At 70.7% G+C, this 46,489-nt stretch carries 23 protein-coding genes; 2 read left to right on the forward strand and 21 right to left on the reverse strand.

Features of this window, described 5'->3' with window-relative positions:
• Nucleotides 1-164: 164 nt before the first annotated feature.
• The 5 genes from VE326_01250 to VE326_01270 are packed head-to-tail and all read right to left on the reverse strand — an operon-like array spanning nucleotide 165 to nucleotide 6,507.
• The gene (locus VE326_01250) at nucleotides 165-1,217 is read right to left on the reverse strand and encodes a hypothetical protein (GenBank protein ID HYJ31822.1); all 1,053 of its coding nucleotides are present in this window, start codon (nucleotides 1,215-1,217) and stop codon (nucleotides 165-167) included.
• A 31-nt stretch (nucleotides 1,218-1,248) separates the two neighbouring features.
• The gene (locus VE326_01255) at nucleotides 1,249-2,778 is read right to left on the reverse strand and encodes an ATP-binding cassette domain-containing protein (GenBank protein ID HYJ31823.1); all 1,530 of its coding nucleotides are present in this window, start codon (nucleotides 2,776-2,778) and stop codon (nucleotides 1,249-1,251) included.
• A gap of 60 nt (nucleotides 2,779-2,838) precedes the next feature.
• The gene (gene arcC / locus VE326_01260; protein ID HYJ31824.1) at nucleotides 2,839-3,795 is read right to left on the reverse strand and encodes a carbamate kinase; all 957 of its coding nucleotides are present in this window, start codon (nucleotides 3,793-3,795) and stop codon (nucleotides 2,839-2,841) included.
• Between the two features lie 39 nt (nucleotides 3,796-3,834).
• Complete coding sequence (locus VE326_01265; protein ID HYJ31825.1) at nucleotides 3,835-4,995, reverse strand: pyridoxal phosphate-dependent aminotransferase; 1,161 nt, start codon at nucleotides 4,993-4,995, stop codon at nucleotides 3,835-3,837.
• A gap of 57 nt (nucleotides 4,996-5,052) precedes the next feature.
• Nucleotides 5,053-6,507: a hypothetical protein gene (locus tag VE326_01270; GenBank protein HYJ31826.1), complete on the reverse strand. Its 1,455-nt coding sequence runs from the start codon at nucleotides 6,505-6,507 to the stop codon at nucleotides 5,053-5,055.
• Nucleotides 6,508-6,795: 288 nt separating this feature from the next.
• On the opposite strand from VE326_01270, the gene VE326_01275 reads away from it, so the two are divergent.
• Entirely contained in the window at nucleotides 6,796-9,606 is a 2,811-nt protein-coding gene (locus tag VE326_01275) for a FlgD immunoglobulin-like domain containing protein (GenBank protein HYJ31827.1), read from the forward strand.
• 908 nt (nucleotides 9,607-10,514) lie between these two features.
• Here the strand turns inward: VE326_01275 and VE326_01280 are convergent.
• The 13 genes from VE326_01280 to VE326_01340 all read right to left on the reverse strand — a co-directional run bounded on the left by VE326_01280 (nucleotide 10,515) and on the right by VE326_01340 (nucleotide 37,297).
• Nucleotides 10,515-12,263, reverse strand: a complete 1,749-nt coding sequence (locus tag VE326_01280) for a lamin tail domain-containing protein (protein HYJ31828.1) — start codon at nucleotides 12,261-12,263, stop codon at nucleotides 10,515-10,517.
• A 105-nt stretch (nucleotides 12,264-12,368) separates the two neighbouring features.
• On the reverse strand, nucleotides 12,369-14,570 hold the full coding sequence (locus VE326_01285) for a hypothetical protein (GenBank protein ID HYJ31829.1): 2,202 nt from the start codon (nucleotides 14,568-14,570) through the stop codon (nucleotides 12,369-12,371).
• A 177-nt stretch (nucleotides 14,571-14,747) separates the two neighbouring features.
• Entirely contained in the window at nucleotides 14,748-15,395 is a 648-nt protein-coding gene (locus tag VE326_01290; GenBank protein HYJ31830.1) for an STAS domain-containing protein, read from the reverse strand.
• Entirely contained in the window at nucleotides 15,392-17,845 is a 2,454-nt protein-coding gene (locus tag VE326_01295) for a SpoIIE family protein phosphatase (GenBank protein HYJ31831.1), read from the reverse strand. The genes VE326_01290 and VE326_01295 overlap by 4 nt, the downstream gene beginning before the upstream one ends.
• Complete coding sequence (locus tag VE326_01300; protein HYJ31832.1) at nucleotides 17,842-19,944, reverse strand: hypothetical protein; 2,103 nt, start codon at nucleotides 19,942-19,944, stop codon at nucleotides 17,842-17,844. The genes VE326_01295 and VE326_01300 overlap by 4 nt, the downstream gene beginning before the upstream one ends.
• Complete coding sequence (locus tag VE326_01305) at nucleotides 19,941-27,221, reverse strand: hypothetical protein (GenBank protein HYJ31833.1); 7,281 nt, start codon at nucleotides 27,219-27,221, stop codon at nucleotides 19,941-19,943. The genes VE326_01300 and VE326_01305 overlap by 4 nt, the downstream gene beginning before the upstream one ends.
• Nucleotides 27,222-27,468: 247 nt before the next feature.
• Nucleotides 27,469-28,413: a CDP-alcohol phosphatidyltransferase family protein gene (locus tag VE326_01310; protein HYJ31834.1), complete on the reverse strand. Its 945-nt coding sequence runs from the start codon at nucleotides 28,411-28,413 to the stop codon at nucleotides 27,469-27,471.
• 2 nt (nucleotides 28,414-28,415) lie between these two features.
• Complete coding sequence (locus VE326_01315; protein ID HYJ31835.1) at nucleotides 28,416-29,603, reverse strand: multiheme c-type cytochrome; 1,188 nt, start codon at nucleotides 29,601-29,603, stop codon at nucleotides 28,416-28,418.
• A 35-nt stretch (nucleotides 29,604-29,638) separates the two neighbouring features.
• Nucleotides 29,639-30,379 (reverse strand): glycosyltransferase family 2 protein, encoded by a 741-nt coding sequence (locus VE326_01320; protein HYJ31836.1) that lies wholly within the window; start codon nucleotides 30,377-30,379, stop codon nucleotides 29,639-29,641.
• A 40-nt stretch (nucleotides 30,380-30,419) separates the two neighbouring features.
• A complete protein-coding gene (locus tag VE326_01325; protein HYJ31837.1) occupies nucleotides 30,420-33,287 on the reverse strand; it encodes a pyruvate, phosphate dikinase in 2,868 nt (955 codons plus the stop codon).
• The gene (locus tag VE326_01330) at nucleotides 33,284-34,390 is read right to left on the reverse strand and encodes an asparaginase (protein ID HYJ31838.1); all 1,107 of its coding nucleotides are present in this window, start codon (nucleotides 34,388-34,390) and stop codon (nucleotides 33,284-33,286) included. Before VE326_01330 ends, VE326_01325 begins: the two co-directional genes overlap by 4 nt.
• Nucleotides 34,391-34,423: 33 nt before the next feature.
• Nucleotides 34,424-35,968 carry an aldehyde dehydrogenase family protein gene (locus VE326_01335; GenBank protein ID HYJ31839.1) on the reverse strand — a complete coding sequence of 515 codons (1,545 nt, stop codon included), beginning with the start codon at nucleotides 35,966-35,968 and terminating at the stop codon, nucleotides 34,424-34,426.
• Between the two features lie 48 nt (nucleotides 35,969-36,016).
• The gene (locus VE326_01340; GenBank protein HYJ31840.1) at nucleotides 36,017-37,297 is read right to left on the reverse strand and encodes a hypothetical protein; all 1,281 of its coding nucleotides are present in this window, start codon (nucleotides 37,295-37,297) and stop codon (nucleotides 36,017-36,019) included.
• A gap of 411 nt (nucleotides 37,298-37,708) precedes the next feature.
• Between VE326_01340 and VE326_01345 the strand changes: the two genes are divergently transcribed.
• On the forward strand, nucleotides 37,709-39,580 hold the full coding sequence (locus VE326_01345; protein HYJ31841.1) for a FlgD immunoglobulin-like domain containing protein: 1,872 nt from the start codon (nucleotides 37,709-37,711) through the stop codon (nucleotides 39,578-39,580).
• Nucleotides 39,581-40,359: 779 nt separating this feature from the next.
• Here VE326_01345 and VE326_01350 read toward each other — a convergent pair.
• The 3 genes from VE326_01350 to VE326_01360 form a co-directional block, all read right to left on the reverse strand.
• Complete coding sequence (locus VE326_01350) at nucleotides 40,360-40,764, reverse strand: VOC family protein (protein HYJ31842.1); 405 nt, start codon at nucleotides 40,762-40,764, stop codon at nucleotides 40,360-40,362.
• A 931-nt stretch (nucleotides 40,765-41,695) separates the two neighbouring features.
• Nucleotides 41,696-44,032, reverse strand: a complete 2,337-nt coding sequence (locus VE326_01355; GenBank protein ID HYJ31843.1) for a hypothetical protein — start codon at nucleotides 44,030-44,032, stop codon at nucleotides 41,696-41,698.
• Between the two features lie 84 nt (nucleotides 44,033-44,116).
• On the reverse strand, nucleotides 44,117-45,553 hold the full coding sequence (locus VE326_01360; GenBank protein HYJ31844.1) for a hypothetical protein: 1,437 nt from the start codon (nucleotides 45,551-45,553) through the stop codon (nucleotides 44,117-44,119).
• Nucleotides 45,554-46,489 lie beyond the last annotated feature (936 nt).

Consider the following 46,489-nt stretch of genomic DNA (forward strand, 5'->3'; position numbering starts at 1 on the left):
GAGCGATCAGCGACGCGGCAATCGTCGCGGCCAAGAGCCACAGCACCAGCACCCACGTTCGAAGCATGACCATCCTCCCCGCGCACGGTGGCGCGTTCGTGGCGTCGGGGATGACGGGTACGGAAGAGCGGAGGCTTAGAGCGAAACGGAGCTGAGCGGAGGCGCTACCCCTCCCGGTGCCTCGTGCGCCACACCGCTCGCGGCGCGCCGAAGTCGGGGAACGTGCGGGGGAGGATCCACAGCGCGGGCAAGAGCAGCAACGCGGCCGCTCCGGCGCCATAGCCGGGCTGGCCCAGGACTTGGGCCACGTACGGGGTGTTGAGCCATGCCGCGAGCACGAACGCGGCGATCGCCGCACCGCGCAGGGAGCCCAGCCCGAGCAGCGCCACGGCGATTCCTGCGAAGCCGAGCGGGAAGGGCCAGCGCTCGAGCGCCACGGCCGGCGAGGTCCAGAGCTGGAGCGCGCCGGTCACGCCGGCGCAGGCGCCGCCCAGCGCCATCATCGAGCGCTGGATTCCCTCGACGTCGGTGCCGATCGCGGCGGCGGCGAGCGGATTGGCGCCCGAGGCGCGCACCTCGAAGCCGCTGACCGTGGCGCGCAGGAAGTGCGCGAAGAGCACGGCCACGACCATGGAGAGGGCGAGCAGCAGGATGCCCCAGGCGAGCACCACGCCGGGAGCCAGCGACAGCCCCGGCGCCCACTTCAGCGGCTGGGTCAACGCGGGGAAATCGATCGCGAGCGCCGGCGGCGCCATCCGGTCCACCGACAGCGCCCGGGCCAGCGGCACGAAGAGCGCCGCCCCCAGCAGTCCGCTCAGGATCTCGTGCACCGCGAACTTCTGACGCAGCGCCGCGATCCCGAAGCCGACCAGCGCCCCCACGGCCGCGCCGGCCACCAGGCCCAGCCCCGCCTGCAGCCCGGGACCGAACACGCCGCCGCGGACGATGATGGCGCCCACCGAGTAGCCCGCGAGGAACTCGGCGTGGATGCCGAGATTGATCATCCCGCCGTGCAGCGGCATCAGGAACGCGACGCCCAGAAAGAGGAGCCCCGCACCCACGAGGACCACGTCGCCGGTCCAGGGCGCGGTCCAGCGCGAGGGATTCAGGTCGAGCACGCCGACGCCGAGCGCGTGCGTCCCGCCGATCAGGGCGAGCAGGACGAGCGCGTTGGCCAGGATCTCCCGTTTGCCCGCGCGGCAGCGGCCCGGGATCATCGGGCCCTCCCGCGGAAGCCCGGCGCCCGCGTCACGCCGCCGCTCCCGACATCTCCGCGATGATCGCCTCGCGCGTGAGGGTTTCCGTCACGGGAAGCCACACGAACTTGCCCAGCGTGAGAACCGCGAGCCGGTCGGCCACGCGCATCGCCTCCTCGGGCTCGTCGGTCAGCCACAACAGGCCGCTCCCCCGCTCGCACTGGAGGATCAGCGTGCGGCGCACGTATTCCTGGGCGTCCAGCGACAATCCCTGCCCCGGGGACCGCACGACCAGAAGCCGCGGGTTGTGAATCACCTCGCGCGCGACGATGAGCCGCTGCCGCTGCCCCAGGCTCAGATCGCGCAGGCGCGTCTTGGGCGTGGCGCCCACGATCTCGAAGTCCTCGAGCGCGCGGAGGCAATTCCCCCGTACCGACTCGGGCCGGAGGAACCCCTTCCGCGCGAAGGGAGGCACGTGAGTCTGCCCCAGGATGAGGTTTTCCTCGACGGTGAACTCGTCCACCGACTGATCCCGCGCGATCGGCGGGTTCACGAAGGTCATCCCCGACTCGACGCGCACGCGGCGCGGAGCCTTGGCGATCTCCTTCCCGAGAAAATGGATCGAGCCCTGGTCGGGACGCCGGTTTCCGAGGAGCGCGTCGTGGAGAAGATCGAGCCCGTCGGCCGGGGCGCCCACGATCGCGAGCACCTCGCCCGCCGCGGCGTCGAAGTCCACGCCGGCGAGCGACGTCTCGCGGCCACGGCCGTGCAAGATCAACCCCTCGACGCGAAGGAGCACGTCTCCGGGCGCGTGCGGACCGCTGGGCGCGCGGCGGATGTCGAGGCCGCCGGTCCAGCGCTCGACCAGCGCCGATTCGGTCATCCCGTCCAGCGAGAGCGTCGCGGGATCGGCGTTGCGCCACAGGATGGAGACGGACGAGCCCTCGGGGAACGCGTCGCGCGGCCAGGTCGTGGCGAGCACCCCGGGAATCTTCTCTTCGCCCAGGATTCGATGGAGGATGGCGAGGAAGTGGCGGGCTTCGTGCGGACCGAGGTCGGCGGTCGGCTCGTCGAGGAGCAGCGCGGCCGGACGCTGGCGCACGGCGGCGGCGACCTCGATCAGCTTCCGCTCGACGGGGCGGAGCGCTTCGTACGGCACGTCGAGGAGGGCATCCAGCCCCACGCGCGCGGCGAGAGCGCGCGCCTCCTCGCGACCCTGCTTCCACTGGATCCCGACCTTCGCGGCGCGCGGGGTGTCGTGGAGGAGGAGGCGCTCGAGGACCCGAAGCTGGCGGATCGGGGCTTCACGCGGAATCAGCGCCAGCGCGCGGCGCCGCGCGGCCGGAGGAGCCTCTTCTCCGCCCACCAGCACCGCGCCCTTCGACGGCGCGCGAAGACCCGCGATCGTCTCGAGGAGCGCGGTCTTTCCGGTGTCGCGCTCGCCCAGGATCAGCTGCAGCGACCCCGCTCGCGCGGCGAAGGTCAACCCGCGTATCGCCCAGCGCCCGTCCGACGCCACCGAGAGATCGCGCACCGCGATTCCCGAATCGCGCCCTGCGACCGTCGCCTCCTTGCCGCCCATCCTCCCTCCCCCTCGGCCGTCTTCCCGTACGGCTGCCGTTCCGCCCGCCGCGAGCGGCGCTCAATCGCGCCGGATGCGCGTCCCCTGCTGCCCCGCCAGCGCCGGGATCAGGTTCCCCGGCGAGGTGATCACCACCTCGCGGCCGCCGCCGCGGAGGAACTCGATCGCGCTCTGGATCTTCGGCCCCATGCTTCCCGGGGGAAAATGCCCCTCGTCCATCCAGCCGGCCATCTCGTCGGCGGTCGCCTCGGTCAGCTCGCGCTGTTCCGGCCGGCCGTAGTGCAGCGCCACCCGGTCGATGCCGGTGATAATCACCAATTGCTCGCAGCCGAGCAAGCGCGCGAGCAGACTGCCCGCAAGATCCTTGTCGATCACGGCCTCGATGCCGTGAAGGGCCCCGTCCCACTGGCGCGTGACCGGGATCCCGCCTCCCCCCGCCGCGATCACGACGGCGCCGCTTTCGACCAGCTCGCGGATGGCGCCGATCTCGATCACCTCGAGAGGACGCGGCGAGGCCACGACGCGGCGATAGCCGCGACCCGAATCCTCGACCACCGTCCACCCCTTCTCGCGCGCCAGAAGGCGGGCCCGCTCCTGGGTGTAGAAGGGGCCGATCGGCTTGGTCGGCCTGCGGAAGGCCGGATCGCGCTCGTCCACCAGCACCTGCGTGACCGCGGTGACCACCGTCCGGTCCCCCAGGCCGATCCGCTTCAGCTCGTTCTGGAGCAGCTGCTGCATCATGTAGCCGATGCCGCCCTGCGAGTCGGCCCCGCACACGTCGAGCGGCATCGGGGGGATCTGGTCGCGCGAGGCCTCGTTCCGGATCAGGATGTTCCCGACGATGGGCCCGTTGCCGTGCGAGAGCACCACCCGGGCGCCGTCGCGGATCAGCGCCGCGATCGGCTGCATCGTGGTCCGCGTGATCGCGCACTGCTCCTCGAACGTCCCCGTCCCGCGCGCGGGGAGGATCGCGTTGCCGCCGAGCGTGATGAAGACGCGTCGCGCCGGATCGCTCATGGAATCGCCGAGCCGCCGGACAAGGTCGCGCTCATCGATTCATCGCGCGGCCTTGCTGTGGCTCTCGACGAAGGCGCCGAAGCGCTTCAATCCCTCCCGGATGTTGTCGATCGAGTTGGCGTAGGAGAAGCGCAGGTAGCCCTCGCCGAACGAGCCGAACGCCGTTCCCGAGAGCGCCGCGACGCCCCCTTCCTCCAGGAGCGCGTGCTCCACCTCGGAGGACTTCATCCCGAGCCCCTTCACGTTCGGGAACACGTAGAACGCCCCCGAGGGCTTGGCGCACGTGACGCCCGGAACCTCGTTCAACCCCGCCACGATCGCGTCGCGCCGGCGGCGGAACTCGGCCACCATCGCCTTCACCTCGTCCTGCGGCCCGCCCAGCGCCGTCGGCGCCACCCGCTGCACGAACGACGTGGCGCACGAATAGACGTTCGTGGCCAGCCGCGCGACATGTTTGGCGAGGGTTGGGTTCATGACGCCGTAGCCCAGCCGCCAGCCGGTCATGGCATAGGTCTTGGAGAAGCCGTCGAGGAGGATCGTGCGCTCCTGCATGCCGGGGCGTGTCGCGATCGATTCGTGCACCCCGTCGTACAGGATCTTCGAGTAGATCTCGTCCGAGAGGACCCAGATGTCCTTGCCCTTCAGGAGGGCGGCGATCTGATCGAGGTCGGAGGGGTCGAGAACCGATCCGGTCGGATTGTGCGGCGAGTTCAGGATCAGCATCTTCGTGCGCGGGGTGATCAGCGCCTCCACGTCGGCCGCGCCGAAGCGGAAGCCGCGCTCCTCGCGCAGCGCGAGCGAGACCGGCGTGCCGCCGGCGAAGCGGACCGCCGACTCGTAGATCGGGAAGCCCGGGTTGGGAACGATCACCTCGTCGCCCGGATTGACGCAGGCGAGCACCGCGAAGGTGAGCACCGGCTTTCCGCCGGGCGTCACCACGACCTGGTCGGCGGCCACCGTCAGCTTGCGGTCCCGCGCGATGTGGGCCGCGATCGCCTCGCGCACTTCCGGCAGGCCCGCCGAGGGGCCGTAGTGGGTGAATCCCTCCTCCAGCGCGCGCACCGCCGCCGCGCGAATCGCGGCCGGCGTGTCGAAGTCCGGCTCTCCGATCTCGAGATGCACGACGGAGCGTCCCTTCGCCTCGAGCGCCCGCGCCTTGGCGAGCACCTCGAAGGCGGTCTCCGTTCCCAGCTGGCTCATCCGATCCGCGTAACGCATGCGATCCCCCGATCCTCCAGAGTCTCCCCCTGGACGATTCTATTGGTCTCCCCGCCCCCACTCGATGCGGAGCGAGCCCGCGGACGATCCCTCTCCCTCCGGCGCCGCGGCGTCGGAGACGAGCGCTTCCAGTCGAAATCCACCCATCCGAACCCAGGCCCGGCCCGAAGCGGCGATGCCGGAGCCCGCGTGCGCCGCGATCGTCTCCGCTCCCGAGGGCGCGAGCGACGCGGTCCATGCGGCCGGCGCGTCGCCCTCCGACCCGCTCCGCGCGGCCGCGCGCCGTGCCTGCATCACCAGCACGGCTCCGGCGCGTCCCCGCGCCGACAGCGCCAGCCGCCCCCCGAATGCCGACGCGATCGCGCTCCCGGCCGCCCGGCGGGAATCCCGCACGGATACGAGGACCGAGAACGCGCGACCGCGCTCGCGCGCGATGCCGACGTCCGCGATGGCGTAGCGCTCGCCGCCGCTTCCGCTGGAGGACAGGAGCGCGTCCTCGGCGGCACGCGCCCCGAGCCGCATTCGTATCGGACCGCGACCGGCGTCTCTCACCGTCGTCTCCAGCTCGACACGCCCGTCGTCGGCCGGCGCCCGCGCCGACCACGGACGCCAGGATAGCCGCGCCCGCATCGGGCCCAAGCCCCAGCGCGCCACGAGCTCCCCCGCGACCGGCCTCGCTTCGCCCGGCCTTCGGCGCCAGCGCGCCTCCACGGCGAGCGGCCCGGCGGAGCGAACGGCCTCGGCGAGGAGCTCCGGACCCCGCTCGCGCGAGAGGAGCACTTCGCAGGAGAGGCGATCCTCTCCGGCGGTGCGCCCCAAACCCGCCGACAGCGAACCGGCGCGCCGGGCGCCGCGGACCGCGCCCGCGGCGACCGTCGCGGCCAGCGCTCCATGGCGCCAGGCGAATCCGCCCGCGTGAAGGAGGCGATCATCGCCGTCGTTCCCGATCAGCCCCCAGGCCGCGACCGGGCCGGCGGCAGCCGCCGTCGCCGCTCCGCGCACGGCGGGGCTCGACGCGCCGCGCGGCCCCTCCAGCATCGGCAGGCCAGACTCGAAGCCGGGCTCGGGCCGTCGCGGGGCGCGAAGCGTGCGCGTGAGTCCGAGCGCCTCACCGAAGAGCGACGGCGGACGGCGCACCACGATGGCCCCGGCCACCAGAGCCGCGCGGGGTCCGCGCCGGATCCCCAGCGTGCCCCAGGCCGCGCCGTTCGCGAGCGCCAGCCACTCCGCTCGCACCGAGCCCAGCGGACGCCACGCCGCCTCCGCCCAGACGCGCTTCGGCTTCCAGCGACCCTCGCGAAGGTCGGACCGCGCTCCAGCGCCGGGCCCGGCCTCGGGACCCCTCTCCTCGAGACGGTCGGGCGCCTCGAGATCGCCGGTCTCCTCGGGGAGCCACACGGCGGCGGACTCGGCGTCCGCGGCCGCACACGCGTGCGGGGCGGCGGCGAGCGCCGCGAGGAGTCCCGAAATCGCTAGTTGCCTTTTCCGTCGCATGATAGCAAAGCGGAAAGGGGCCAACAACGCGACCCGGAGCGGTGCCGGAGCGCCCGCACGGGCGACGTCGCAAGCTGAACGCAGCACACGATTTCCCTCGACTTCGGCGCCGCGATCGGTTATCATGCCGCCCTTAGCGCACCCACGCTCGGTTTCCGGTCGCTTGCCTCTGTCGCGACACCTCGGACTCCAAGGGATCACGAAGGCGACATGCCGCGTCTCCCATCCCGGATCACCGTTCCCCCTCGTTTCCAGGCTGCGCCCCGTATCGTCCGGAGGACTCCCCCCATGCGCCCGCTTCGTAGCCGCATTGTCTTCCTCGCCCTCGTTCTCGCCGCCGCGATTCCGGCGTCGGCTCATGCGGCCCGCACGGCGCCCGCCGGAGTCGAACCGCCCCCGGCCGGAGTCGTGCGGAATCAGGCATCGTCGCTCGAGCTCATGCCCCCGGGGATGAAACCGGGCCGCATCCAGCGCGCGCCCGCGGCCGGTGAGACGCTCTATGTGTTTCGCGACAGCCTGGAGACGCGATCCAGCCCCAACAACGAGGGGGGCTGGTCGCACTACGACCAGTCGCTCAAGCCGACGGCGTGGCACGTCGACAGCCTGCTGAGCTGCCAGGGAGCGGCTTGGTGGTGTGGGCTCGTCGACTCGACCTGGATCTACGACACGAATCGGGCGGGCTACGACAACGACTGGACGCAGTACCTCTCCAACATCGTCGACCTGAGCGGGATTCCGGCCGGAACGCCGGTGACGCTCGGATTCCGGCACCGGTTCAACGCCGAGCCGCTGTACGATTTCGGCAGCGTCCAGATCTTCGATCCCGACGACGCCGACTGGAACAATCTCGCGACGTTCACGGGAGCGGTCCCGAACAATCAGAACAACTGCGACACCGTGACCGTCGTCATCCCCGACTCGACCCGGCTCAAGTACAACCCGGTCTCCTTCCGATTCAAGTTCACGTCGGACGTCGGATATTCCTCGGCCGACGGGCTCTACAACGGGGATGGCTGGATCATCGACAACGTCACGATCAAGGCGGGAACCGACGTCCGGCTGTTCGACGACGGCCACGGCAACGCGGGCCACTGGTCGGTCACGACGAATCCGGGCGTGGGAGACCTCTTCTGGCTGAGCGGCAACCTCTTCACCGAGGACGTCTGCTCCAGCAACACGTCGAAGGTCTGGACCGGGTGGGATCCCGTCGTCCAGTCCCTGGTCCCCCGCATGGACGACCTCTTGAACATGCCCCCCGTCGCGATCAACCGGGCGTCGGACGCGTTCGTGGAATTCGACGTCTACCGGAACCTGCCGCTCCAGGCGTGCTTCTACTACCACCTGAACTTCCGCACGAAGAACGTGGGCGGGAATTGGAGCGCGTGGCAGGATCCGACCTTCTTCGTCTACTACGGCGGCAGCAAGGACTGGGCGCGGCAGCGGATTCCGCTCCCCGGCGCGGGCGAGCACGATTCGCTTCAGGTCCAGCTGGGCCTGCGCGACTACTCGGCCACCTTCTGCGACGGCATCTCCTCGCCGAACGGCGTCTATGCGTTCTTCGACAACGTCGCCATCGGCGTGATCGGCACGGCGCCACCGTCGTTCGTGGTGCGCGATCTCGATCTCTTCAACGATACGTTCTCGACGACGCCGTTCTACAAGGACGACAACTTCAACAGCGCCGTCGGCGACACGACGGTGGTCAACGTGAACACGTCGCTGGGGTACAAGCAGGGGTTCCTGTTCTACCGGACGGCTCCGAGCGGCGCCTTCAGCTCCACGCCGCTCGTCAACGTCGCGCCGGCGATCCCGACCCGCTTCTACGCCGACGTGCCCGCCGCGAGCTATGCGGCCGGCACGACGCTGCAGTACTACTTCTCCGCCACCGACAGCATGAACAACACGGCGACCTATCCGACCGACGCCGTCTCGGCGCAGCACTACCTGACCGCGTCGATCCTGCCCCTCAAGACGGCCACCAACCCCGGAAACGGCTGCTTCGACAGCCTGGCCACCATTCTGTTCGTGAACCACTTCTCCGGTCGCGAGACGTCGCCACGGATCGCCGACGCGCTGAAGGCGCTGGGGTACAAGTTCGATACCTGGGACGTGAACGGACCGAGCAGCGGCGTGGGGAACTGCCTGGGAGGCTCCGATCCCAACGACATCCAGTACCACTGGCCCCCGACCAACGTCGCCTCGCTGACGCAATACAAGACGATCATCTGGCACTCGGGGGATCTCTCGTCGTTCACGATCACACCGCAGGACGAGGCGGTCTTGCAGTCGTGGATCCAGCAATCCGGACGGGACCGGAACCTCTGGATCACCGGCGACGACGTGGGGTACGAGCTGACGGCCAGCGGCGCCGATTACAACAGCTTCATGGGATTCACCGCCGGAGCGCGCTACCTGCGCGACAGCTGGGAGACGCAGCCCGCCGATACGCTCCACCCGATGGTCTCGGGCGTGGCCGGCGGTCCGGCCGCCGGGCGGTTCTTCCACCTGAACGGGGACTGCCCCATCATCAACAAGTTCGACCTCATCACTCCCTCCAACCAGGCGCAGTCCGGCGGCAAGTGGGGCGTCCTGCTCCGCTACCCGAACACGCAGCCCGCCGCCACGCGCTATGCCACGAAGTACGTCTCGTTCGGCACCGACAGCGCGCGGGCCGTCTTCATGGGATTCAGCTTCAACTCGATCGAGGAGGGCGGCGAGCGCCTTCAGCTGGCCAAGGCGATCACGCAGAGCTATTTCCTGGAGAACCCCTGCTACTCGCCGACGGCGGTGCTCGAGGATCCCGCGGGCCAGGCTCCGCCCGTTCGCACGCAGCTCTTCCAGAACGCGCCCAACCCGTTCAACCCGGCCACCACGATCCGCTTCTCGGTGGCGCAGCGCGGCCCCGTCCGGATCGACATCTTCGACGTCGGCGGCCGCCACGTGCGCACCCTCGTCGAGAAATCCTACGAGCCGGGCGTGTACACCGCGCGCTGGGACGGCGTGGACGACGGCGGCCGGCCGCTCGCGAGCGGCGCCTACTTCTATCGCATGACGGCACCGGGCGCCTCCGACGCCAAGAAGCTCATTCTGCTCCGCTGACCTCGGCGCGCGATCGCGCGCGAGGCGTTCCTCCGGGGGGCGGTCCGCGGTCGTCGCGGGCCGTCCCCTTTCGTCACCGGCGAGACCGACGCTCAGGGAGGCGATGCCGTCGCCGGCCGCGCCGTCCAGGCGGCCCGCCGCGATCTCGAGGCGCCCCCATCGCGCCGCGAGCGAAAAGCCCAGCCGGCCCGGACCCTCACCGCGCGCGGCGCGCAGGGTGAGGAGCGACGCGACCGGCAGCTCGATCGCGAGGCGGGGACTTCTCCGCCCCGTCCGCTCCCAGCGGTCGGCCAGCGCGACCGTGACGCCGCCCGACCGCAGCCGCACCACCGCCGCAGCGGAGGGACCGGCCCCGAGACGCTCGGCGCCGCGGCTCCGGACGATCCGGTCGGCGTCGAGGACCACCTCGAGGTTGCCGCGAGCGCCCGCGAGCCGCGCGGCGATCCCCGCGCCCCCGGCCCACCCCGCGGCCTCCGGATCGCCCGCGAAGCGGAGCGCAAGCCGTTCCATGCGCGCGCGGATCCGGATCGCGCGGGGGCCGCGCTCATCGAGCGCGAGGGATTGGACCGACTCGGAAAGGTCGGGCGTGCCGGCGCGCGACCAGGCGGCGAGGACCGTGAACCGGGGCCACCCGCGCCCCGCCGCGACGCGGTCGGCCGCGAGTCCGGGCACGCCGTAGAGCGAGGCATGGCTCGCTTCGGCGATCCAGGCGGGCGCGCGATCGCGATCGTGGATCGGATCGAACGCGAGGTCCGCCGACGCCGCCCCGAGGGCCGATGGAGCCGCGCTTCGAAGGTCGAAGGCGGCGCGAGCCACCCCGCCGGGCGGCGGTGCCGCGAGCACCGCGAAGGCCGCGACCAAGCCGAGTGCCGGGCGGCGCGCCACGACGCCGAGTGCCGGGCGGCGCGTCACCGGGCGGTCCCTGCCGCCGACACCGCGACCGGGATCGCCGTGCGCCGCGGTCCGCGCCCGTCCTCCGCGACGGCCTCGGCCGCGACGACGTAGAGTCCGGGGCGCACCCACGCTCCGCCGGCGTCGCGGCCGTCCCACGCGAATGCGCCCTCGCTGGCGTAGCGCTGCCCCGCCACCAGGGTGCGCACGCGGCGCCCGAGAAGATCGTAGACCTGGACGACGAGCGAGCGTCCGCGCGCTTCCGGCGTGAGACGGAAGAGAAGCGGCGGCCTATCGGCCCCGCGGCGAAGCAGGCGCCCGCTCGCGAGCAAGAGCGCGCCGCGCGGAGCGAAGCCCCCCTCGGGGGCGCGGAGCGAATTGGGCCGGCCCGGGGTCGCCCGCGCCGGATCCACGCACTCGCCGAAGGTCCCGGGCTGATGGCCCGGCAGATCGGGGGAGAGCCGCTCCAGACTCCCGCCCCGCGAGACCGCCCGCGCGTCGTAGCGGATCACGTCGCAGGGAATGGAGTCGGACCCCATCACGCGCACGAGATCGGCGAAGCCGTCCGGGCCGTCGCCGTCGTTCAAGGCCGGCCAGGAGCCGGCGAGGCCGAGCACCGTCGTCGAATCCAGTCCATACCGGGCGCGCACGGCCGCGGGATCCTGGGCGATGACCAGGAGCGTCCCCGCCGTCGCCGCGCGCGGGACCGCCCCGCGCGCGACCGGCCGCGGCGGCGAGGAGCCGTCGGATAGCGCGAGAGCGCCGACGTCCGGCACCACGTCGCGAAACCAGAGCTCCACCCACTCCCCCGCGCCGGCATCGTGGAATTCGATCTCGTTCACCACGGCGGGCGCGGCGAGGGTCCGTCCGGAGATCCAGGCGGTGTCGGCGAGATCGGACGCGGGCGCTGCCCCCTCCGCGGGCGCCGCGCGCAGGCGCACGCGGAGCGGCCCCGCCGTCGCGGCTTCGAGGCGGAGGTCGACCGACGCGCTCTCTCCCGGCGCGAGCGCCACGCCCCGCGCGACGGCCGCGGGGAGCGCCTCTCCGCGCCCGGCGCCGCTCGGCGAGGCGTCCTCCCATTCCGCCAAGAGCCGCCAGCGCGAGGCGGCCAGCGGAAGCCGGCCGCGATTGACGATGCGCGCGCGGAGCACGACCGTTTCGCCGGGCCAGGGCACGACGGGATCGAGGCTCGTACCGCCCGGCACGAGCGCGACCCGCTCGTCCGGGTGGTTCGCGCGCCCGGGCGTGGGCGCCGGCTCCTCTTCCCAGTCGTCGGCGTTGCTCTGCGCGCCCGCCCCGTCCACGCGCCGGGCCAGGCTGTGGCCCGACGCCGCGTCGGGCGCGGGGGCTCCCAGGGAGAGCGATGCCGCTTCGAGCGCGCCATAGCCGAGCAGGTCGAGAACGACGCCGTCGCGCACGAGGCGCAGCGCGTCCGGCCCGTTCTGCAGCGCGCTCGAGAGGCTCCGGACGAGAAACGGCGCGCGCGGAGGGATGGTGTCGGCGGAAGCCCCGCGGTAGGCCGCGGTCCAGACATCCGGGCGCGAGCCGTCCGCCGTCTCGATCACGACGCCCGCGAGCGCGACCGGCGAGGGCCCGGGATTCCACAGCTCGACCCACTCGTTCCCATCGTCGGTGCCGGCGGGATCGTAGAGCACTTCGTTCAGCACGAGATCAGCGCGGGCTTGCGCGGGGCCGAGCGGCGGCGGCGCGCCGGGCGCGGAGAGGCAAGCGGCGAGGGCGAGCGCCGCGAGCGACGGGCGGAACATGACGACCTCCGATTTCCGGAGGCGCGGGGGCGATGGAACGGAACGAAACCGGCTCGGGTGCCGGGCGGCGACGCCGCGGACTCGGCGCTCGGGAGCGCCGCCTCACTACATCAGATGGAACCGGCGCCGGAGCGCCCACTCGAGCGCGAGCCCGAGCACCAGCACGACGAAGAGGAGCGGATTGTGGAAGAGGTCGATCTGGGCCAGGCGCGATCGGACGAGATCCGGCGACCGCAGCCGCTTCATCACGGCCTCGGGATTTCTAAGAGGCGCGCTCGCGCCGCCGGAGCGCTCGGCCAGGCGCGCGAGCACGTCGGGCTCGGCCGCGAGCGATTCGAACTCGATCCCCTGCGCTCCGACCGCCACGCGAACGCTGTCCATGCCGACCAGGCTTCCGCCGCGCTCCACGCGCCCGACGAGGAGGTAGACCCCCGGCGCCACCGCCAGCGAGCCGGTGTAGACGCCCGGCTCGGCCAGGGTCAGCGCCGCGCCACCCCCGGCGCTGGCCGAGCCGGATCCCTCGGCCGCGGATCCGCCCGAGGGAAGCCCCGTCGCGCCGATCCGTCGCGCGCGCACGCTCGCGGTCGCGCCGGGGCCGAGCGGCTGGGACACCGTGACGCGCACCGCCATGCTCCGCCCTTCCGGGGTGATGTCGGGCGCCGTGATGCGCACCGGCCGGTCCTCGCCCGAGGCGGCGAGCCATCGCGTGGCGCCGCCGAAGAAGGCCGCTTCGACGCCGGCGCCGTTTCCGAATCCTGCCGCGGTGAGCCCCCAGCGATAGACGCCCGCCGCGTTCAGGACGAGGACCCGGCCCGCGCCGACCTTCCCCGCCATGACGAGCGGGATGTTGGCGTCGTCCACGCGCACGGTCAGGATCGGGACGACGGCGGTTCCGGTCGCGCGGAGCGCGACGGGGGGCTTCACGGGAGGAAGCCCGCGCCAGGTGCTGGCCGCGCTCGCCGCGTCCCCCTCGAGCAGCGTGACTTCGTGCACCCGTCCGGCCGGAGTCAGGTCGGCGGGCGCGTCCAGGCCGGGGTCCCGCCCCCAGAAGCCCCACGAGAGGCCCAGGGCGCGCGAGAGGGGGGACTCCGGCGGCATGCGGCCCTCGGGATCGATCCAGAGAAGAAGCCCGCCGCCGCGCTCCAGGTAGCGGAGCAGCGTCTGCGCCCGCTCGGGCGTCATCGTGCGGGTGTCGTAGCGGACGACCGCGGCCTCGGCGTTCTGGAGCCGCGCGGCCAGCGACGAGGTCGCGCCGTCCGGCGCGCTGACGGCATCGGCCCCGGAGGAGGTGAGGCGCTGCGCCGCCCACGAGGTGTCGGACTGGATGCCGCGCGCGAGCGACCGGAGGTCCCAGTCCCACGAGGAAGCGAGCACCGGGACCGTGCGCTTGGCGGGACGCGCCTCCACGGCGATCAGCCGCGCCTTGTTCTCGCGCATGGGATCGCCCGGAACGGGATCGAGCGAGACGGAGAGGAAATGCTTCCCCGCCGTGAGCGGGGTCCAGGGAAGACTCACGCGGCTCGATGCGCCGGGACCGGCGAGCGCGTACGGCGACTTCGCCAGCTCACGCCCTCCCTCCCCCAGGCGGATCGTGCCGCGCGAGGCCGGGCGCGTGCCCTGGCGCACGGTCACGTGCACGGCGGCCGGACGCTCGAGGACCGCTTCCAGCGGCGCCTCGACCCCCGCGATTCCCACGGTGGGGGGATCGGTGGCCGAGCCCGCGACGAGCGTGAAGGCCGGGAGCGACGCGTCGAGCGCGCGCTCGGGGTCTTCGCCGCGGTTGACGGCGCCGTCGCTCACGACGACCAGGGCGGCGACCGAGTCGGGGTCGACGCGCGACGCCGCTTCGCGGAGCGCATCCCCCAGCGCCGTCTCGCCCGTCAGGCCGTCGGCCGTGGAGGCCGGGGGCGCGCCGCGGGCGAAGGCGCCGAGCGCGGCGTCGAAGGGCGCCGTGCGCACGTCGTAGCGCCGGCCCAGCTCCCGCGCGATCGCGGCGGCGGCGCTGTCGGCGGCCCCGACGCGGCTTCGGCCTCCGGGCGCGTCGCGCACCTCCATGCTCCCGGAATGGTCCACGAGCACGAGCAGCCGGTTCCGCTCCTTGGACGCGGTCGGGAACCGGGCGACGGGGGCCAGGGACGCCACGAGGAGCGCGATCAGGGAGAGGAGGCGCGCGCCGAGCAGGATGGCGCGTTGGCGCGGCGGCAGCACCGGATAGCGCGTGGCATACGCCCAGATCGCGACCCCGATCGCGGCCAGGACGAGCGCGAGCGCGATCGGGACCGGGGTCAAGGACAGCGACGTCTTCATGCGTTCAGGGTACCCCGCGCGGATGGAATGAGTCCGTGCATGACGTACGACGGGGGCAGCGCGGCAGGTGAAGCGAATTCGAGGGGGCCGTGGGGGAACGGTACGGAAGCGTCCCCGGAGGGGTCAAGTGGAAATCGACGCGGCGCCGCGCGGCGCGCGGCGCGCGCCGGGCCGCGCTCAGCTCTCGGCGGCGGGGGCGGTCTGTCCCGTCTTCGCGAACGCCTCGCGGCCCTCGCGCGTGTCCAGGCCCAGCTTGCGCAGGAGCACGTAGAGCTGGACCGGATTCAGCTCGCGCGATCCGTACTCCGGCTTCCGCAGCTCCTTCTGGACGCGCATGAGGCCGTAGTCGGGATGGCGCCGCGCGATGTCGCGGACGATGTCCTCGTCGGTGAGCACCGCTTCCGTCCGCTCCGCGCCCGTCGCCGTATCGGCGGCGAGCGACTCGCCCAGGGGCCGGTCGGCCGGCACGATCGGGCCGAACGATCCCACCGCGAGATCCGGCTCCGGGAAGGCCTGGAGGATGTTCTCGAACTCGAGCAGGTCGAACACTTCGCGCACGTCCGCGACCATGCCGGCGAGCTTCAGATCGCCGCCGTGCTCGCGGATCTCGCGGATCTCGCTGATGAAGATCCCCCAGCCGGCGCTCGAGATGTACTCCACCCGGGAGAGGTCGACGACGATGTGATAGCGCTTCTCGCGCAGCAGCGCCTGCATGCGCCGCTCCAGCTCGGGGCTGGTCGTCGTGTCCACGTAGCCGGAGACGCGGAGCACCGAGACTCCACGGTTCTGCACCGCCTCCTCCACATAGACGTCGATTCCCTTCATGCTTCCTCTCCTTGTGGTTGGCCGGGCTCTGCCGGTGACGGCGCGGACGCGGCCGGCGCGCTCGAGGACAAGGCTTTCGCAAGCCTCGCCATCCGGTTATCGGACCCGTTCTGAGCGAACTGTAGCCGTTTCTCCCGCGTGTTAAGTCCGTGGCGACGCAACACTTCATAGACGCTCCGCTCCGTCATGTCGGCACGGCAGCGGTCCGTTCCCTGGAGGAGGTCCAGAATCCGCTTCGAGCCCAGGAGCGGCTCGGCGTGGACGATGGCGAGGATGGCCGCCTCCTCTTCGAGGCTCGCCCGCGCGAACCCGGCCCCGCGGCGGGACGCTTTCATCCCCTCCACGGCGCCCATCGTCTCGACGCGCCGGCGGTAGCGGTAGTACGTCGAGGGTGCCACATGGAGCCGCTCGCACGCCTCGGCCACCGGCAGCCCCTCGGTCTCGATCAGGCGGAACAGCTCCCGCCGGGTCTCCTCGAGCCGCTCCTCCACCGCGGTCTTCTCCTTGATCGCGACGAGCGTGATGTCGTCGTTCTGGAGGGCGCCGGCGGTGAACTCGTGGATCTCCTCGCTCAGAGCGTCGGCGAACTCCTGCGGCGTCTTGTGGCCGTGGCGCTTGATCGCGGTGAGGAGCCGCGCCTCGCCGAACTGCTCCTTGGCCGGGTTCATCGCCTCGGTGATCCCGTCGGTGTAGATCACGAGCATGTCGTCCTGGCGAAGCGTGAGCTTCTCGACCGAGATGGTCTTCCGGAAGAGGTCCTGGTCGGGGGCGTTGATTCCCACCGGAATTCCCTTGGGCTTGAGGAAGTACGTGGCGTCCTGGCCGCCGCGATAGAGAATCATGGGATTGTGCCCCGCGCTCGCGTAGGTCACGGCGCGGTTGACCGAGTCGAGCACGACGTAGAACATCGTCACGAACATCCCCTTCTTCATGTCCTCGGTCACGAAGCTGTTCATTTTGGACATGACGTCGGAGGCCGACCGGTTCCCGCGCGCCTCCATGCGGAGCGCCGTGCGGATCATGGTCATGACCAGGGAGCCGGGGACGCCCTTCCCCGAGACGTCGGCCACCACGACGCCGACCGTGCGCTCGTCCACGGCGATGAAGTCGAAGTAGTCGCCGCCGACCTCCTTGGCCGCGCGGTAGAGGTAGCCCAGCTCGAAGCCCTCGAGCTCGGGGACGCTGCGCGGGAGCAACGTCTGCTGGATCTCCTGCGCGACCTGCATCTCGCGCTGGATCCGTTCCTGCTCCATGAGGTTGCCCTGCGCGGCGCGGAACTTGGCCGTGACCTCGTTGAAGGCCCGCGCGATGTCGTCGATCTCCTCGTTCCCGCTCGATCCGATCTCGGTGAGCATCTGCCCCTCGCCGATCGCGCGGACGGTGTCGGAGAGCGCCTGGATCGGCTTGACGAAGATTCCGATCAGGAGCGCGCTCAGGACGCACCCGGCCAGGAGGGTGAGGAGCGCGACCGTGGCCAGCTCGAAGCGCGCGCGCTGCACCCGCTCGGTGATGGCGGACTCGCGCAGCGACACCTCGATCCAGCCGACGGGCGCCCGGAGGATCTTGTTCCCCTCGGCCTCCGGCTGGAGCACCGGCTCGTACAGCGTGCGCGCGTCGCCGTCCCGGATGACCCCCGTCTTGGGAACGCTCCGCCGCGTGAACAGCTCCTCGAACTGGTTGGATCCCCAGACACGCCCGCCGGCGTCGAGCACGCGGACGGTGCGGTACTCGGGATGCGCCCTCATGGTCGCGCGGATCGACTGGTTCAGCATCGTCTGGTCCGGCGACATCGGCTCGGGACGCGACAGAATGCCGAGGGCGGGGTCGGAGAGGCTTCGCGCGCCGCTCCGGGCCTGGGCCACCATCTCGTCGGCGAGCGAAGCGGCCTGCCGGACGTGGACCAGCGTGAACGCCAGCGTCACGAGGAGGGCGAGCGCGCCGAAGGTCTGCAGCGTGTACTGGAAGCGCAGCGAGCGGCGCGGCCCCTCGATGCCCTTCCGCTTGCGGACGCGGCGCCGGTCGAGCCGCTTCGCCATGATCAGCGTGTTGCCGTCGTGGCCGTGGCGGTAGCGCACCTCGTCCATCAGCTGGTTCATGATGAAGACGCCGAGTCCGCCGCGCTTCCGGTTCTCGACGTACATCTTGAGGTCGGGGCTCTGGACGTTCCGGAGGTCGAACGGGCGCCCCTTGTCGTGGATGGCGATCGAGAACTCGCGCCCGTTTCCGGTGATCACGACCTCGATCGGCCCCCCCGGAAGATCCTTGTACCCATGCTTGACCACGTTCGTGCACGCCTCGTCCACGGCGAGCTTCGTGTTCGCGAGGATCTTGTTCGGGATGAGGAGCTTCTCCCCCGTCTCCTCGACGAAGTCGCGGATCTCGGCCAGGTGGCGCTCTTCGGCGGGCACCTTCAGGCTGAAGCGGCGCGTGGGCTGGATCTTGATGTTCATCGGCGCGCCTCCGACTTCATCCGGTCGCGGGCTTCGAGGACGTTCTTGCGCGCGTTCTCGTTCAGCGGGTCGAGCACCAGGATCTGCTCCCAGTTCCGGAGCGCCTCCTGGTAATCCCCCTTGGTGAACGCCTCCATGCCCTGGATGTAGAGCTGCTTGATGCGCGCGTCCAGCTCGGGCCGGGGCGCGGCGAGGCGGCGGTCCACGCGCTCGCGCCAGGCGCGCGCTTCCGCGCTCGTCGGGTCGGCCGCCAGCGCCCGCTTCACCGCGCGGGCGGCGTCGTTGTAGCGGCCCTCGTTGAACGCGAGGGAGGCTTCGTGCACCGCGGTCAGCGCTTCGAGGCGCCGCGCGAGCACGGAGGCTTCGGCGGCGCTCTTGCCGAAGGAGCCCTCGAGCGACGTCCAGAGCGCGGTGGCGCGCGGGTCCTCGGGGCGGAGCCGAAGGGCGAGCGCGGCCTCCCCCGCCGACTGGAGGAGCATCCCCCGCGCGCGAAGCGAGTCGGCGCGCGCGACGGCGCGATCGGCCGCCTGGTCCCGGGCCGCGCCGATCCGGCGCTCGAGGAGCGCCAGGCTGTCGGCCCCGCCGGGCCCGCCGTTCGTGGGCGCGCCGCCGAGCGCGCGCGTGAGCCCCGCCGCCTCCTCGACGTCGCCGCGATTCAGCGCCTCGTGCGCGAGGACGGCCAGGGTGTCCGCGAGGAGCCGGCGGCTCGCCGCGTCCAGGTCTTCCTTGGCGCGAAGCGCGATCGCCGCGCGTGCGGCGTCGGCGCGCGGCCTGAGCGAGGGGTCGCCCGGAAGGTCGCGCGCGAGCACTTCCCAGAGGACGAGCGCGGTCTCCCAGTCGCCCGCCTTCTCGGCCGCCTGCGCGCGGGCGCGGTCGCCGGCGATCCGCGCCGCGCTCTTCGCGCGGAGCGAATCCTCGGCGGCGCGCGCGTACTCCTGGCGCCGCCGCGTCTCGTACTGAGACACCGGCTCGCCCCAGGCGAGCCGGATCCCCAGCTGCTTGGTCATCTCGAATTCGTTCGGCACCATCGAGAGGTCGACGGCATAGCGCCGGTACTGGATCCCCACGCCGAACACCGGCCGGCCGCGATCGAAACCCGCCCGCAGGGCGCCGAGACCCGCGCGCGCGTATTCCACGCCCAGGCGCATCCGCGTGCCCTCGCTTCCGTGGCGCGCGACGTCGAGCGCGGCGCGGAGGGCCCCCGAGCGCCCCAGGCGCCACTCGGGCCCGGCCGCCCCGAGACGGAAGGAGCGGTCGATGGCCGAGGCGGCGCCGCCCAGGTCCAGCGAGCCCGCCACCACGTTCTCGGCCGTGAATCCGATCTGGCCGCCGCGAAGCCGGGCGGGTCGCCAGGCCACGCCCAGGTCGAGCGCGGGCGCGGCTGCCGAGACGTCTCCCAAGGACTGGCTCAGCACCTTGAAGGTGACGCCGGCGTACGCCGCGCCGATCGCGCGGCGCGCGACGCTCGCGGCGAGAGCGGTCTCGGTGTAGCCGAACGTTCCGAGCGGCTGGTTCTGGGCGTCGTAGGCCTCGAGTCCGGAGGTGCCCAGGCGCGCGACGCCGATCCCCGCGGCGCCGAGGCCGGGAATGGGGTACGAGACGGCCGCCATGTCCCATCCGGTGTCGAACTGCAAGAGCCCGTGCTGAACGAGGAGCGTGCGCTCGTCCTGCGAGGCGAGCCCGGCCGGGTTCAGGAACACGGCCGTCGGGTCCTGGGCGAGCGCCGTCGTCGCCGAGGGAGCGCCGCTCGTCGGCCACCCCGCGGGGGAGCTGAGCAGATTCGCGGTTCCGGCGGTCTGGCTCCGGGCCGGCCGCGCCACGAAGGCCACCACCATCATGGCGATCAGGGAGAGCGCCACGGCGACCGCGCGGACGATCTGCTGATTCTTCCCGCCGTAGAGATCGAAGTGGTGCCGGGAGCGGCGCGCGCGAAGCCGCCGGCAGCGCCGGAACCGGTACCACGGCGAATGCGCGAGGAGGCGCCGCTTGGAATGGCGGTGGATCCGCGGCACGCGCGCGCGCGCACGGCGCTCCCCGAGCGACCGGAGCCGCCGGCGGCGGCGGCGGAAGAGACGGATCCGAAGGCGCGGGAGCCTCATCGCAGCACCCCCACCTTGACCGCCTCGTTCACGCCGCCTCCCTCGATCCGCGCGACGTAGACGCCCGGCCGCACGGTCTCACCCTTTCCGTTCCTGCCGTCCCACGCCACCTCGTTCAGCCCCGCGGCCCCGCCGGGGCCGCCCGCGGCGAGCGCCATCTCCCGAACGAGATCGCCCAGGAGCGTGTAGATCGCGACATGGACCGAGGCGTCGGCGGCGAGCCGGTAGGAGAGCCGCACGTCCTCGCGCCCCGCGCGGAAGGGATTCGGGTATCCGTGGGGCTTGGCGAAGAGGGTGACCGCGGTCGACGTGATCGGCTCGAACGGAAGGCCGCCCGCGGCGCGCACGGCGACCGGCGTTTGGGTCAGGTCGTCGCGGACGTCGAGGTCGGAGGGATCGGCGAGCCGGAGCGCGACCGCGCGGGCCGCGGAACCGGGATGGAGCGCCACGTCGACGCGGAGCGTCACCGGAGGGCCGGTGAGCGCGAGCGGCGACGCCAGCGTGAGCGCGACCTTGCCGGGGCCCGCGCCCGGGGAGCCCTGCGCGAGGATCGAACCCTGGTCGTCGCGCAGCGTGATCCGGTCCACGGCAGCCGCCGCGTTCGAGGCGGGCGCGCCGTCCACGAGCACGGTGAACGCCGCGGTGACGAGGTGGGACGAGGCCGCCCCTCCCGTCGCCACGAGCGGCGTGAGCTCGAGCGTCCAGAGGCGCACGGGCCCGTCCTCGGGCGCCACCTGCACCGGCGCGCCGCCCGGAAGCCCGCGGACCTGGAGCGCCGCCACCGGCTCGACCACGCTCAGCTCGCCGGCCGGCGAGACGACGGCGGTGCTCTCGGCCAGACCCCATTCCGTGCCGTGCACCAGGAGCGCGACGGGATAGGCCTGGCTGGCCAGCGCGGCCGGGAATGCGACCGCGTTGAACGCGAGCGGCGCGGAGGCGCCGGGGGCGAGGGCGAAAGGCGATCCGGAGGCCGCGGCGGCCGCCGACTCGACCCCGTCGGTGACGAGCAGGGTGGTCGCGGCGGGATCGATCAGGAAGGTCGAGCCGCCGTCGTTCCGGATGGTTGCGGCGAGGGACATCGTCTGCCCCGCGCGGACGGTGTCGGGGGCGGTCGAGCCCGGTACGTAGGCGAGCCGCGCCGGGGCCTCGACCGCGAGGGAGCCCGCGTCGAGCGCCTCGTCGCGCGCGCGGCCGTCCTCGGTGCCATGGGCTTCGAGGAGCGCCGGAGCGGCGCCGGGCGCGGCGGTGCTGGTGCCGAGCGCGGCGGGACCGAACGTGACGACCAGGGAGCCGCGCGCCGGGATGGTGCCCGCGGATGCGGGCGCCAGGCTGGTGAAGACCGGCGCGTCCAGCGTGAGGCGCGTCGCGGGGCTCAGAACGTAGGGGACGTCACCGGCGTTGGCGACCGTGACCGCGAGGGAGCGGGTCTGCCCCGCGCTGACGCGGGCGGGAACGAGCGGGCCGCTGACCGCGAGCAGGGCCGGCTCGATCACGTCCACGCTGTCGGGCGCGAGCGGGATGGTGTCGGCGAACGCCTGGCCCGATTCCGTGCCGGAGAGCGCCAGCGCGGCCGCGTAGCGGCCGAGGGTGGCCCCGGCCGGGATCGCGAGCGAATCGAACGCGAGGTCGGCGGCCGCCGAGCCCGGGACGACCGTGGCCGCGGCAAGTCCCGTCGTGAGACGCGCGGCGCCACGCGTCAGGACGAGGCGCGTCGCCCCGGGATTCAGCGTGACCGATGCCGTCCCGCTGTTCGTGAGGCGCGCCGCGGGGGCGAAGGCGCGGCCGCGGAGGTAGCGTGACGGCGCCGTACCCGCGGGCGACGAGGTTAGCGTGGCGCCGGAAATGACTTGGAACCGCAAAGGACTTTGCGTCGCACCCTGCACCGTCGCCGTGCCGTAGGAGACCGACGCCGCCAGGTCTGCCGCGATCTCCGTCCCGTCCGGAATCCCCGATGACGGGACGGCGACGGTCAGCGTCAGGGTCGTGCTCCCGAGGGCTCCGAGGGCCGCGGGAAGGGGCGGCGTCACGCCGGTCACGACGAACGCGGAGGGGGTGAGCGCCACCGCGTCGATCACGGCCGCCGTCGCCGCAAGGTTGTCCACGCGGTACGTGAGCGCAAGCCCCGCCGAGCCGAGCGGCACGGGATCGGGGGCGGCCCCCACGGCCGCGACCTGGACTCCCGCCACGTGCACCTGCGCGCCGGCCAGCGAGAGATAGAAGTCGAGGGGGCCGCCGGCCGCGTCGGTGCCGACCGCGCGGAGCGAGGGCGCGTAGGTCCCGGGAAGGAGGCCCGCCGAAACGGGAGCGCCGGTCATCGCCAGGGTGCGCACGGCGCCGGCGGGGATGGTGACCGCCGACGTGAGCGGGACGGAATAGGCGCCCGCGCCCGAGCCGAAGGAGAAGAGCGATCCGGTCCCGAGCGTGACCGATCCCGACGCGGCGGCATTCCGGACGTCCAGCGCGAAGGAAGCCGTCTGCCCCGGCGCCACGACGGTCGGCGAAAGCGCTCCCGCGAACGCGAGCGAAGGGGGCGGGAGATAGACGACCGCCAGCGAATCGCGGGCCGAGCCGAGAACGCTGGCCGCGCGGATCATGCCCGGACCCGCCACGGCCGGGGCCACCAGCACGGCGCGCGCGAGGTCGCCGGCGCCGGTCGCGATCTGGAGACCCGGTGACGGGGAGGCGTCAGGCGCGACGAGCGAGTCGGCGCTCACGGTGATCAGCGTTCCCGGTGCGGCGGTGTTTCCGTAGGCGTCGCGCAGCGGCCCGAACGTCACCGTGGTCGTGCTCCGGCCGTCGGCCGTCAGCGTATCGCGGGCGGCCGCGATCGGAATCGCGCCCGACGGCGCCGCCGGAGCGACAACGACCGGACCCGACGTGAAGGTCGCCCCACCGCCGGCGGCGCGCGCGGTGACCTGGAGCGGTCCCGCCGCGGTGGCCGTGGCGAACGTCACGAAGTCGCCCCCGGAGAGCGATCCGAACGCGGGCGCAAACGACACGCCGCCCCCCGTCGAGCCCATCACGATGGTCGCGGTGTCCCCCAGAGCGGGGTTCCCCGAGGCGTCCAGCGCGCGCACGCGGACGCGCACCGGCGCGCCCGCGGTCCAGGAGGCGGCATCCGGCAGGACGACGAGTGAATCGACGCCGGAGGGGGCGATGCTCGCGGCGATGCTCACGGGACCGACGGAGGTCCCGCGCGCGTAGATGAGATCCCCCGCGGGAGCTGCGGTCGGCGCGCGGTAGCGGACCGCGAGCGAGCCGGCCGCGTCCGTGACGCCGGCCTGCGTCGTGCCGGTGCCGGAAGTCGCGCCCAGCGATTCCAGCGAGCCCGCGGGCGCGGAGCCGAGATAGAAGGTGAGCGGGGCTCCGGGGACCGGGTTCCCGAAGCGGTCCCGCGCGGTCGCGGTGACGGGCGAGGCCCCGCCCGGTCCCAGGGACAGCGACGAGGGCTGGAGCAGGAGCGCCGCCGCCGTGTCCGGCAGCGCGGTCGCGCTGAAGAGGACGCTGTCCCCCGCGACCGGAAGCAGGGCCGCGATCCGGTTGTTCGAGACGCCGGCGACTGTGCCCAGGCGCACGACGTCGCAGCGGGCCTCGCCGCTGGCGCCGGTCACCGCGTCGGAATCTGCGGGCGCTCCGCTCACGACGTCCAGCGAGCCGCCGCCGGCGCGAACGCGGAACGAGACCACGGCGCCTGGGGCCGGATTGCCGAACGCGTCGCGCACCGTCACGCGGAGCGGCTGCGCGAGCAGACGGTCCACGACCGCGGTCTGCCCGTCCCCGCCGCTCGCCGCGAGCGTCGCGGGGGCGGCGGGCGTCACGACCACGTCTCCCGAGGAGGCGATGGGGCCGACGCCCGAAGCGCTCAGGCGCAGGGTCTCGGCCCGCGTCAATCGGACCCGCAGGGTGACCGTGCCGGAATCGGCCGGCGCGAAGGTGTAGGAGGCGCGATCGTCGGCCGGATCGTCCACGAGCGATCCCACGGCACCGGGGCCGATGGACCACGAGACCGAATCCGGCAGCGACGACGAGGTGTCCAGCTGAAGGGTGGGCACCGCGCCGAGCGCGACGTTTCCGAACGCGTCGCGCAACGTGATCGCAAGGTCGAGAGGGCTCCCCGCCGTCACGGTTCCCGCCGCCGCGATCTCGACCGTCGCGGCCGAGGACGGGGCGACCGACACCGACACGGAATCGGAACGGACCGCATCCGGCGCCGCGCTCCCCAGGACCGTGAGCCGCAGCGTCACCGTCCCCGGCGCCGAGCCCGCGTTCAGCGTGAAATCCGCGGCGCCCGAGACGTCGGTCACGGCCGCGGCGGGAACGACGCTCCCACCGCCAAGAACCACCGACGCCGCGACGGTGTCTCCCGGCGCGGCGTTCCCAAACGCGTCGAACACACGCGCGCGAACCGTCGTCGAGCCGCCAGCAGGCAGGGTGCCGGCGCCCGGCGGGTCAGCGGCGAGCCGGTAGGGCGCGCCGGCCGCCACGACCACGGGACCGTAGCTCGCGGCGTGGGACGAGTCGTCGGTGACGGCGATCGTGAGCGGGGCGGCGAGCGACGGCGTGAACGGGACCGTCGCGACGCCGCCGCTCAACGCGACCGTCGCGGGGAGCCCTGTCGCGGCGCCCGTGGTCGCCGCGAGATGCACCGTGTCGGTGCGTCCGGGCATCGCGTTGCCGAACGCGTCGCGCGCCTCGACCCGAAGCGACTCGGCCGCCCCGGCCGTGAGCGGGCCGGCCGGTCCGCTCAGCACGAGCGTGTCGAGCGCGCCAGGGACGTAGAGGATCGTGGGAGCCGTCAGCGGCACTCCGCGCGCCGTGACCGAGAGCGCGGCCGGGCCGGTTGCCGTCGCCGTCGCGGCGTAGGCGATCGCGCCCCCGCTGTCGGTCGCGCCGGCGAGCGGCGCCGCCGCGATCGGAACGCCCGACGAGGAGACCGTGATCGAGTCGCTCGGCACCAGGGCGAGCGCGTGGCCGCGCCGGTCCCGCAGCGTGACGGTCACGACGCTTCCCGGGGCGCCGACCGGCACCGGAGAGGTGGCGGTCACGGACGAGCTGTCCGCGCTCACGGCGCCCGGCACGAGGCGCACACTGATCGATCCGGACGCCGTCCCGCGCACCGAGGCGGCCGATAGGACCGCGGTTCCCAGGACGCTCCCCCCCAGGAGATCGAACGCGATGGCCCCGCCCGCGGCGCGCACCTGAACGCCCGGCGTCACGGGATCGGCGTCGGCGGTCGCGATCGAGCCGAGCGTCGTGGAGACGGTGTAGGCCTCGCCGTCCTGAACCGGGTTCAAGAACGCGTCGCCCAGACCCGAGGCCGCGATCGAGCGCACGGAGATCCCGTCCGCCGCGACCGAGTCGGGCGAAGCCGAGAGCGCGATCGATCCCGCCGGCGGTCCGGCGACCAGACGCAGCGCCGCCGCACCGGTCGCGCTTCCCCGTTCCGACACGAGACCCAGGCCGGCGGCGCCTGCGACGGTTCCGGCACGCACCCGGCCCGACACCGTGCCGTCCGCGGCGACCGTCCACTGGAAACCCGGCGTGCCGGGATCCGCGTCGGTGATCACGCCCAATCCCGTCCCCGTCGCGGTGAATCGCTCCCCGGCCGCGACCGCGTTTCCGAACGCGTCCCGCACGACTCCCGAGACGACGGTCGCGGAATCGACCCCCCCGGCAACGAGCGTGTCGGGCAGGGCCGTCAGCGCCAGCGTTCCCGCGGGCGCGGCCGGCGCCGTGAGCACGGCGGATTCGGCGAAGCCCACGAACGGCGCGACGCCGTTCGCGTCGATGACGCGCATCCGTCCAGGGGCCGTCGTGGCCTGGGTGTCGCGGAATCGCACGTCCGCCGAGTCGCGTCCCGCCGGAACCACGACCGAGAAGATCGGACTTCCGCCCAGATCTTCGAAGCGCCCCTGCGGACGATCGGTCCAGAGGGTCAGTTCCTCGGGGGCGGAGAACGGCGCCCGGTTTCCGAAGACGTCGCGGGCGACCACGGTGACGGTGTCGGGCGTGCCCGCCGCGAGGCGAAGCGTGTCGGGTCGAAGCTCGAGGTGGTCGGGCACGGAGGGGGCGACGTTCAGCCGAAATCGCGGCGCCGACTCACGCCCCGTCAGCGTGTCGCGCGCGGCCACGTAGAAGACCCCGGCGCGGCGGGCCGTGAGCGTCCCGCTCCACGCCCCGGCGGTCAGCGTGGCGTTCGGGCTCACGAACGAGGGATCGGACGGCGCGGCACCGAGCGAATCGGTATAGCCCACGAAGCGGACCGGCTGCGCCGATCCCACATCGTCCGTGACGCGGTTTCCGTCGGCGTCCCTGGCCTCGGCGGTCGCCGCGAAGGGCCCGCCCGCGGTCGCCGATCCCGCCGCCGTCGCGACGAGCGCCGCGTAGGCGCCGTGGAACACGATCACGGCGTTCGTCGAGTCGTGCCAGGAACCGCTGTCCGCGAAGACCTTGCCCGCGCCGGGCCGGTTGACGACGAGCCTGCGGCTCGAGACCGTCGAGTCGGTCAGGAAGCCGATCCCGCCGGTCACGCGCCACGCTCCGTTCACGAACCGGGCGAAGTTGCCGTAGCGGTCGTACCCGCGCAGGTAGAAATGCGTCGTGTCCTGGTCGGTGGTGCGCGCCAGGCCGCCCACCTCGACGCCGGCCCCGTCCGCGATCCGCACCGCCGCCACGGCGTCGGGAAGCACCCGCACGCGCGGCGACCCGGCGGCCAGCGTGTCGAGCGTGCCCGTGTTCTGCGGATCGCTCGAGACCGTGAACCGCGCGACACCCGCCACGGTGTCGGTCACCGCTTGGGACGAGGGACCGCCGACGCCGTAGAGAACGCTGATCAAGTCCGAGGCGAGGAACTTCTTGGTGGCGGGAGGGCCGCCGCCCAGCACGAGCCGGACGGTCTGCCCCGAAATCGAGATCGACGTGACGGCCGTCGCGTTCGTGTAGTCCACGTATCCCGGGGCGCCTGAGCTGGCCCGCTGCGGGGGCGTCCACCCGTTCGGGATCCGGACTTCGAGGACGCCCCCCTGGGGATTCCCGAAGTCCTCGGACGGGTCGTAGACGACGGTCCACTGATGTCTGGAGCCGGCCACGGCGCTGTCGGGCTGGATGATCTGCGCGGCGCCGGAACCGGGGGCGGCCATGGCGATGCGGGCGGCGAAGAGGAGCGAGGGGAACGCGAGGAGCGGCACGGACGCGGCGAGACGCGCGGCGCGCGCGCGACATGCGCGGCCGGCTCCCCGATGCGGACCGATGGAGCGCAGCGTGAGACGGGACAGCATGACCTCGAGTGATCGGTGTGGAGTCGCCTGTTTCGCCCAGGGATTTGGTCCCGTTCCGGTAGCGCAAGATGGGTGCCACGCAAGAGCTTCGACGCGAGGCGGGAAGCAGCCCGAACTCGGCGGCTGCTAGGGAATTGCGGCTCTGGGGATTAAGGGGTGCGGAAGCGTCTTTTCAGATAGGGCCGAAGCATTGCATTTCGCAAGGGTGCGTGCGGCGCGCCTTTGGCCGGCGGCCAGCGGCTGGCCGTCAGATCCGCGGCGGGCGGATCTCGCCGACGACCTTGGCCGGCGCCTCGGCGGGTGCGATCACGGCGCGGGGGCCGGCCGCGATCGAGCGGCGGTTCGCGAGTCCGATGAACACGACCTGGATGAACGTCGCCACCGCGAGAGCGGCGAGCGCGACGTCGAAGACGCCCTGAAGGCGCTGACGCGTCGTCTCGCTCCACAGCGCGACGCCCAGGAGCAGCAGCCCGACCAGGGACGTCGTGAACACGCCGGTCAGCTTGCCGAAGCCCGTCGGCTCGATGCGGACGGGGCCGCGGAACACGTAGAGGTACACCGTGCCCGCGACCAGGAGACCGTAGCGCGCGAGCATGAGCCCCGCGACCCACCACGGGATCATCCCCGTCTGGGCGAGCGTGACGAAGATCGTCACGTTGAACACGATGTCCACGATCGGATCGAGCACCTTCCCGGTGTGCGACTCCATGGCCAGCGCGCGCGCGAGCACGCCGTCCAGGACGTCGGTGAGCGCGGTGCCGACGAAGGCCCACACCGCGATCGACCACATGCCGTGCCTCACGAAGAGCACCACCGCGGGGAGCGCGACCAGGCGGAGCATCGTGACCGCGACCGGAAGCGGAAGGCGGCGCAGGATCCCGGTCCCGGGCGCGGGGCCGGTGAGAAGCCCGAGGTGCGCGAGGACCCAGAAGCAGGCGCCGAGCAGGAGCGCGCTGGAGGCGACCAGGTACGACACCCCGAAGTCGCGGCCGAACGTGGCGGAGAAGTAGAGCGCCGCGGCGAACTGCAGCGCGAAGAGGACGAGCGCGGTCGCGGCGACCGAGCGCACCGAGTCGGCGTGCTGCGGCACGCGGTGCACGGCGCGGGCCGTGATGTCGCGGACGTAGCGGACGATCGCGGCGGGCGTGAAACGGGCGCGTCGAAGCTCCCGAAGGAGGTCTTCCGCGAACATGGCTAGGGAACCCGGAGGGTGGCCTCGGCCAGCGTCCGCTCGGCGCCGTACGTGTTCTCGTCGAGACCGTAGGCGGTGAGCGTCAGCGGCTTGGAGCGGCGGTAGAGAAGGTGGGCCTCGACCTTGAGCGCCCCCTTCGTCCCCGACAGCGGGATGTCGTAGCGGACGCGCGCGCTGCCGCCGGCCTTGATGCGCCGGTCGCTCAGCGTCTTCACCGCGTTCCAGGTGTCGGCCGGCCAGTTCCCCAGCTCGTCGGCCAGGATCAGCCCGAACACCGAGACGTTCCACTCGGTGAAGGGATCGTTCTCCCAGACGATCTTCCCGTCCGCGCCCGTCACGCGAATGCGGATCAGGGCGAGGTTCTGGTCGTTTCCGGTCGGAAGCGAGTGGCCCCAGCCCGTGTTCGTCGCGAGCGCGAAGACGCGCAGGGTGTCGGCGCCGGGGCGCCGCGCGCCGGTCAGCGTGAGGGTCGCGCTGTGGGGGCGCGCAGCCGCGAGCGCGTCGATGCTGAAGGAGTGGTCGGCCACGCGCGGGCGCTCGGGACCCTGGTTCGAGTTCCGCCCCGCCTTGCCCGGCATGTGACAGCCCTGGCAGCTGATCCCCTGCTTCGCGTAGCGCGAGCGCTTCCACTCGCCGTACGTGTCGGCGATCTTCACGCCGTGCTGGTTCGAGTAGGCATGGCAAGCGCCGCAGAAATCGGAGCCCTTGAGGTAGGGCGCGTACGCGGACGGATGCCCGCTGGTCTTGACCGGATTGGCGATCGGCCCCTGATAGGCGGAGAGATCGAGCGTGTACGGAGGGATGCCGCGCTCGGCCGGGCCCGAGACGGAGTGGCAGTAGGTGCAGGTCACCCCCTCCTGCGAGACCTCGCGCACGAACTCGAAATCCTGGTTCACGAAGGTCGCCGTCTCATGACACGGCCCGCAGGAGAGCATCGTCCCGCCGCGCGTCGCCTTGAGCGAATAGAAGTACATGCGCCCGAAGAGAAGGCTCTTCGTGCGGTCGGCCCTGGAATGGGCCGAGCCGTTCCACTGCTGCGTGATGTCCAGGTGGCAGGAGCGGCAGGTCGAGGAGGGCTGCAGGTTGACGTCGTTGCGCAGCAAGGGCGGCGGCGTGTAGCCGCAGGCGCCCCAGGCCAGGAACGCAAGGAACACCAGGGTCGGCACGGAAACGGGACGTTGGAGTCGCAAGATGGCCCGATGGTATCGCGGTGCGGCGGAAGGGGTCAAGGCGCGCCCCGGCGCGCTCCGGGTTTCTCTTCGGCGGCGCGGCGCACCGGACCGCGGCGGAGCAGGTCCGCCGCGATGGTGGCCAGGATCTTCATCCCGGCGCGAACGGCCCCGGAAACGGTGCCCGAGATCTTCGAGCGGCCGATCCGCCGCCGATAGCGCACCGGCACCTCCAGCCCGCGGAGCCCGGCGCGCGCGGCCTTGACCTGCATTTCAACGGTCCAGCCGAAATCGGGGTCGCGCATGCCCAGGGCCTGGAGCGCCTCCCAGCGCACCGCGCGAAAGGGGCCGAGGTCGGTCCACCGGGCGCCATAGAAGAGCCGGATCAGCCCCGTCGCGAGCCAGTTTCCGAAGCGCGCCTGGGGGGTGAGCGCCCCGGGCTCGCGCCGGCCCAGCGTGCGCGAGCCGATGACGATGTCCGCGCGCCCGGAGGCGATTGGCTCGATCAGTGCCGGCGCTTCGGAGGGATCGTCGCTGCCGTCGGCATCGAGAAAGAGGACGGTGTCGGGCGGGTCGCTCCGGAGGGCGTCCAGGGCCCGGAGGCATGCCGAGCCGTAGCCGCGGCGCTCCTCGCGCACCACCAGCGCGCCGCGGGTGCGCGCCTCCTCGGCCGTGCGATCGCGCGAGCCGTTGTCGCACACGACGACGCGGCGCACCAGGCCCGGCGGGAGCGACAGGAGAACGCCCCCGATCGAGGCTTCCTCGTCCAGGGCGGGAATGACGGCGTCCACGATCATCGCGCGCGCCGTGACGGAACGGCCCGAAGGTCCCGGTGGGTCAGGCCCGCGCGAGCGCGGCGCGCGCGGCCGCGAGCCGGGCGAGCGGCACCCGGAAGGGGCTGCACGAGACGTAGTCCAGCCCGGTCTGCTCGAAGAACGCGATCGAAGCCGGATCGCCGCCGTGCTCGCCGCAAACCCCGATCTTGAGGCCGGGCTTGGCGCGGCGCCCGGCGAAGCAGGCGCGCTGGATCATCACCCCCACGCCCCGCTGGTCGAGCGAGACGAACGGGTCGATCGGCAGGATCCCGGCCTCGACGTACTCGGGGAGAAAGCGGCCGCAGTCGTCGCGCGAGAAGCCGAACGACATCTGCGTGAGATCGTTCGTGCCGAACGAGAAGAAGTCGGCGTGCTCGGCGATCTCGTCGGCGAGCATCGCGGCGCGCGGGATCTCGATCATGGTTCCGATCGTGTAGGGGATGGTGGTTCCCAGCCTGGCCATCACTTCCTGGGCGACCGACTCCACCTCGGCGCGCTGGCGCCGCAGCTCCTCCTTGTCCCCGACCAGCGGGATCATGATCTCCGGGCGCACGGGAAGCCCGTCCTTGGCCACCTGCGCCGCGGCCTCGAAGATGGCGCGCGCCTGCATGCGCGTGATCTCGGGATGGAGGATGCCGAGCCGGCAGCCCCTGAATCCCAGCATCGGATTGAACTCGTGCAGCTCCTCCACGCGCTCCAGGGTGCGCTCCAGGCGCGCCTTCCGGGGATCGTCCTTCTTCGAGCGGCGGAGCGAGGCGATCTCGGCGAGGAGCTGCTCCCGCTTGGGGAGGAATTCGTGGAGCGGAGGGTCGAGCGTGCGGATGGTGACCGGCGTCCCCTCCATGGCCAGGAAGAGTCCCTTGAAATCGGCGCGCTGGAGCGGCAGGAGCTTGGCCAGCGCGCCGTCGAACGCCTGGATCGCCGCCTTCCCCTCCTTCTTCGCGCGCGCCAGCTCCTTCGTCAGCCGCGGCCGGTCCGATTTCCCGGCCTCGGCCAGGTCGGATTCGATCCGCGCGATCCGGAGCCGCGCCTGGCGGGCCTCCTTGGCGTTCAGGATCATCGTGACGACGTGCGGGATCCGGTCCTCCGCGAAGAACATGTGCTCGGTGCGGCATAGCCCGATCCCCTCGGCGCCCAGCGCGCGGGCCACCTTGGCGTCGCGCGGGATGTCGGCGTTCGCGCGCACGCGCAGCCGACGCACCTCGTCGCACCAGGCCATGAGCCGCTCGAAGCGCTGGTAGAGCGGCGCCTGCGCGGCGGTCATGCGGCCGGTCAGCACGCGGACCACCTCGGAGTCGGAGGTCGGGACGTCCCCCTCCAGCACCTCGCCGGTCGAGCCGTCGAGGGAGAGGAAGGCGCCCTCGGGGAACGTGCGGTTCCCGATCCGGAGCGTGCGCTTCTCCTCGTCCACAAGAAGCGCGGTGCATCCGGCGACGCAGCACTTCCCCATCCCGCGCGCGACCACCGCCGCGTGCGAGGTCATGCCGCCGGTCGCGGTCAGGATCCCCTGCGCCGCGTTCATCCCGGCGATGTCGTCGGGCGAGGTCTCGGCGCGGACGAGGAGCACGCGCTCCTTCTTGCCTCGAGCCACCGCCTCGTCCGACGTGAAGACGATCGCGCCCGCCGAGGCGCCCGGCGACGCCGGAAGCCCCTTCGCGAGCAGCGCATGCTTCTTCCGCGCGGCCGGGTCGAGCACGGGATGGAGCACCTGGTCCAGATGGTCCGGTTCCACGCGCTCCAGCGCCTCGCGTTTCCCGAGGAGTCCCTCGTCCACCATGTCCACCGCGATCCGGAGCGCCGCGATGCCGGTCCGCGCGCCGCGCCGGGTCTGGAGCATGAAGAGGCGCCCCTCCTCCACCGTGAACTCGAAGTCCTGCACGTCGCGATAGTGACGCTCGAGGCGCTCGGTGATCTGCCGGAGCTGGGCGTACGCCGCGGGCAGCTCCTTCTCCATCATCTCGATCGGATGGGGCGTGCGGATCCCCGCCACCACGTCTTCCCCCTGGGCGTTCATGAGGTATTCGCCGTAGAAGCGGGGCTCTCCCGTGGAGGGATCGCGCGTGAAGCCGACGCCGGTGGCCGACGCGGCGCCGAGATTGCCGAACACCATCGCCTGGACGTTGACCGCGGTGCCCAGGGTCTCGGGAATGCCGTTCAGCGCGCGGTAGTGCACCGCCCGGTCGGTGTGCCAGGAGCGGAAGACCGCGTCGCGCGCGGCCGCGAGCTGCTCGCGGGCGTCCTGCGGGAAGGCTTTCCCCGTCTCGTCGCGAACGATCCGCAGCATGCGCGCGCAGAGCGGCCCGAGGTCGCTCTCGCCCAGCTCGACGTCGCTCTTCGCGCGCGCGCGGCGCTTGGCGGCGGTCAGCTCGCCCTCGAGGAGCGCGCGCGGCACGCCCAGCACGACGTCGGCGAACATCTGGATGAAGCGGCGGTAGGAGTCGTAGGCGAAGCGCGCGTTCTGCGTCTTCCGCGCGAGCCCCTGCACGGTGGCGTCGTTCAGGCCCAGGTTCAGGATGGTGTCCATCATGCCGGGCATCGAGACCGGCGAGCCGGAGCGCACGGACAGGAGAAGCGGATTTTCGGGATCGCCCAGGCGCCGTCCCAGCAGGCGCTCCAGCCGCGCGAGCATGGCCTTCTCCTCGCGCGCGATGCTCTCCGGCAGCCGGCCGCCCGACTCGAAGAAGAGGCGGCAGGCCTCCGTGGTGATCGTGTACCCGGGCGGCACCGGCACGCCGGCGTTCATCATCTCGGCGAGCCCGGCCCCCTTGCCCCCGAGGAGATCGCGCATGCGCGCATCGCCTTCGGCCTTGCCATCGCCGAAGAAGTAGACCGCCTTGCGTGGGGCGGGGCTCAGGGCCCGCTCCGGTTCCAGGATCGTGCTGTTGCTCACGGCGCCTCCCGCGTGAGGCGCGCGACCCCGCGGATCGCGCCCACTTCGAGTCCCGCATGATTCGTGAGGCGCTCCTCGGCCAACGGTGCGAGGACTTCGAACGCCTCCGCGTCGAGCACGCCCGCTTCCGCGAGAACGGCGACGACCGCCGGCGCCAGCGCGCGCCGCGTGCCGTCTGCAACCTTAACCGCGATCCCCGCCGCGTTCCCTACTACTCCGGTAGCATGCACCGCCTCGGCGCCGGCCTTGGCGACCAGGTCCGGCGCGGCCCGCATGATGCGCGTGTCCAGCCGTCCCTCGCCGGCCACCGCCTCGGGATGGGCGCGCATCGCCTCGCGGATCCGCTCCAGAGCCGGAACCGGCCGGCCGGCCGCGTCGACGCCCGCGGCGAGGAGGGCGAACGCGCGGGCCAGGGTCCCGAGCGCCATGCGCGGCGTGGGGGCGCTGCAGCCATCCACGCCCACGTCGTCGGGCGGCTCCCCCATGAGCTCCTGAAAGCGCGCGAAGATGGCCCGCTGCACCGGATGCCCGGGATCGAGGTAGCTCTCGAGGGGCGCCTTGAGAAAGCGGGCCAGGAGAAGCATCCCCGCGTGCTTCCCGCTGCAGTTGTGGCGCAGGGGCGTGGGCTCTTCGCCGCGCGCCCGGAGCGTCGCGGCGGTCGCCTCGTCGTAGGGAGCGTGGGCGCCGCAGCGCAGATCGCTCTCCCGCGCTCCGGCGGCGTCGAGGATGGTCTGGACGAGGGCCGCGTGGGCGTCGGTGCCGTTGTGGGAGCCCGCGATGACGGCCAGCGCGTCGGGTCCGAGGCCCGAGCGCGCGAACGCTCCCGATTCCACGAGAGGAAGGGCCTGGAACGGCTTGAAGGCGGAGCGCGGAAAGACGAGCACGCGGGGCGAGCCGGTCCAGGCGAGGAGGCGTCCCGTCGGGTCGACGATGGCGGCGTGCCCGTAGTGCACGCTCTCCACCTGACCGTTTCGGAGCACGTGGACCAGCGGCTCGGGACGCACCGCGGCGGACGCGGGGTCGAGCGGCTCGAAGACCGGAGTGGGCAGGGGCGCTCCGGAGCTCCCGATGACATGCCCCACGGATCCGGATCGAGGCTTCACAGTGCGGGAGGACACGCCGCGCCGGCTAAACGCTCATCGGTCGATCTGCGCCTTCTGAAGCTTGCCGCTGTAATCGATGTAGACCGACTTCCACTCCGTGAACGCGTCGATCACCGTGGGCCCTCCCTCCCGATGGCCGTTCCCGGTCTCCTTGACGCCGCCGAACGGGAGCTGCACCTCGGCGCCGATCGTGGGGCCGTTCACGTAGGTGATGCCCGCCTCGATGTCGCGCACCGCGCGCATCGCGCGGTTCACGTCGCGCGTGTAGATGGAGGAGGAGAGGCCGTAGGGCGTGTCGTTCAGGACGCGGATCGCCTCCTCCAGCGAATCCACGGTGAGCACGGAGAGCACGGGGCCGAAGATCTCCTCGCGAGCGATCCGCATGGCCGGCGTGACGTTGTCGAAGATGGTCGGCCGGTAGAAGGCTCCCTGGCGCAGCGCGCCCTCCTCGGCGACCGAGCCGCCGGCGGCGAGCTTCGCCCCCTCCCGGATGCCGATCTGCACGTACTCGTGGATGCGATCCCGGGCCGCCGTGTTGATGACCGGACCGACTTCGCTCTGCGCATCGAGGCCGTCGCCCAGTCGGAGCCGTCCCGCCCGCTCCACCAGCCGGCGCACCATCTCGTCGTGCACCGGGCGCGCCACGATGAGGCGGCTGGTCGCGGTGCAGCGCTGCCCCGTCGTGCCGAACGCGCCCCAGAGCGCCCCTTCGAGCGCCAGATCGAGGTCGGCGTCCTCCATGACGATCTGCGCGTTCTTCCCCCCCAGCTCCAGCGAGACGCGCTTCAGGGTGGGGCCGCAGCGCTCGGCGATCGCCTTCCCCACCTCGGAGGAGCCGGTGAAAGAGATCAGCTTCACGTCGGGATGCGTCGTGAGCGGCACGCCCACGGCATTGCCGCCGCCGTGGACAATGTTGACCACGCCCTCCGGCGCTCCCGCTTCGACGAGGATCTCGACCAGGTGGTGCGCCGAGGCCGGCGTGTCGGTGGCGGGCTTGATCACGACGGTGTTCCCCGCGACGAGCGCCGGGAAGATCTTCCACGAGGGGATCGCCATCGGGAAATTCCAGGGCGTGATGAGCCCGCAGACCCCGAGCGGCTGGCGGATCGACATCGCGAACTTGTTGGGCAGCTCCGAGGGGACGGTGACGCCGAAGAGCCGGCGCCCCTCGGCGCCGATGTAGTAGGCCATGTCGATGGCCTCCTGCACGTCGCCGCGCGTCTCGGCCAGCACCTTCCCCATCTCCCGCGTCATCGCGCGCGCGAGGTCTTCCTTGCGCTCGCGGAGGATCTCGGCCGCGCGCAGGATGATCTCGGCGCGGCGGGGCGCGGGGACCAGGCGCCAGGACGCAAACGCCGCGTGGGCGGCGCGCACGGCCAGGTCCACGTCCTCGGGGCCGGAGCTGGGGAAGGTTCCGATCAGATCATCGGGGCGGGCGGGATTGCGGTTCTCGGTGGTCTTGCCCGACCGGGCGGGCACCCACTGGCCGCCGATCAGGTTCAGGTAGGGGCGCGGCGCGGTCCCGGAGCGCTCCGGTGAAGCCGGTGCCGACGCCGGGGAAATGGTCTGCGGGTTCATGAAAGCTCCTCCAAGCCGCGTTTCTTGGCCGGGAGCCCGGCGTCGCGGCTACTTGATGACGACGAAGTGTCCTTTCCGGGTTCGTCCTTCCCGGGTCTCGACCTGGTAGACGTAGATGCCCGACACGACCTTCTGCCCCTTGCCGTTGCGCAGGTCCCACGCCAGCTCGCCCGACGTGCCGCCCGAGTTGACGCTCGCGTCGAGGGTCAGCTCGCGAACCAGCTCGGCGCTGGCCGTGAAAATGCGCACGGTCGCCCCGTCGGGAAGGTGGATGAAGTGGATCCGGCCATCCCCGGGCGCGGGATCCCATTCGGCTCTCCCCTTATAGGGGTTGGGAACGACGGCGACGCTCTCGAGATTCCCGGTCGGCGGAGTCCCGGGAGTGAGGGAGACGATCGGCGAGTTGGCGAGCGGGGTCTCGACGAAGTCGGTGCCGTTGCTGGAGGTGATGGAGGTCACCCGGTAGTCCACCTTGAATCCCGCGATGGTGGCGAGGTCGACGAAGACCCAGCAGTTCGAGCACTCGTCCACCGGGGCCCCGACCGGATAGTCCAGGACGTACTTGCCGTTTCCGAGCGAGTTGTTCCGGAAGCCGCGGAAGAAGAGTCCCGTCCCGTTGAAAACGAAGCTGTCGGGAACGCAGGGCTGGGTGATATTCAGGCAGATCGGGGAGGTGGGCGTCTTCTGCGTGACGGTGGTCTTGTTGCGGACCGTCTCCACCGAATCGGTGTACTGGCCGGCAACCTCCCAGGGTTCGGTGCTGATGCCGTAGATGTGGCGGTGGACCCGGTAGCCGTTCCAGGAGACCGAGTCCGCCTCGGGGATCGACCCGTCCCAGACCAGATACGAGATCACGCCGCTGGCATTCCGGATCGGGACGTTCGCAGGCAGCGCGGCGTAGTAGGCGCGGACGTTGGTCGGCGGCAGGAGATTGTGGACGACCAGCGTCGTCGTCGTGTCCGTCTGGCCCAGGGAGTCGTTCGCCAGGGTCCAGTGCACAGTATAGGTTCCGAATTGGGTAAAGCTGGGCGTCCCCGACAGGACGATCACCGGCGCCACGTTGGGTCCCACCGATGACGGGCCGGTAAGAAACGGTGCGTCATTGGTTTGGCTGAGCGTCATCAGTCTTGTCAGGATCGTGTCGGGCTTGATTCCGGCGGCGCTGAAGGTCACGGGCAGGCCGACGATGGCGTCCACGCGGCTCCGCGTCTTGATGGTGTCAGCCAGAACTGCCGTGGCGGCGTGAGCGGGGCCGGTGGAGACGGCGGACGTGAGGAAAATAGCCAGCGCGGCGGCAAATAGCAGGCAACTTCTTTTATGATAGGACATTAACATCCCCTCGTCCGAAGGCATCCCCGGCCGCGCGCGTGCGCAAAGAGAGTCTTGTGTTGGGGGGGTACCGATGTCTGGTGTAGACTTGGTCAATCCAGCCGCGGGGAGTCATCCTCCGGGCCCGACCTGTTGGGCAGACTATGGGCCAAGTGGTGGCCTGTCAAGGCATTTTTGAACCACGGGCACGCCTGTAAGTTCCAAAAATCCCTTGACACTCCCCCGCCATCTCCCGTATACTCTGACGAGTAAAAACACGGGGCGAACTCACCCGATTACAAACCAACACAGCATCTTAGCTGGAATCCAAATTGTGATCTCTAAGGAGGTGATCAGGCTCACAGTGTCGTCTACCTTATCCTCTTGAGGTGTCTTCTCGCTTTTACCCGCGTTAGAAGAGGAGATTAGGGAATGAAGAGATTACTAGGCCTCGTCGCAATCATGGCGCTCGTGGCTTCCGTGATGCCCGGCATCGGGTACGCGGGATACCGCGGCGCGTTCGACCCGATCGGTCGAGGCGACATCCCCGCCGCCGATGGCGTAGTGTTCGGGAACGGGCTCTCCAATGGCGAGCAGACTCCCGTCGCCCGCCCCGTGCCGGTAGGCGTAGGCAACGGCGTCGCCCTCATGGAGCGTTGGGTGTCGTTTACCACGCGCGACCAGGTGGTGGGATTCGAGGGTTCGCGTGAAATCTGGCAGATGTTCAATCGCACCCAGCCGGGAACCCTGGTCGCCACGATCGCTGAAGCGCGCTCGAAGGTCCTGGGCGATCCGACGGGCGTGATCTCCTACATCGATCCGAAGTGGAGCCCGAACGGCAAGTACCTCGCGTACGTCCTTTCGGACACCCACGTCACGGCGAGCCACATCGTCGTCCAGGAGTTCACGGTCAGCACCAACATGTTCACGTCGATCACGCCGGTCGGCGCTCCGATCGAAGTCACGCCGGCCGTGGCTGGCGTGCGTGATCGTCACCCCGATTGGAGCCCGGACGGCAACTCGCTCGTGTTCGACTCCGATCGCACCGGCCTTTCCGATGACATCTACACCGCCACCGTGTTCCCGACGGTCGGCGCCGCGGTCCGCCACACGTTCGTGGACAATCGTGCCGAGCAGAACCCGGCGTGGTGCCCGGACGGCAGCAATCGCGTCGCGTACGATACGAACCGGTTCGGCCCGAACGTCATCGAGATCGTGGATCTCGACACCGACGCCGTGAGCCTGGCCGAGACGAACTTCGCCTCCGTGTCCCACAACCACCCGGGCTGGAGCAGCGACGGCGGCTCGATCTATTACGACGCTCCTGAGAGCGAAGACTCCCAGCAGAACCCGGACATCTGGAAGATCGACCTGGCCTCGCAGGCCAAGTGCCCGATCCACATGGACGGCGCCGGTGACGTGAACGTCAACGTTTCGCGTTACCTGAACCACACGGCGGACGGCCTCCCGTACAACGACATCTACTACGAGTCGCAGGCGTTCGGCTTCGCGCCTGGCATCGTGGTCTGGCGCGCGAACCCCGTCCAGAGCTGCTTCAGCCCGCTCCCGATGGCGGTCGAGTTCAGCCCGCAGACGATCAACCTCGACAATCCGAACGGCAAGAGCAACAACGTCGACAAGATCACCGTGACGCTTTCGTTCCCGCCCGAGACGCAGGCTGCCGGCTACCAGTGCCTGTCGTTCAACGGACCGCGCGAAGGTGTCCGCATGCGTTCGAACGCGGTCTTCCCGAGCCCGACGCTGTTCGGCTCGCTCCGCGCATATGACCCCGAGGGCGATGCACTTCCCAACGGCCCTGGCCCTGGCGGCACGTTCAACGACAACCCGTCGCAGGGGACGATTGCCGTGTACTTCAACGCCCGCAGCGTGCAGACGCGCCTCGTGGCGCTTGGACTGGTCAATCAGAACGTCGCGGTCCGGTGCGACGCTTATTCGAACATCGTCGGCCGCACGTTCCGCGGTTTCGGTCTGATCCATCTCTCGGGCGCCAGCTTGGCGGCCTCGACGGTGAAGCTCGAGCAGAACTCGCCGAACCCGTTCAACCCGGTCACCAAGATCCGCTTCGCGGTTGCCAAGGATTCCAAGGTTGCGCTGCGCGTGTACAACGTGCGTGGCCAGCTGGTGAAGACGCTCGCGAACGGGACGATGGCGCAGGGCATGCACGAAGTGAGCTGGGACGGCCGTGATGCCGGCGGCAGCCACGTTGCTTCGGGCGTCTATTACGCCAAGGTCGCGGCGGATGGTGGAACGACGGACGTGATCAAGATGGTGATGGCGAAGTAATCGCCTTCACATCGCAGCAACAAGAGGCCGCGGGGCCAAAAGCTCCGCGGCCTCTTCGTTTGTGTCATGACAGGTCTGGCGGGCCAAGCACCTGCGCCTAGGTTGGCCGAGGACCGGGACGGGGCGAGCGGCTGGGCGGGCTTGGTTGAATGGCGCTCGGCAATCTGATGAGCGCCTGGGCCGCTGGACGGGGCTGAGCGCCGGGCCTGGGCAGCTTGGCGGGGCTGAGCGCCGCCTGGGCAGCTTGGCGGGGCTGAGCGCATGGCTGATGGGAGCCTGGGCTTGCCGAGCGCCTGGAACGGACCGGTGGCCGCCTCCGTGGCTCTGGCTCCGACGCCGGCAACGGCCGCGAGCTCGGACGCGCCGCCCTGGCCTGCTTCCGTCCTGGCGCCCTTCGGGGAAAGCGGCTCCTTGCCCATTCCAATGAATGACAGGATGTCACACGAAAGAGCGCGGCGCGCGAGCCGGATCGGGAACTTCATGAAGCGGCGCGGCGCGCGAGCCGGGAACTTCATGAAGCAGCGGTTTCCCTTTCGGCCGCTCCATGAAAACATGGCCGCGGCGGGCGTGCCGGCAGTTCCTCCGGAGCTGAAGTGCCGTCCACGACGACAGGTGTCGCTGATTTTCACCGCTGCTAGCGAGTGTGAAACCGGCGACATCTGCCGCCCTGGATGACAGCTATGCGAGTTCCTCCTGCAGGTAGTTGCATCCTCAAACACCCCATCTTCTAAGACACCATCCTCAAGGACCCTGGCCGAGGTTTTCCGCAGCCGGGAGAATCAGGCTCCCTTCGCGGCCCAGGCGAGCTGGACGAGCTGAATCAGATTCCCGCAGGTATCGTCGAGGATGGCGATGACGGAGCCGGTCGTGGGAGTGACGGTCTGCGTGAACTTCACGCCTCTTGCCGCCAGTCGATCATGCTCCGCCTGGACGTCGCTGACGAGGAACTGAGCGGCGGGCCGGCCCTGGGCCCGCACCGCCTCCTGATATGCCTTCCCCGCCGGGTTCGCATTCGATTCCAGGAGCAACTCAACCCCATCCGGATCCTCCGGCGACACCACCGTCAGCCAACGATAGTTCCCCTGAGAGAAATCCGCCTTCTTCTGGAAGCCGAGCGCTTCCGTATAGAACTGAAGCGCCTTCGCCTGATCGCTGACGTAGATGGTCGTCCACTGGATGCGCATGGGGTCCTCCTATTCCCGGACGGGGCGGCGTCACGCCGCCGGCTCGTTCATCGAGTCGTCCATGAGTCTGGTGAGGAAGGGACGATCATGACAAGCGATGATTGGGAGGGCGGCGCTGCGTCGGTTGGGCCGATTGGAGACGGCCCTGCGTCGATTGCGCCGATTGGGGGATGGCCCTGCGTCGATTGCGCCGATTGGGGATGGCGCTGGCGTCGATTGCGCCGATTTCGGGGCGTGGCGCTGCGTCGATTGGGATCACCCGCTCCCTTCGGGGAAAGCGGCAACTCGCCCCGGGGCGAGTTAATATAAATATTAGTGGCCGCCCCACGGCCTCCGGAACCGGCGGGCGCGACGAGCGGGCGCCGCGAGGGGGGCGCCACGAGCGGGCGCCACGAGCGGGCGCCACGAGCGGGCGCGGCGAGGGGCGCGACGAGGTCGCCCTCGCGGCCTGGGCACCTTCGCTGTGCGTGCCCGTGCCTAGCAACTCGTCCGTGGACGAGTCGGCGATTTCACCGACCCGGAACACCTTGTTAACGCAACCTCCCGTGGTCGTCTCGGTGGAATCCGAGGAGGAGCGCCACGGCAAAGCGGCGCCTTGTCGCAGCATCTTTGGGCATTAATCCTTACCTTAACTCGGCCTGGGACGAGTTGCCGCTCTCCCCGAAGGGGCGTTGGTCGCTGCCTACGGGCTAGGCGGTTGGGCGTTGCCGAGGGGCCGGGCCGACGGGGCGGGCCGACGGCGTGCGCACGCGGTCCAGTCGGAGCGTCGACAACGCCTCCTACCTAGAGAGTCTCCGATGAGCGCGGCCCAGGGTCAGCGCCGTGCGGTCTTCTGACATCCGACGGGGCAACCTATGCGGACTGCAAACCGAAAGCCCGCCGGGTTGCTTACCCGACGGGCTTCGGTGTTACGACTTGCTGGCTCTACAGCCTAGGGCGCGTAGGCCGGGAGCGTCGGCGAGGCGTTCACGTAGGCAAACGCGGCGCGCATCATGGCGTAGGCCTGCGGATCCTTCATGTAGTACATCGGGAATCCGAACATCACGGTCCGGCCGATCACGCCCCGCGAGGTCTGGAAGGTGATCGGTCCCGTGAGCCCGCTCGTGCCCAGGTCGTGCGCCTGGGTCGCGATCGCCACCACCATCCCTTCACGCGGGGAGATGCCGGTTCCAATGTAGGGCGGCATCCCTTTCGGAGCGCCGTGATAGGTCAGGATCGGCATCGAGATCGCTCCGTCGTGCTCCTTCCGGACCGTAACGTCCTGCGGGAAGCACCCGAACCGCTGTCCATTCTGCTCCATGAGTCTCCAGCCTTCGACCTTCGGAAGGCCCGGAGCGAAGGTCTGGTCGGTCGTTCCGAACGCCAGCGTGTCCCACTTGGCCGTCTGCCTCCCGACGTCGATGTCACCCGAGGTGAAGCCCAGGGCCGCGCCGTCCGCCGTGACGCGAGCACCGATGAAGTCCCGAGCGCCATCGTTGGAGCGGCTGGCTCCATCGTTCGGCAGCGTCCCATCGATCCCCATGAAATCGCGAATGAAGTAGGTCCCTCGGAAATTCGGATCGCCCTCGGGGACCGCCGCGCACAGCCCACGCGAGAGGGACTGCGACGGTACGCTGCCGACCTTCGACGCCTGCTGGGCGAGCTGGAACCCCGTGAGGATGAGGGTGCCTCCGGCGCGGAGATACCCCGCGAGCTCGCTGTAGCTGCCGCCAACCAGCGTCTTCCAGAGCGCGGTCGGAGAGGAGCCCGTGTTGTTGAAGTCCGCATACCAGATGATCGTCCGGTAGTTGGCCAGATCGTCCGGCGTGAACGAGGGGCGCAATCCGCCCTCGGCGGTCAGCGCCCGGTAGACGGCGTCGTGCTCATCATCCTGGCGGATGTTCACCCCGAATTCCTGGGTCAGCTTGATCAGCACGTTGTTGAACCACCACTGGTCCTCGACGGATACGGACGAGGCGTCGGTAAGCAGTGCGTCCTTCGGGAAATTGGGACTACCTCGCAGTGCGGTGGACCAGTCGCCCGGAGGGGGCGCGAAGTCGTCGACGTAGAGAACCTGCGGCCTCCCCGTGGGAGGATCCTTGAAGATCGGGTGCACGATCCGGATCGGGATCTTCATGTTCGTGACGAGTCCGCCGTCGTCCACCGCGCGCACGAAGAGGAAGTGCGGGCCGACCGAGAGATTGGTCAGCGTCACGCTGGTGCTCGTGATGTCGATGGAGCCCCACTTGGCCGTGGACGTGTCGTCGAGGGCCGAGGTGTACCCGGCGATCTCGCCGCCGTAGGCCTCCCCCGTCGCGAACCAGGAGAAGGAGATCGTCTCTCCCTCGAAGATCTGGATCTCCTTGCGAACGATATCCTCAGGCCCCGAAGTCGAGGGCAGAGCGTCCACCAGCACGCTGCTCGTGACCGTGAGCGACGGCCCCGGATTGCGATTCGTCACGTTGAAGTCGCGGATGTTCCTGGGGTCGGACGCCTGGAGCGATGGCACCGACCACGAAATCCCGTTGATGGGAGGGGTCTGGGTCAGGGTCAGCTTCTCCGTGGCGCCCGCGATGTCCACCGCGCGCACCGCGAACACGTAGTAACCAGGCGTGACGTTCCGGAATCGCTTGCGCTTCGCGCGGATCCCCTGCCACTTCCAGTCGTCATTCGGCGGCGGAAGCGAGGGGCCGGTCGCATTGACGATCAGCTTGACCCAGTCCTTGCGCGCGGACGGCAGGGACAGGGGCGGATGCCCCGGATCCAGCTGCGCGCCATTCTGCAGGAGCAGGTACTCGAACGAATCCACCGGAGCCGAACCGCCGGTCTCGCCGCCGTCCGGATCGATCCCCTCCCACTCGAACGTGAAATTGGGGCCGATGATCGTGCCCGGAGCGTTGGGTCCGCGGGTGATTCGCGACACGGGGGGAACCGTCTTGGCCGAGAAGAAGCGCTTGGCCGGGGTCGGATCGAACTTTCCGTCGTTGTCTTCGGACACGACCCAGAAGACGTGCCCCTTCACCTCTTTCACGGGATCGACCAGGAAGAGGAGCGTCGTGTCCTTGGCCGTCGTGGAGATCCACTGCGAGGGGGGCTTCAGCGTGTCCGCGTCCAGCGCATAGCGGAACTGCGTCACCTCGCCGTCGTTGTCGTACCCGCTCCAGTAGAAATGGATTCGATAGCTGGCCGTGTCGCCCTGGAGCGGCGCATACGTCAGCTCCGTCTCGGGGGCGAACCGCTGAGGAGGCGCCACCGTCGGCGTCTTCGAACAACCGACGACGATCGACAACGCGATGAGAGCGACAGCTGTAAGAGTGATTCCGATCCTGCGACGCGCCATGTGACTCGTGCTCCTTACCATCGGCGGTTAGCGCTAGGGGAGTAGGCTGATGTCGAACGTGACCGAAATGGGATCCGAGTAGAAGCCGGCTCGATCCCGCACGCGAATCTCGAGCTTGTGCGGGTTCGACGGCGCGAGCGCTCGGAAGTCCGACTCCGGAATGGTAATGGATTGTATGCGCTGCCCTGTGGTCGCCTTGAGGCTCAAGCTCTTGATGTCGTCCAGGGTGTACAGCACTTCGCCCGTGGGACCGTCCTCGGGATCCCTGCCGTCGAAGCTGAACACCTTGACCCGCGGACTATTCGGCGCGGGGCCGTCCGCAACCGTCAGGTCGCTGACCGTCGGAGGGCGGTTGCAGTTGAACTGGAACGACGCCGGCGTGCCGTCCGAGCGCCCCGAAAGATCCTTGGCCGCCACCGTGAACAGCATGTTGCGCCCGGCGTCCAGCGAGTCCAGCACCAGGGCCGTGAAGCCGCAGTTCGTGCGCACGGCCTGGGGAGCGTTCGAGGTGAAGAAGACCGAGTCGCCGTTCGCCATGCAGAGGAAATCGCGGAATCCGGTGATATAAGGGTCGCCGCCGTCGCGGGTGCCTTCACGCAAGGTCGCGGCAAACCCGGCGATCCCCTGAGGGCTGTCGCAGGCGTCGTCAAATCCCTTCCAGTCGAAGTACACGGTCGAGCGATAGGGAATCGTGTCCCCCTGGTGGAAGGGGATCCAGGGGCCGCTGTCGCTGACGGCGACCTCGTTTCCATTATCAAAACGCGCCTGGTAGTACCCGAGCGGTCCGCCCGAATCCCCGAGAATCACCGTCTCGGGATCGTGGTTCACGAGGAAGAGAGTCCGGCCGCCCGTGGCCGGGTCGCTGAGCGCGAACGCGTTGTCGGCGGCGACCACGGTGAACGTATAGGTTCCGTTGACCAGAGATACCGAGCGGGGATCGTTCGGGTCGTTGAACACGGCGCAGGTATCCGAGGAGAACCCCTTCGAGAAGACCCCGACGTCCCAGCGGTAGTACTTCACGTATCCGTCCACGTCACTGCCGGTCCAGCAGATGGTGAAGGGCGTGTGGTCACAGATCGTGTCGGGCGCCGACGTGAGATTGCTGGGAAGCGGTCCCACGAACCGAACCACCGGCTTCGACGTGCTGGCGTTGAAGACCCGGCGATTGAAGCGCGCGAGGTTCGGGTCGGCCTTGCCCAGGTTGTCCACGGCGCGAATGAAGAACGTGTGGTTCTTGGATTGGGACGGCTGCTGCTGCCCGGTGCCGACCACCAAGGCCAGCGAGTCGTTGACCTCGAGATCGAAGACGCTGTCGGTCCTGGTCGTGTAGCGGAATGCGCTGATGGTGGAGTCGTCCCACGACCACAGGAAGCCCGCGACGTAGCCGTCGGGATCCTCGCCGCGCCAGTAGAGATGGATCTTGTACGAGGCGCTCGCGCTCTCCGCCGGAGCCCCGACGAGATAGGTCACGGGGGGACGATTGCGATCGACCCGCAGCGGATCCTTGGCGCACGAAACCAAAACCCCCACACAGCAAAGCGCTAGCACAACCACACGGGCGAGTGATCGCCTCGTCATGGAATCGGGCATCTGGTTCTCCGAGGAGGCTTTTACTTCACACCGGCAGGTGTAAATGGTGATGCATCGGGGACGTAGGTACCGTACCAATCGCGTCAAGGGGGTGTCAATGGGTTTTGTTGTCTCCTGCGGGCGGCGTCGCCAAAGGGGGGCCGGGCGCACTGCGTTTTGGCGCGAGGAAGGCAGCCCTGCGGGCGGACCGCCCTCCGGCCCGATTCTGCCTCGACCTTGCTCACCACCCCGGCGGGCCTCCGGGAGGCCGCCCTCCGCGGCTGCCTTCCTCGCGTCCACAGACGCGCTGCGGCCTGCCCTCCCATCTCTCGAAGACCACCGAAGGGACACCCCCCCATTCCTTGTAAGTTGAACAATTCCGGCCCTGTAAGGCAATACGTCGGGCAAGGGAAAACCTGACGACCGATCCGCCTCTGGGTGTGCCGCCCGTCGGAGTTTTCGGCGATGGGGAGGGCAGGTCGAGACGCGATCCTTGGACGCGAGGAGAGGAGGCTACCAGACTCGAGTCAGTGTCGGGCCGGAGGGCGGCCGCCCGAAGGGCTGCCTCTCCTCGCGCAAAGAACGCGTAGCGCCCGGCTCGCCTTTGGCAAGGAAGCCCGAACGGGTGCCGCAACCGCCAAAACGAGAAGGGCCGCCGGGTTTCCCCAGCGGCCCCCTCGCTACTGCCTTGCGACCAGTGTTACTTCACAAGCGCCATCCGGCTTCCAGACTCGGAGCCGTCGGCAAACTTCACCTTGTAGAAGTAGACGCCGCTCGCCAGCTGCGTTCCGTCATCACGACGACCGTTCCAACGAACCTCGTTGGCACCGGCCTCGG

The organism is Candidatus Binatia bacterium (genome assembly GCA_035631035.1).
Lineage (GTDB): Bacteria > Eisenbacteria > RBG-16-71-46 > SZUA-252 > SZUA-252 > DASQJL01.

Excerpts from the sequence above, each read along its gene's own strand:
- VE326_01255 (HYJ31823.1), bottom strand. The coding sequence starts at position 2,778 with ATGGGCGGCAAGGAGGCGACGGTCGCAGGGCGCGATTCGGGAATCGCG.
- VE326_01270 (HYJ31826.1), bottom strand. The coding sequence starts at position 6,507 with ATGCGACGGAAAAGGCAACTAGCGATTTCGGGACTCCTCGCGGCGCTC.
- VE326_01300 (HYJ31832.1), bottom strand. The coding sequence starts at position 19,944 with ATGAGGCTCCCGCGCCTTCGGATCCGTCTCTTCCGCCGCCGCCGCCGG.
- VE326_01250 (HYJ31822.1), bottom strand. The coding sequence starts at position 1,217 with ATGATCCCGGGCCGCTGCCGCGCGGGCAAACGGGAGATCCTGGCCAAC.
- VE326_01340 (HYJ31840.1), bottom strand. The coding sequence starts at position 37,297 with ATGTCCTATCATAAAAGAAGTTGCCTGCTATTTGCCGCCGCGCTGGCT.
- VE326_01305 (HYJ31833.1), bottom strand. The coding sequence starts at position 27,221 with ATGCTGTCCCGTCTCACGCTGCGCTCCATCGGTCCGCATCGGGGAGCC.
- VE326_01275 (HYJ31827.1), top strand. The coding sequence starts at position 6,796 with ATGCGCCCGCTTCGTAGCCGCATTGTCTTCCTCGCCCTCGTTCTCGCC.
- VE326_01345 (HYJ31841.1), top strand. The coding sequence starts at position 37,709 with ATGAAGAGATTACTAGGCCTCGTCGCAATCATGGCGCTCGTGGCTTCC.
- VE326_01310 (HYJ31834.1), bottom strand. The coding sequence starts at position 28,413 with ATGTTCGCGGAAGACCTCCTTCGGGAGCTTCGACGCGCCCGTTTCACG.
- arcC (HYJ31824.1), bottom strand. The coding sequence starts at position 3,795 with ATGAGCGATCCGGCGCGACGCGTCTTCATCACGCTCGGCGGCAACGCG.
- VE326_01350 (HYJ31842.1), bottom strand. The coding sequence starts at position 40,764 with ATGCGCATCCAGTGGACGACCATCTACGTCAGCGATCAGGCGAAGGCG.
- VE326_01295 (HYJ31831.1), bottom strand. The coding sequence starts at position 17,845 with ATGAACATCAAGATCCAGCCCACGCGCCGCTTCAGCCTGAAGGTGCCC.
- VE326_01290 (HYJ31830.1), bottom strand. The coding sequence starts at position 15,395 with ATGAAGGGAATCGACGTCTATGTGGAGGAGGCGGTGCAGAACCGTGGA.
- VE326_01285 (HYJ31829.1), bottom strand. The coding sequence starts at position 14,570 with ATGAAGACGTCGCTGTCCTTGACCCCGGTCCCGATCGCGCTCGCGCTC.
- VE326_01280 (HYJ31828.1), bottom strand. The coding sequence starts at position 12,263 with ATGTTCCGCCCGTCGCTCGCGGCGCTCGCCCTCGCCGCTTGCCTCTCC.
- VE326_01320 (HYJ31836.1), bottom strand. The coding sequence starts at position 30,379 with ATGATCGTGGACGCCGTCATTCCCGCCCTGGACGAGGAAGCCTCGATC.
- VE326_01335 (HYJ31839.1), bottom strand. The coding sequence starts at position 35,968 with ATGAACCCGCAGACCATTTCCCCGGCGTCGGCACCGGCTTCACCGGAG.
- VE326_01265 (HYJ31825.1), bottom strand. The coding sequence starts at position 4,995 with ATGAGCCAGCTGGGAACGGAGACCGCCTTCGAGGTGCTCGCCAAGGCG.